This window comes from Corynebacterium striatum (assembly GCF_016728105.1).
Classification (GTDB): Bacteria; Actinomycetota; Actinomycetes; order Mycobacteriales; family Mycobacteriaceae; genus Corynebacterium; species Corynebacterium striatum.
Map to the genome: position 1 here is coordinate 2,291,026 of NZ_CP068158.1, position 57,671 is coordinate 2,348,696.

A 57,671-nucleotide genomic window follows, 5' to 3' on the forward strand; every position below is an offset into this window, starting at 1 on the left:
AGTCCCTCGTCCACAACCCTTCCGACTGGCCGGGCGGTAAGCTGCGCGAGGTCTACGAGCCAATCGTGAAGATGACCATCATCGTTCCTGAGCAGTTCGTGGGCTCCACCATGGAGCTGTGTCAGTCCAAGCGCGGCCAGATGGGCGGCATGGACTACCTTTCTGAGGACCGCGTGGAGCTGCGCTACACGATGCCGTTGGGTGAAATCATCTTCGACTTCTTTGACATGCTGAAGTCCCGCACTAAGGGCTATGCTTCGCTGAACTATGAAGAGGCTGGGGAACAGCTCTCTGATCTGGTCAAGGTGGATATCCTGCTCAACGGTGATCCGGTCGACGCCTTCTCTGCCATCGTTCACCGCGATTCGGCGCAGTGGTACGGCAACAAGATGACGAAGAAGCTTAAAGAGCTCATTCCGCGCCAGCAGTTCGAGGTCCCGGTCCAGGCAGCCATTGGCTCCAAGATCATTGCGCGTGAGAATATCCGCGCTATGCGCAAGGACGTCCTGGCGAAGTGCTACGGCGGCGATATCTCTCGTAAGCGTAAGCTGCTGGAAAAGCAGAAGGCTGGTAAGAAGCGCATGAAGTCCATCGGTTCGGTTTCCGTGCCGCAGGAGGCGTTCGTGGCAGCGCTTTCTACCGACGGTGAGGGCTAAGACCTAAGCCCAAAAAAGACCCCAGGCTTGCCCCTGGGGTCTTTGCCATGGGTGGGGGAACTGGGCGTCGTCAAGCATGCTCTTTTTGGCTGAAACTTCCGGCGGGGGTAGGCGGGGGTAGTAGCTTTGTCGAACTGGCAAAAGTACCAATAGCGCCGTTTCTATTTTCGAAAATTCTTGCGGGCGTCCGGGGCGTTTTGTAGCTTGGGTGGCAAGCAGCTCGGAGGGGGAGTTGCGCAGCGAATGCTGTTCTCAAAACTACGTTTAAGGAAACTCGATGGACGGACCCTACTTCGCTCCACTAAATCCAAAGTGTGAGGTCGGGAGGTCATTTGTGGAAAGCAATCGCCTGACCTGGCGTGCCTTTAATGCAATTTTGCCGCAGCCTGACGAGGATGCTGAACTAGCGTTCGCAGATGTTTCGCGCAAGCTTGGCCTGACTTCCTACAAAGCTGAACATCTGTTCTATGGCTTCAAAAAGATCTCGTATCTGCCTAAACTACGTCACCTCAACAAACTGGACTGGTTCTTGGATTATGACCGGATCTTGGCCATCGGCAAGGCGCTGCAAGGCGTTGAGGAACGCATCTATCCGTTCGTGGATGATGCTCTCGAAGAGCTCTTCACCCCGCGTCGTCCGAATCAGCGCCTGCCCGAGGCCTCCCGTATTCGGAAGGTGATTTCTGAGGTTCTCGCCCTGCACTATTGCGTTGAAGGCGAAGATGAAGAAGATCGCGACCGCTACCACATGGAGCGGTATGCCGGTCGTGGTGAAATCACCGCCAACCTGGATGCAGTTACCGCAGAAACCATTGACCGTCTAGTCCGTAAGCGCGCGGAGAAAGAGGGCATCTCCTTTGCCCGTGCGTTGGCGGCCACCATCCTTGATCCGATCGAGCAAAAGATCGTTATCAACGTTTTCCAGCAGGCTGATACCTCACTAGCCTTCGCTCCCGGATATGGGTATATCGACCCACCAGAGGGCGCCTCGACTCGAGAAATCGCGCCAGGTGAAACCGAGGGATACCGCCCTACTGAAGCAATTCGAGCGTTTGTTGAGGCGCGCGATGGAACGTGCCGAGGTCCAGGTTGTGACATGCCGGCTCACCTTACGCAGCTCGACCACCGAATTCCCTACGCGGATGGCGGAAAAACCTCGAGCGATAATTTGGTTTGCCTTTGCCAACGCTGCCACAACATCAAGACGGATGGTAGGGCGTTCTATGTCATGGACCCCGACACCGGAGTAGTTCTATGGTGCTGGGCAGACGGCACCTGGGAGAGCACCGTTCCGAAGGGGCTTCTCGTTCCCAACAATGCGAACTGGCGCCAGAGCGTGGCTGAACGAATGGGCGCCTGGGAAGCGAGAGGAGGGTTGCTTTCCTTCGATGACGCTACTGCAACGCCGGCTTAATTCCGTCCCATGTACGCTGCAGTTGCTGACCGAACATGGTCCACCCGTGGATTACTTTGTCCAGGTAGTCCGTGGTGTGCTCGATGCCTGCCTCCAAAAGGGAACCCGCAATCTGGTTAGTGATTGGATAGGTAGAGTAATCTGCCACCTCTTGGTCGGTGACCTCGCAGACCCTTCGGATGGGATGTGACGTCGTGCCGCGGCCTGGCTCCTCAGTGGGAGTCCGCCTGTTCGGACCTCCAGATGTCAGTTTGTGGTGCAGTTCATTGCAACTGGGTTCCATGTAGTGTCGATGGTCAAACCCGGGAAGGATTGATTCATGGAACCCATCAAGAAGAAGGCACCTCGCCAAGGCCAGCAGCTTCCACCGCTGCCAGTTACCGCTGCCAAGATTGGTGAGCGTCTTGCCAGTGAGGTGTTCTTAGAAGAAGGTCAAAAGCTCCTACCGCAGCTGCAGGAATTCCGGCGGGATATGCACCAGCACCCGGAAATTGGGCTCGAGCTTCCGCGGACGCAAAAGAAGGTCCTCGAGGCGCTCAAAGGCCTGCCGTTGGAGATCCAGGTCGGCCAGGATTTAAGCTCCGTGGTCGCGGTCCTTCGCGGCGGCAAGCGCGGCCCACGGCCGGTTTCGGTGCTGCTGCGCGCAGACATGGACGCGTTGCCGGTCCGTGAGCAGACGGGCGATCCTTTTGCTTCCACCAACGGCTTGATGCACGCGTGCGGCCACGACCTTCACACCGCGGGGCTCATCGGTGCAGTGAAGTTGCTGTGCGCGCAGAAGGAGCACTTGCTTGGCGACGTCACCTTCATGTTCCAGCCCGGCGAAGAAGGCCCCGGTGGTGCGCTCCCGATGATCGAAGAGGGCGTCCTCGATGCAGCGGGGCGTCGTCCGATTGCCGCTTATGGCCTGCATGTCGGTCCGCAGGATCGTGGCACTTTCCACCATATCTCCGGGCCCATGATGGCGTCATCGTCGAATCTGAAGATCACTGTCTATGGTAAGGGCGGCCATGGGTCGCGGCCGCACGATGCCATCGATCCCGTCGCAGCGCTGGGGGAGATTCAGATGGCCTTGCAGGTTGCACTGACTCGCCGCTTCGACGCTAACGAGCCGATCGTCATCACGGTGACTAATCTGCGCGCTGGCGACGGCGCCATTAATGTCATTCCTGATCACGCCATGCTCGGCGCCACAGTGCGCGTGCTGCGCGACGAAAAGATTGAGCAAGTGCGCCAGATGGTTGTGGAAGTGGCCAGTTCTGTCGCGGCGTCGCATAGATGCACCGCAAAGGTGGATTTCGAGGTTTTGTATTCCGCAACCAAGACCAACCCGCGCGAGAATCAATTCGCCGCGGCGCTGTGGGGTGGCATGTTCGGGGCGGAAAATGTCATTCCGATGGAAACGCCCATGATGGCCTCGGAGGACTTCGGAGACGTACTGGCGCAGGTACCTGGCACCTTCATGTGGTTTGGCACTGTCAATCCGGATACCCCGGAGCACCTGCGCGAGTGGAATCATTCGCCGCTGGTGAGGTTCGATGATTCGGTGCTCGGTGACCAAGCCGCAGCACTCGCCGCCGTCGCCTTTGAGCGCTTGGCTGCAGAAGACGCGCATCCTTCGCCGGCAACAAGAGTGATGCGCTCTGCGGTAGAGGGCCTTGAGTAGTACAAGATTGTCGAGATAACAATGCAGGTCAATGCGCTGAGCAGGGTTTGGCCCCACCCCACATTCTCAGCGTTAACGTCCATAGAGCCCAAGGCGCCAGCAGCAAAGAAGACAAAGTGATTGCTTGCGGCTTTTCTTATTTTGCTGCGCTATCTCAGCTGGTGGCGAAGGGGCTGGACAATAATGAAATCGCGGAGCAGCTTTATGTCTCTGTGGCCACGGTAAAGACGCACATTAAGCACATCTTGGAAAAGATTGGCGGCACGAACCGCGTTCACGTCGCGATTGCGGTGCTGGAGCAGCGCTAGCTTTCCTTGTCTTCGCCGGTGTAGCCGTCAGCCCAGGTGTCGGTCTCGAAGTCGTAGTCAACGTTCTCGCCGTCCTCGTCCGTGCGCTGATACCACTCGGTGTAGCGCTGCGCGGAGGAGTCGAAGTCGGAGCCCGCACCGCGGCCCTCCTCAGCATGCTCAATGGAAAGCTCGAAGTCGTCGCCGTGCTCCTCGATGCCGCGGACAACCGCGTTCTCCACAGCGGCACGGGCGTACTTGCGGCGAATGAACATCGGATCAGAACGCAGGTCCTTGATGAAGGCGACCATCATCACCAGCAGCACCACGCAGAAAGGAAGCGCGGAAAGAATAGTTAGGTTCTGCAGGCCGGAAAGCACGTCCTCGCCGCCGGTAAGCAGCATGACGATGGCGATGCCCATCATGCACAGACCCCAGAAGACCACCACTAGTTTGTTGGGCACAGGATCTCCCTTGGAGGACATTGTTCCCATGATGACGGAGGCAGAATCCGCGGAGGTGATGAAGAAGATGGCCAGCACGGCGAGCAGGATGAACGGGGTTACCTGGCTCAGTGGCAGGTTGTCGAACATGGTGAATAGCACCTGCTCGCCGGAGGCGGTTCCGTCGAAGCCTGGAACCTTTTCGCGGCTGAATTGAATCGAGGTTCCGCCGAAGACGGTAAAGGCCATGATGAGGATAAGCGTTGGCGCGAAGACGGTCACGGCGGTGAACTCACGGAGAGTGCGTCCGCGGGAGATGCGGGCGACGAACATGCCCACGAACGGCGTCCATGCAATCCACCATGCCCAGTAGAAGGCGGTCCAGTAGGACTGAAACTCGATGGTTTCATCGCCCCAGGACAGGCCTTTGGCCATCATCGGCAGCAGCTGGTCGATGTAGGTGACGATGCCCGAGGGGATGAGGTTGAGCAGCAGCAAGGTTGGGCCGGCGAGGAAGACGAAGACCACGAGGCCCAGCGTGAGCGAGATATTGATGTTGGACAGGTAGCGCACGCCGCGGGAGACGCCGGAGACTGCGGAGATGATAAAACCACAGCCAAGTATCGCGATGATGACGATGAGCGCGGTATTGGTCAGCGGTCCGGCATCGCGGATGATGGAGACGCCTTCACCCATCTGGATGGCGGAAAGGCCCAGCGTGGCAGCGGTGCCAAAGAGGGTAGCGATGAGCGCGAGGACGTCGATTAGCTTGCCCAGTGGCCCATCAGTATCGCGGGAGCCGAACAGCGGCTTGAAGATTGAAGATATCAACGGGACGCGGCCGCGGCGGTAAGAGGAATAGGCAATTGCACCGCCTACCAATGCATAAGCGGCCCACGGGGAAAGACCCCAGTGGTAGTGTGCCTGGGCCATGGACTGGTGCAGAGCCTCAACCGTGTTGCCGTCAACGGTGTGCGGCGGCGGGGTGAGGTAGTGCGAAAGCGGCTCCGACGGGCCGTAGAAGAAGATACCCACACCGATGCCGGCGCCGAACATCATGGCCACCCAACTGAACCAGCCGAACTCGGGCTCTTCGTCATCGGTGCCGAGCTTGATGCGGCCGAGGCGGGACAGGCCCACGTAGGCCATGGTGACGATGGCCATCATCATGGTGATGTTGAGCAGCCAGCCGGTGTTGGTGATTGCCCACGAGAATGCGCTTGACGACGCCGCGGAGACCGACTCCGGGGATAAGATGCCCCAGATGATGAAGCTGACGACGGCGATTGCCGTCACGGAGAACAAGGCCTTATCAAGCCCGAAGGTGTTGCGCTGGTTCTCAACGCCGATGCCTGGGACGAGGCCCGGGTGCATGTCGTGGGGATAGAGGCCCACGGTGCGGGTTTCTGTGTTCGTATCTGTATTCGTAGATGCAGGGGTACTCGGCGAATCGTTGATGGGAGAAGACAAACTTTCCTAACTTGGCGGCACCTCAATGGGCCTGCCTTTTAGACATTGGCCCTCCATTGTTCAGGAGAAAAGGTGCAAGTGCCAACTTATCCGCTAGTATCAGGGAATCAGAGTTTCTAATGGATTGGATTGCCACGAATGCAACTGCCAAGTTTTGATGATTCTTCGTACAACGTTGCAGAGGCCGAGTTGCTATCGGCTTTTGAGGTCTTCGAGCGCATCGAAGAGCATGTGCTCGATAAATCTCTACTTTTCGAAGTCTATTCGCGCTAGGGATACCAGCGCGTTGATGTCACCCGGAACCTCGTCCGGGTGAATTGAGCAATAATCCAAGATGAAATAGCCCGCATGCTGCAGGGCAAGGTGGCGCTGCCAGAACTCACCCACGTGTTGCGGGTGGTTGACTGCAATGGACTGGATGGAGCGGCGCTCAGAAAGCAGCTCGTACTGCAGGTCGCGGCGAGCGGCCAGGGACTCGTCGGGGGTCGAGAAAAGTAGTGCGCCCAGCAGGCTGGTGATTGCCTCCTGGCAGCGGACCTGCAGACGGTAGTGGTTGGTCAGCTGGGCACGCGGCTTCCAGAGCCAGAGCACCAGCAAGGAAAAGACCACCGACAGAGCGATCTCACAGATGCGGGAGAAAGCCGTGAACGCCAAGTGATCGGCCGTATGGCCCATGAGCAGCGCCAGCGGCGTGGAGAAGATGACGCAGATGGCATAGTTCTTGACCACGAAGATCTCCGCGCAGAATTGGCAGGCAGCGAGCACGAGCAGCAGCGTCCAGCTTTCTAAACCGAAGGACGCAATGAGGTAGAACACGCACACACCGAGCAGCGAGCCCACCATTCGCTGCAATCCGCGGATGGTGCCGGGCACGTGGTCCGGGCCCCACTGCAGAAGAAGCAGCACGGAAACTGCGCCCCAGTCCGGGCGGTCGAGGCCCAGTGCAAGGCCCACGAGCGTGGTGGCGATGGCCGCAAGCAGAATCTTCTCAACCGTCACCACCGCATGCGAGTTGCCCACCGACGCGCGGTAGATGCGGTAGCGCATCGTCGGCTTGGTGTGCGGGATGGCGGTGCGGGTTGGGTCGACGTAGGTCGGGGAGTCAGAAAGCTCATCCGAGTTGGCAGAGAGATCCAGTGACTGGTTGTGCTGCACGATGCGGTTCTGCGCGGCAAGGGCACGCTCCACGAGGTGGCCTTGTGATGCTTGGATGACGCGGCCGCCGCGGACGATACCGGCGTCGGAAAGCGCTTGCCACGTATTCGCCAGCGCAGTCTGTGCCTGATGGTGGCGTGCCAAGACGTCGGTTGTGGAGTTCTCAAAGGCGGCAGTGGCCTTCTCTAGGGTCGCGACAGTGCGGGTCTCCGGACCGTGCGGGGAGTGGAAGCGAGGCAGCATGCCCAGGCAGTACGCAGCGATGACACCCGCAATGGACCAGGCAGCGACCTCAAAGGGGGTGATGTCGGTGCGCGCGAGCATGGTGGAGCCGCCGCCGACCATCACCACGAAGAAGGAACCCGGCGGCGGCAGACGTAGCGCATTCTGCAGGAAGGCGCCGAGCGCGCCAATGGAAATAGCAAAGGCCGCAGACAGCAAAAGCCACCAGTGTCCGTGGCCCGGGGCGAAGACGAGCTCACCCACCAGCGAACCAACGGTAGCGGCCAAGGTAAGGAGCACACCCGCAGTGAGAATCACCCAACGGCGGGTGCGATAGGGGTGCCCCTCGCCGTAAATGACGGACATCGCGCCCGCGGTGACCAACAGCACGGCGTCGGGGTGGCCGGTGAGGATGGCGAGCGCGCCGGGAATGGCGATGGCGAGAGCAGCACGCATCGCGCCCGGCCAGCGAGTCACCGAAGAGTTGTAGGCGGTGAAAAGCTGTAGCGGGCGCGGGCGTTGCGGTAGGGGATGCTCAATCAATTCGCTCATATCGTGGCATACGTTACCCCTGCGCAGCCTCTAGAAGCGACTTGGTATACGGGTGCTGTGGGGCGGACCATACTCCGCGTTCGACCAGCTCACCATGGTAGATGACAGTCAGGCTGGAACACACTTGCTTGACCACACCCAGATCATGCGAGATGAACACCAGCGTCAGGCCGTAGCTTTCAACGAGCCTCTCAAGCAGCTCGAGGACCTGGGTGCGCACGGAGACGTCGAGGGCGGAGACCGCTTCGTCGGCGAGGAGGATATCCGGGTTGCCGATGACCGCGCGGGCAATCGAGATGCGCTGGCGCTGGCCGCCGGAGAACTCGTGGGGGAAGCGGTCCAAGGCATCCTCGTCGATGCCGACCTCCGCCAAGACTTTCGCAATCTCGGCACGCGTGACCGGTGTGGGTGAGCCCTCAGCCACAATCTTCCAGATCGGCATGCGCGGATTGAGGGAACCTTGCGGGTCCTGGAATACCATCTGCACGCGGCCTTCCACCTGCACGGACCCGGAGGTCGGCTGCTCAAGGCCGGTGATGAGCTTGAGCAACGTCGTCTTACCGGAGCCGGAGCTGCCGACGACGCCGATGCGCTCGCCCTTGCGTACTTCGAGGGAGACGTCGGAAAGCGCAGTAGTGGAGCCGTAAGCCTTGGTGACGTGGTCGAGGGAAATGACAACCTCGCCGAGCTTCGGCTCAGTGGCGGCCGGCTTGGACTGGGAGGCCGCGATGAGGTGCTTGGTGTACGGGTGCTGGGGGTTGTCCAGCGTCGCGCCGGATTCGACGATCTGGCCGTCCTGCATGACCAACGTCTCAGGGCACATGCGGCGGATGACGCGTAGGTCATGGCTGATGAACAGCAGCGCGGTGTTGTGGCGCTGGGTCAGTTCCATGATGAGGTCCAGGATGCTGTCTTGCGTGGTGGCATCGAGGGCCGTGGTGGGCTCGTCGCAGATGAGCAGCTTGGGGTTGCGGGCCATGGCCATGGCAATCATTACGCGCTGGCGCTGGCCGCCAGACAGCTCGTGCGGGAAGCGCGAGGCAAGGGCCGGATCGAGGCCCACCTCGTTGAGCGCCTCAGCAGACGCGCCGGCGTAGCGCAGCTGCTTGCTTACGCGCATGAGCGGGTCGAGCGCGCTCATCGGCTCCTGGAAGACCATCGCCATGTCGGCGCCGCGCAGCTTGCGCACCTGGCGGTCACGCAGGCCCACGAGCTCGCGTCCGCCAAGCTCGATGGAACCCTCAGCGTGGAGGTTCTTTGGCAGTAAGCCCATGATGGCCAGCGCGGTCAGGGACTTGCCGGAGCCGGACTCACCGATGATGCCCAGGCGTTGGCCGGGTTCAATGCTAAAGCTGAGCGGGCCAACGATGGTCTCCTTGCCGGTGCGGATGCACAGGTCTTGTACTGAAAGCATGGGGTGGTTCATCGCTGGCCTCCTTTCAGGCGGGGATCGAGGATGTCGCGCAGGGCGTCGCCAAGCAGGTTAAAGCCCAACACCGTGGCGGCGATGGCAAGGCCCGGCCAGAAGGCCTGCATGGGATGGCTGGCCAGCAGGGACTGGGAATCTTGCAGCATGCGGCCCCAAGACGCGGTGGGCGGGGTGGTGCCGAGGCCCAGGTAGGAAAGGCCGGCCTCGGCGAGGATCGCGAGTGCGAAGTAGACGGAGGACTGCACGATGATAAGCGGGGCGATGTTAGGCAGGATATGGCGCACCGCGATGGTGGGCGCTGAAACCTTGGAAACGCGCGCCGAGGCGATGAAGTCCTGCGTGACCACCTGTAGGGTGCCCGAGCGTGCCACCCGGGCAAAGGAAGGGATTCCCGCGATGCCGATGGCGATCAAGGCTGAAATCGTCGACGGACCCCATACCGCGCCGGCGATGATGGCTAGCAGCAAGGCTGGGAAAGCCAGCAGCAGATCGGAGCCGCGCATGATGAGGGAGTCGAGGATGCTATTGCGGCGCATGCCCGCCACCACACCGAGCGGAACGCCGACGAGCGCAGCTATGCCGACGGCGATGACGCCCACGAAGAGCGTGATGCGTGCGCCGACCATCAGACGCGAGGCGATGTCGCGACCAAAGCGATCGGTGCCGAGGAGATGCTCAGCGGAGCTGCCCGCCAGCAAATCGGGCGAGGCGATGTTCGGCGCATAAGGCGTCCAGAAAAGGGAGACCGCCGCGAGGAGGGCGGTGATACCGACGAGAACGAAACCCAACTTCTTCATCGCTTCTCCTTCAAACGCGGATCGATTACGCGGTAGGCCAAGTCGGTGGCCAAGTTGATAGCCAACGTGAAAAAGACCAACAGCATAACCAGGGTCTGCACGGTGGTGAGATCGCGGTTGGACACGGCGTCGAGAAGCATGCTGCCCAGGCCCGGAATGACGAAGACGGACTCGATGACCACCGCGCCCACAATCAGGGTGGTCAGCTGCAGGCCCGTGACCGTGAGCACCGGCAGGGCCGCATTTCGCAGGCCGTGGCGGCGCAGCGCCTCCGCATGGGATAGACCCAGCGCGCGGGCGGTGCGGATGTAATCCTGGTCCATCACGTCCACGATGGAGGAGCGCACGTAGCGGGTGAGCATCGCGCCCTGCACCAAGGCCAGGGAGATCACCGGCATGATGAGCCGGGCGATAAAGCCACCGAAGTTCTGGTCCGGTGGAATCCAGCCGTTGGCGGGCAGCCAGCCCAGACGCACGGCGAAGAAGGCCACCATGATGATGCCCACGAGGAAGCTCGGGACGGCGATGCCGATCTGAGTCAGTGCCGAGACGAACGTGTTGCCCGTGCGCGCCAGCCACATGCCCATGGGCACAGCACCGGCTAGCGCTAGCACGATGGCCAAGCCCACCAGGATGAGGGAGACCTGGGCGCGGTCTAGCACCAGCGGAGTGATGTCCTGCTGTGAGGACAGCGAGGTGCCGAAGCTGCCGCTGAGCAGCCCACCCACCCACTCGAAGTACTGGGTGATAAGCGGGCGATCAAGGCCGAGGGTCTGGGTGAGCTCGGCGACGGCGTCTTCAGTGGCGTTCACGCCCAGCGCCACGCGCGCCGGGTTGCCGGGCACTGCGCGCATGAGCAGGAAGATAGCAACGGAGGCCGCAAACAAGGTCAGGACGAACTTGGCCAGCGCCTTGAGGTAGGTCATGCCTGCTCCTTTAAGTTGCGCAGCTCGATGGCGTCGGTGATTTGATTGGGGTCAAGGCCCTCAATCCCGTCGCGATAGAGCACGATGTTGGGCATGTTCATCAAGGTCAGTGCACCGGCATCAGCCATGATCTGGTCCACTGCCTCGCCCATGAGCTTGGGGTATTGCTCCTCGGGGGCGGCGTCGGCAGCCGCGAGCAGGTCGCGGGCCTTCTGCGAGTCATAGCCCAGGTAGTAGTCTGGGCTGCCAAAGAGCGTGGGGATGTCGCGCGGCTCCACGTGGGAGACCAACGACATCTGGTAATCCTTGGCGCCCATGACCTGGCCCAGCCACACGGCGGGGAACTCGGCGGACTCGAGGGTGACGTCGAAACCGATCTCGGTTAGCTGGGAGTAGAGCAGCTCTGAGACGCGCTGGGCATAAGGCAGGGTCGGCGCGGTGATGGTGACGGGGGCTCCCACGGCACCGGCCTCGGCGAGGAGCTTTTTCGCGCGCTCGGGGTCGAATCGGTAGTAGTCCTTATCGCTAGACCAAGGGTCTGTCGGTGGGACCGGTGCACCGCCGGTGTCCTGGGCCATGCCGCCCCACAGGACCTGGTTGGCGGCATCGCGATCCACGCCGTAGGCCACGGCCTGGCGCACGCGAGGGTCGTCGAAAGGCGCGGCGTTGTTGTTCATGGACAGCAAGACCTCGCCGTTGGTGGTGCCTACCGTGGTGCGGATGTCGGAGCCCAAGTCATCGAGGAGCTCCGGGTTCTGCATTGCCCACACCACGTCGACTCCGCCGGACTTCAGCGAGTTCACGGAGGAGACAGCGTCAGGGAAGTACTGAATGGTCACGTCTTCCTGCGGGACCTTCCCCCAGTAGTCACGGTTGGGGGTCAGGGAGATGAACTCGCCTGGGGTAAAGCCTGCGAGCGTGAACGGGCCCGTGCCCACCGGGGTGGTGGCAAGGTCCGTGGCGGTGGGGGTCATCATCGCGCCGATGGCGGTGCCCATGGACCACAGCCAGCCGTTGGAATGCTTGGACAGTTTCACCTTGAGGGTGTGCTCGTCGATTGCGGTGGCGGAGTCAACTACCGCCATCTGCTTGGCGATGCCGTTGGTCCAGTTCTCTTTCACGTTGTTGATGGAGTATGCGGCGGTCTCAGCGGTGAAGGCGTCACCGTTGCTGAACTTGATGCCTTTGCGCAAGTGGAAGGTGTAGGTGGTGCCGTCGGTGTCCCAGTTCTCGGCAAGTCCGGGGACTATCTCATCGCCCTCAATACGTACGAGGGTCTCGTATACGTTGCTCATGAGTGCGGCGGGAATGGCCGCGCCGCCTACATTGGTGAAATCGAGAGAGGTGGCGGCGCCGGTTGTGGCGATAGTCAGCGAATCACTGGTGGTTTCTTTGACCGCGGTGTGGCCAGCTGAGCAGGCGCTTAGCGACGCCCCGAGAACTAGCGCGCAGGCCATGCGCGCTAGGTGTACTTTCTGCATGAAAGCAGGTTAATCGGTGGGGGTGGGTTGCGCGAAATCTAATCAGTCAGCATGACCTCGAGTGGCGACGTTGTGCCGCGAACATTAGTGATACCGAGCTGCATGCGGTCTGCGAGGAAGAGGTTCTCTGCGTATTCCACCGGACGGCCGGTGCGGTCAGACAGCTCGAGCTGGACGCGCCATAGGGGTGCACCGGGCTCGCAGGCAAGAGCCTGCGCGTCCTCGTCAGAGGCATAAACGAGAGTGAGAAGCCGGTGGGCATTGTCGTAATCGACACCCTTTTCAAAAAGGTGGCTGTGGATGGAACCGGAGTCTGCATCGAAATCGAGGATGTATTTGCCCACGTCAAGGGGGAAGTACATGCGCTCGATGGCGAATGGGGTGCCGAGGGTGGTGCGGATGCGATGGACGAAGACGATCTGCTCATCCTCCGGGAGGCGCAGGTACCTTGCAGCATCCTTGGGGGCAGGGCGACGGGCGGTCCACAGAGTCTTTTGTTCTGCATCAAGGCCGCGGCTTTCGAGCCAGTGGGAAATGGAAAGGATGGAAGCAAAGTCTTCCGAGTTGAATCGGCCCAGAACTACTGAGCGGCGTCCGCGTCCGGAGCTGACTAATCCCTCTGCACGCAGAGTTGCGATTGCTTGGCGCACTGGACCGCGGGAGGAATCAAACTTCGAGCACAGCTCTGCTTCGCTCGGGAAAAATTCTCCCGCCTTGATCTCTTCTTCCTTGATGAGGGCCCGAAGGTAATCTGCGATCTTTTTGTGCTGCTGCACCTCGCGCACTGCCATGCGTCCTCCTTCGTTACTGAACAATGGAAATGCTAATCAAGTTAAATCTAAGGTTTTAATCACATGGAAGTTATGTGTTTTCCCTATTTTGAAAGTAGTCCAGCTGCCGTACAGGTGGTGGTGGAGAAGTCCTAGTGCAGGATTTCTAGTGCAGATCCCAAGCCTTCGCCAGAAGGTCCATGTTGTGGAGCACGTTGTCGTGCGTGGTGGACTGCAGAGAAATCATGAGCTCGTCCGCCTGAGCCTTTTTCTGGAAGCCCTCGAGGTACTCGTGGACCTCATCGGTGGTGCCCACTGCGCTGTACTGCAGCATGTCAAGAATTTGCTGGCCTTGGTGGGAGTTGACGATCTGCTCGACCTGCTGGTCGGTGAGGTGCTTGCCGCGGCCGGCAAATGCCTTGACGCGGTTGAAGCAGACCTTTTCGTATTCGGCGTCGGCCGCCTCCTTGGTGTCGGCGGCTAGGACGTTAACGCCGGCAATGACATAAGGCTCGCTGAGTGCCTCAGAAGGCTGGAAGTTGGTGCGGTAGTACGCCGTGGCGGACTCCAGGTGGGTCGGCGCGAAGTGGGAAGCGAAGGCATAAGGCAGGCCATATTTCGCTGCTAGGGATGCGCCGAACATAGAAGAGCCCAGAATGTAGAGCGGCACGTGGGTGTTTACTCCGGGGATGGCCTGGACGCCTGGGACGACGGACTTGCCGGAGAAGTAACCTTGCAGCTCGCGGACGTCTTCCGGGAAGCGCTCAGCGGCGTGGGCATCGCGGCGCAGGGCGCGGCCGAGGGTGTGCATGTCGGTGCCGGGCGCACGGCCGAGGCCCAAGTCGATGCGATTGGGGTAGAGCTCAGCTAGCGTGCCGAACTGCTCGGCGATGACATAAGGGGAGTGGTTGGGCAGCATGACGCCACCTGCTCCCAGGCGGATGGTGTTGGTCTTAGCGCCGATGTGGGAAATGAGCACCGCCGGGGATGACGAGGTGATGTTCGGCATGTTGTGGTGCTCGGTGTACCAGATGCGGGAGTAGCCCAGCTTTTCGGCTTCTTGGGCTAGCTCCACGGACCTGGCCATGGACTGTGAGGCGGTCTCGCCCTCGTAAATGGTGCAAAAGTCGAGGATTGATAGCTTGGCGTGTTCCGTCACTGAAATAGGTCCTTAGTTGGCATTGATGTGCGAGTTCGTTCTCGTCTTCCAACGCTACGCCAGCACCATTTATTTCTCTCTAATTCTTTCGCTGAGCGAAGTCGATGGCAACGCCGATGAGCGCCGCAACGGCGGTTGGAACGAACCAGCCCAAGTCGACGGACTGGCCTGGGGAGGCGTTCAGTAGCGGCTCGGCAGCAGCCAGCCAGCCCTGGTTTGCCAGCACCGTCAGCGCAGACCAGACCACGGAGGTCCACAGTGCAAGCAGGAAGGCCCAGCGGAAGGCCACGGCGTTCTTGACCACCGGCTGGATAAGGGTCAAAGCGATGAGTGTGATAGCTGGTGGGTAGAGGAAGATGATGAATGGAACCGCGATAGAAAGCACTGTCTCGAGGCCCTGGAATGCGAAGGCGATAGAAAGCAGGGTGAAGACTACGGCCCAGAAGTGGTAGGTGGTCTTAGGGACCAGCTGAGCAAAGAACTCAGAGGTTGCAGTAATCAAGCCCACGGCGGTGGTCATGCAGGCGAGGATGACAATCGCGGAGAATACCGCCTGGCCCACGCCGCCCATGGTGGAGTTCGCGGCGTCGGCAAGCAGTGTTGCGCCGGACTCATAAGACTGTCCATCCTGGATGGTCTGGCCGATCCAGCCCAGGCCCAGGTAGATACAGGCGAGGAGGCCACCGGCGATGACGGCCGCGGTGATGGTGCCGCTGATGACCTGCTTGCCGGCTTTGAAACCCTTGGACTGTAGGGAGGAGACAATGACGATGGAGAACGCCAAACCTGCGATGGCATCCATGGTGTTGTAACCCTCAAACAGGCCGGTGACCATTGGTGCGGAGGCGTAATCTTCGGTCGGGGCGGCCGGGATGCGTTTAGCGCCGAACGTGGCCAAAGTGATGAGCACAAGCAGCAGGATGACCAGTGCAGGGGTCAGGAACTTGCCCAGGGTGTCGATGATGCTGTTGGGCTTCCAGGACAAAGCAAGGGCGATAAGGAAGAAGATGATGTTGTAGGTGACGTTGGCGCCGAAGCCTTGCCAGCCAAACAGCGGGGTGATGGCGGTCTCCATGGAAACCGCACCGGTGCGCGGCAAAGCGTAGAAAGCGCCGATAGCAAGGTATGCCATGGCGGAAAAGACAACGCCGAAGAACTTGCCGCCGTAGTTGCCGATATCGCGCACGGACTGGCCGGAGATGGACACTGCCACCACGGCTAGGACTGGCAACAAGACGCCTGCGGCGAGGAATCCCAGAATGGCAGGCCAGAAGTTGGTGCCGGAAGCGACGCCCACCATCGGCGGGAAAATCAGGTTTCCAGCGCCGAAGAACATGGAAAAGAGCATGAGCGAAGCCACGATGATGGTCATCGTGGGCTTCGTGTTGGAGCCAGTAACCGGGCTCGCGGCGGTATCTGTTTTTGTTGTCATTATCTTCCTCGTTTGTCTCAATCCTTGGGATGAGTTTCTCACACGACGTTAATCGGTGATGGGAAGTAAAGGCAAATTTCTAATTATCGCTCGAAAGCATTCTCGAGGCGGTTGAGTGCTTCCTCGAGGATCTCGCGGGACGTGGCGAAGTTCAGACGCGCGTGATGCGAGCCTCCAGTGCCGAAGGTTTCGCCCTCGTTGAAGGCCACCTTGGCATGCTCACGCAGCCACTTCGCCGGCTGTGGATTGTCCCCGATGGCGGTCTCGCGGAAGTCGAGCCACAGCAGGTAGGTGGCGTCCGGCTGGCTGGACTTGAGCCCTGGCACGCGCTTCGGTAGTTCTTCAACGAGCCAGTCACGGGTCTCGCGCAGGTACTCCAGCTCTTCATCCAGGAACTCCTGATCGCGGTAGGCGGCCTCGGCCGCCAAGACTCCGAGGGTGCCGGTTCCGTCCTTGGCCACACCGGTCAGGGAGTTCCACGTTGCGACGTCGTCGGCGTTGGAGAAGATGATCTGCGCGCACTTGAGGCCCGCGGTGTTCCATGCCTTGGACGTGGCGGTCACGGTAAGAGCGCGGCGTGCACCGGCCTCGCCTAGGGAGGCAACCGGAATGTGCTTGCCATTGAAGACTAGGGGAGCATGGATCTCGTCGGAGAGAATGCGTGCGTCGTACTTCTCAGCCAAGGCGACGAGTGCGGTCAGGTACTCCTCGTCGAACACGATGCCCAGCGGGTTGTACGGGTTCGAAAGAAGAATGGACCCGGCACCTGCCTGGAATGCGCGCTCAATATCGTCGAGCTCCAGGGAGGTCTCAATCTTCTCTCGGCCGGCGGTCTCCGGCAGCTCCAGCAGCGGCGGGTAGGAAGGGACCGGCACTACGACGGCAGAGCCCGGGCGGGTGAAGTATTGCAGACCCACTAGGAGGCCGCGGACGACATCGCCGATCCAGAAGATCTGCTTCGGGTTAGGGCGCCAGCCGTAGCGGGAACCGTAGAAGTCAGCCAGCGCCTCGTTGAGGCCAGAGGTTTTGGGGGCTGGGGTGTAGCCGAATGTCTGTTTCTTCAGGGCCTTTTCCAAGACCTGCTTGACCGCAGGGGCGGTGTCAAAGTCGGATTCGGCGATCCACAGTGGGAGGACGTCTTCGCCGTACACCGTCCACTTGCGGGTACCGCGGGCTTTCAACTCTTCAAGGCTTGGAAACTGCATGCTCCCAACCCTAGCGTGCAGGCTGAAAAAGGGGCTGGGAAATTTATTCTTGGCCGCTATCCTCGTAGTCCTCCTCGTCATGGCCTGGCTCCACGAAGCCGTACTTCTTCAGGCGTTCGCGGTCGGCGCGGGAGTTGGACTGGGTAAGGCGCAGCAGCTCCGCGTAGCTGCCGCCGGACTGAGCGAGCTCGGCGGGGGAGCCAATCTCGTCGATGCGGCCGTGATCGAGGGTGATGATGGTATCGACGTCCGCGATGGTGGACAGGCGGTGGGCGATGATGAGCGTGGTGCGGTCCTTCATCAGCTCATCCAGTCCTGCCTGCACGGCGCGCTCGGCCTTGGTATCCAGCGCGGAGGTGGCCTCGTCGAGGACCAAGATAGGGGCGTCCTTGAGCATCGCGCGCGCCACCGCCACGCGCTGCTTCTGGCCGCCGGAAAGCTTGAGACCGCGTTCGCCGATGACGGTGTCGTAGCCTTGGGGGAAGGCCTGGATGAAATCGTGGGCGTTGGCACGCTTGGCGACGTCGATTATCTCCTGGTCGGTGGCACCCGGCTTGCCGTAGGCGATGTTGTCACGAATAGAGCCCGAGAACAGGTAGGACTCCTGGAAGACCACGCCCACCGAGGCGCGCAGGCGCGCTGCGGTGAGCTCGTCGACGGCGTGGCCCAATACGCTGAGCTGCCCCTCGGATGGCTGGTACAGGCCCAGCAGCAGGTTGACCAGAGTGGACTTGCCGCCGCCCGACTCGCCCACGAGCGCCACCTTGTGGCCTTCCTCCGCAGAGAAGGAGATGTGGTCCACCACCGGTTTGTCCTCCTCATAAGCAAAGGAGACGTCGTTGAAGGCAAAGATTGGCTCGCCCGGGGTGGGCTCCAGCGGGGCAACCGGGGTGAGGTCGAGCGCCGGGGCGTCGGAAGCCGTGGTGGCGTCGATGAGGCCTTGGTTGGCGGTGGGCTCGAACTCTTCCTCCATGACCTTGAAATAGTCCTTGGAGCCGGCGATGGCGCGCTGTGCGGTATCAACGATCCAGCTCATCATGAACACCGGCTGCTTGGCTAGGTTGACCAGCTGCAGGATCATGACCATGTCACCGATGCTGAAGTGACCTTCCAGCGTGCGCCAGAAAACGATGCCGTAAATGCCCAGGAAGATAAGGGCCATGGCCACGCCGCGGACGGTGTCCATGGAGTGCCACCAGCGCGACTGCGGCTTGGTGGTGTCCACGATGCGGCGGTAGAGCTTGCCAAAGTAGTCGAGTTCGCGGACCTCGGCCACGAAGGACTTGGTGACCTTGACCTGGCCGATGACCTCAGCGAAGCGGCCATTGGCTTCGTCGATGTCGGCGTTCTTTTTGCCCTCGTACTTCTGCCAGCGCGTGGAGGTCAGCGCAGTCAGCCACATGTAGATGGGGAAGAGGGCGGCGAGCAGGATCGCTAGCGGCCAGTAGTAGAAACCCATGATGACGAGGACGGCGATGGCCTCGATGAGCATGGTGAAGAAGTTATTGGAGAAGGACTGCACGAACTGCGTGATATTGGAAATCGAGCGGTCCAAACGCGCAATTAGGGTGCCGGTGACCTGGTTGTCGTAGTAGCCCTGGGGCACGGAGAGCAGCTTGGCAAAGTAGCGCGTGGACAGGATCTGGCGTAGGCGGGCGACCATGACGTCGCCGATGTAACCGCCGACGTTCCTGACGAGATTGCCAATCGCGTCCGCGGCAAACAGGGCGATGACCAGCCATATGACGGTACGCAGGGCGTCGCCAGCCGGCGTCCCACTGCCCAGCGAGTCAACGATGGTGTCGGTGGCTTCGCGAACCAGGAACGGCGAGACAAGCGACAACACAGCAGTGATGGTGGCGGTGAAGAGGACACCTACGTAGAAGGGCCACAGTGCGGAGGCACTGCGAGTGATGCACAGAATGGAATTCACGGGGTTTAGCTCAATTCGGTAGGAGGCAAGGCCGCACGGCCTAACTTTCAAGCAAACGGACAGTATGCCACTCCAAGCAGATAGCGGCATAGTCAGTGCCAAGAAAAGGCATAGCTGTGCTTTGTTTGTAGAGCCGTGATCGCGGGGAATGGAGCTGTCTGCGTTAAGGTATTGAGGAAAGTTTGTTTTGTCCCACAGCAAAGAGGAATTCGTGGTGAAAAGGTCTCTGAAAATGATTGCCGGCTTGGCTGCAATCAGCACCATCACTTCGGGCTGCGCCATTCTGCAGCCAGAGGATACTGGTTTGGGCGAAAACATCGTGGTTTCCAGCTCTGAAGAGCCTCCGTACGAGCCCAAAGACGTAGACAACAAGGAAATTACCTCGGATCTCGGCGCCAAAGTTAAGGACGATGGGCTCAACGTCGAGTGGGAGCTGCAAGGCGTCTATTCCGACTCCGTGCGGGGATCTGTGGTGACCATCAAGCTGCACAACCTCAATGACCAGGCCCTACCTGTTGATGCTTTCGAGGATCCCGTCCTTGAGCGCGCTGACGGCAATGGTGGCTGGTCCAAGATTGAGCTGCTGCCTTACAACGCCGCGACCAACCCCGATGTTGCCGCCCCTGGGCTGGACCTTCCGCTGGGCGCCGGTGCTTCCACCAACTTGCAGTACCGCTTCAACGTGGCCCCGGGCAACCTGTGGAACGCCCGCTTTACCATCGGAAACGTTACTTACGTGGGAGACCTTAACCTATGACAGAACTCGTAGTCCTCGCCGGTTCCGACGGACTACCAGCCGGAACAGCTGATAAAGCGGCCGTTCACACCACGGATACCCCGCTCCACTTCGCGTTTTCTGCGTGGGTACTGCGTGAAGGCAAGGTTCTGGTCACTCGCCGTGCGTTGAGCAAGAAGACGTGGCCGGGCGTGTGGACTAACGCTTTCTGCGGTCACCCCGCCCCAGGCGAGGAGAACGCCGCTGCAGTCATCCGCCGTGCCCACTTTGAGCTTGGCCTTGCGATCTCCGAGGTCCGCGAAGTGCTGCCGGACTTTTCCTACCGCGCGGTGGATTCCTCTGGCATCGTCGAACACGAGATTTGCCCGGTCTTCCTCGTGGAGCTCGCGCCCGGAGTAGAGCCGCAGCCTAACCCAGATGAGGTCGACTCCTACGAGTGGGTCGAACCCGCCGAGCTCATCCGCGCCGCCGAGGCCACCCCGTTTGCCTTCAGCCCGTGGATGGTTGAGGAGCTGGCGGAGGCGCCGCTGCGCCAGGTGCTGGCTTAGTCGAAAGGAATATAAGGGATAATCCGGCTGTCCTTAGAAGCGGACCTATCCCGACTATTTCGGCTTCGACTGTTGTGGGCTGATCTTTGATCCGGGGCTGGTGTAAACGCAGACGCCCCGCTTTCCGAGCTCTTATGGAATCTAGGTCCTCCATAGCAGCGACAGCATAAGCTGCGTAGTTTGGGACTTTCGCTCATCTTGCCTATTTCGTGGCTAGTGAATACTCTCAAATGCCAATCCGTATATGGCGTGAGCTTTACACAAAAGTGAGACAGAGACTTGCTCTAAGCTTTCCCAGAGCACGACCACGGCGTTTGAGTTGATTCTTCGTGAGCAAGTGGAACTCGGCATTGCTGAGGAAGATGTTTGGGCGAGGTAGATTCATTGCGTTAGCAACTGCTATGGAACTTGTGTGCGACTTCTCGACTCGCGTGTCATCGTCTCCGTTTAAATTGAAGACATGAGTGAACTGAAAAACCCGCTTGCGCGGGTAAGAAGTTGCTGCCAAGTTATCAACTCAAGGCTTACTTGGCTCATCCCGACAACTGCGGGAGTCATTGCAACATGCATATCGTACCGCCGCTCTGTAGTAGACTTAAATTTGAAAGTTTTTAATAGTAATCCTTGAGTTGTGGATTTGGGGTAAGTTGATTGTTATGGTAGGTGAAAGCTTTCTCGGTCCAGCATCACTAGCGTGGGCTAAACCTGGGGATGAGTCGGGTTATTTGTCGGTGTGGCAGCACCTTGTAGATACCCGGGATGTTGCTTCACGTTTGTGGGACACGTTTGTTGCGGATTCAATTAAGCAATCATTGGCTACAACAGAAAGGCTTGAGGTTTCTGAAGTCCGAGCATTGGCCGTGTTCTTGGCAGGGATCCACGATGTCGGCAAAATCACCAGAAGTTTTCAGCGCAAGATACCGCCTGGGGCCAACGCAGAGATGATTCTTGGAAGTCTCGAAGACGTTGGATTAGATCTGGAATTTGGGATCGAAGAAGTCGGCGCTTACTTCCCTCACGGTTTGGCCTCATCGGTGATTCTTTATGACTGGCTTTTGAAACAGGGAATGTGGGGGCCAGTTGCGGAAACTATTGCGAGTGTCGTCGAGTCGCACCACGGAATTCCTGCCAGAACAGTGGATTACGACAGGGCTCGCGCAATTCTCCGTGAGTACCCAGAGAACTGGTTGTTAGTTCAGGCTGCTGTTATTGAAGCAATGGCCGATGCCACTGAGGTGAAGCCGATCATAGGAAAGATTCAATCAGAGCTGTTTGTACCTACGATCCAACTGATTACAGGACTGGTCATTGCTGCTGACTGGTGTGCGTCAAATGAACGGGCTTTTCCATATGTTTTCGATTGTGAACAAGAGCAACGGGTTCAGGATGGGCTGGCGTCGATTGGGTTTGCAGGCTTGTGGAGCGCTTCTAAGACAATGAAACCTGACGTTGCGGAGTACTTTGCTGCGGCCTTTGGTTGGCCTGATGAGTGGGATCCGCGGCCCATTCAACAGCGGGCTTTTGCCCAGGCCCGCGGATCCGATGGGGCTTCACTGCACATTATTGAAGCGTCTACTGGTAGCGGTAAAACGGAGGCGGCTTTAGCCGCAGCACATGCGTACGCAGAAAAGCATGGTTGCCATGGGGTAGTTTTCGCTGCGCCGACGATGGCTACAGCTAATGGCCTCTTCAACAGGGTGATTCAGTGGGCACAGAATGTCGTTCCCGCAGGTGATACGACTGCGGCCTACCTTGCACATTCGATGAATAGCTTGGTCAAGGAGTATCAGAGATTGCGAGTTAAAGGAGTCAGCACCGATACTTCGGGTAATGGGAGCGTCACCGCGATGGAATGGTTCGCTTCTCCCAAGAAGGGGCTGCTCTCTAACTTCGCTGTGTCGACAGTAGACCAAGTTTTGATGATGGCACTGCAATCCCGCCACAACATGCTTCGCCACCTTGGTCTTGCCGGAAAAGTCGTCATTATTGACGAGGTCCATGCATATGATTCGTTTACGAGTGCGTATTTAGAGTCGACCTTGAAATGGCTCGCTTGGTATGAGGTACCGGTCATCTTGTTGTCGGCGACTTTGCCGGTAGACAAGAAGGAAAGTCTGGTGCAAGCCTATCGTTCGGTTCTGGGAGAAGAGGACTGGGAGTCTGTAAGCGATGGGTATCCGCTACTTACGATTGCGGATGCAAATGGAGTGCGTGAGGAATCACTCGATATCGGCCCTAATGAGATTCACGCGGACGTGTCCGTGATTGGAGACACTGATCGTGAGCTCTTAACGTTGTGCGAGGAGTTACTCACTGATGGAGGTTGCGCGCTTGTCGTGTGCAATACCGTCCGGCGAGCGCAGAATTCCTATTCGATGCTGGTAAAAAAGTTCCCAGACGAGGTTGAACTGCATCATGCAGCTTTCATCGCGCATGAGCGCGCGGTGAAGGAGGGCAAGATGCTTCAACAACTTGGACCAGAGGCTAGGCGCGGAAGGTCCCGCCCGCATCGACGCATTTATGTTGCTACCCAGGTGGTCGAGCAATCTTTGGATATTGACGTAGACGTCATGATTTCTGACATGGCACCTATCGATCTGCTCGTTCAACGCGCTGGCCGTCTGCACCGCCACCAGCGGCCACTGGAAGATCGGCCTGAAAAACTGCGTCGTGCCCGCCTCTTCATACGAGGGGCAGAGGGATGGGACGAGATGCCCGTTTTTGACTCTGGCACGGCCGCTATTTATGACCCTGCAGTTCTTCTAGCTTCTGCTGCTGCGGTTTCACGGAAGTGGCTGAGTGAGGGATATCGGCGCCCAGAGGACATTGCTGGCATAGTCCGCGGTACTTACGCAACGGTCGCTGATCCAGAGTCACCAGTGGGGGACTGGCAGCCTGCATGGGACGAGGCGAGAGAAGAAAGCCGCAAGCTACAAAACTTGGCAATCAATCGATCGGAGACGTTCCGTTATCCGGATCCCGACGTAGGCAATTATCGTGCACTTTTTGCACGTTACTTTGAGTCTAAGGGGTCAGCTGTGGATAAGGAAGAAGCAGCTATTGCTCAAGTTAGAGACGCTGATCCGACCATCGAAGTTATTCCTATCGAGACGGGGGACTTCGGTTATCGCCCATGGGGAACAGAAAGTGAGTACGTGCTCGACGATGAGAGTCCGGAGTTTTCATTGGCCCGACATCTCGCCGGCGCTACCGTTCGACTCCCCACCCGGATGAGCAAGCACGAATCTGTATTCGACCGAGTAATCGATCAACTTGAAAAAGAAACCCCTGTTGGGTGGGTAGACAGCTTTCTCCTTAAGAACAAAGTTGCACTGCGGCTGGATTCTACTGGGGAGGCAAACATTGCTGGTTTCGATGTGAAGTATTCGCCGGAACTGGGATTGGAGGTGAAATAGGATTGTGAGTCGAGACAACTTTATTAAGGCCAACTGGAGAACCCGAGGCCCGCCCTGAAAATCGTGATTTAGGTCCTAAATAAATCTCTATCGCTCTTTAAGGAGGAAAGATGTCACGCGAAGACAGTGATGTGTTCTCATTACTCGATGAACCGTGGATTGCGGCTGTCGGCAGTCATGGAGAACCGCTCTTGGTGAGTATTAGACAGATATTCGATGGCACACACGACATTGCGGAGCTGCGTGGGGACTCGCCAGCGCAGGATTACGCGGTTCTCCGCGTTTTGCTCGCGATATTTTGGCGGGCACATTCAGTGTCCAAGCCTGCGGGAAAAACTAAATTCTCTATGGCTGAGTGGTTTGTCAAGGCGAGGGCTGATGCTCTTGAAGGTGCAGCTGACATTAAGGTGCTTTCGTACTTGGACGGTTATGCAAACCGGTTCAACCTTTTCGATTCCGACCATCCCTTCATGCAGGTCGCTGACCTTCACACAGAGAAGGGATCAGTTTCTCCCATAAACCGAATCATTCCCGAAGCAGAAGATGAGTTCTTCACGATGCGGGCCGGTAAACCCCTTGAGAAGCTCAGTTTCGGAGAGGCTGCGCGCTGGCTTGTGTACGTTCATGCATACGACTATTCGGGAATCAAATCTGGTGCGGTTGGCGACTCTAGGGTTAAGGGTGGAAGAGGATACCCAATTGGCACGGGGTGGACCGGAATGACCGGTGGAACCTATCTGATAGGTGCAAATTTGCGCGAGACTCTGGCGCTGAACACCACTGAGGCGTGCCTACGTACACCAAATGACAAACCAGTGTGGGAACGCGAGCCCGACACTGCGGCTGAGCGCAATGGAGGAGCTATTCACATTGGTGGTCCAGCAGACCTAGCAACGTGGCAAACTAGGCGAGTTCGGCTTCATCGTGAGAACAATGAGGTTGTTGCGGTTCTTGTGAGCAATGGTGACCGTATCCCCGATGCCGGCCTTAACGCATTCGGAGATCCGATGACACCCTACCGCTACAGTAAGAACCAGTCGAAGAAGGACTTTGTTGCCTTCTACCCGCGTCCATACGATGCGGGAAGAACTATGTGGCGTTCTCTTGAACCGCTCATTGCGATGGAGTCCGATGCGCCATACCTTCGGAGTACTTCTTCAGCAGGGAAGGGAGCGCAAGCCCCGAAACGCCCGGAAATTCTGGATCAGCTCGCATACTACTGGCGGACAGATGTTCTTCCTCCATCCGTAGCACACGTGGGCATGGTCACCGTGGAATATGGTGCTCAGTCGTCATCGGTGGCGGCGAGTGTTACCGCTCGCACCACGTTGAACCTCCCAGTTCTAGAAAATGACGCTGTTCGGCGCGCAGCCCTAAACGCAGCTGATGTCACTCTTAATGCAGCTATTGCGCTTGGACAGTTTGGCGGAAACTTACTTGTTGCCGCAGGCGGTACCTATGAGTTTCAAGCTGAACCCATGGATTCGGCTCTCGCGCAATTGGAGCCTGCTTTCAATCGGTGGGTAGCGGGATGGAGTGATAGCCCTGAGCCTAAGGAATACGCAATCGAATGGCAGAAACAGGTGCGGTCTTTCATGCTCTCTCGTGGAGAAGCCATGCTGCATGCTGCAGGACCGAGAGCGATGATAGGTCGACCCCTTCTCAGCTCGACGACTGAGAAACCGCAAATTGTCACTGCAGCGTCCTATTTTTCATTGTTTGGCCGGAGGCTCGATAATTCATTGCCGCTCTTGTCGGAAGATTCGAAAAAGAAAGAAATGGTAAACACGAATGACTGATCAGCTTAGGCGGTCTCGCTTGTCTTTGGCGGTGAGCAATGCCGCAGATCGTTTACAGAATGCGTACCTGCAGCGCGGAGAGAAGCCTGGTAGCGAGGCCGCAGCAAAGAGCACACTATCAGAAATGCGTCGGTATGCTGGCCGGAGTCCGGAAAAGGCACCTCTGGCATTCCAACGGGTCATGAACCTCATGTATCCTGCGCTGCTCGACGAAGAACCTGGATTATTTGCAACTCGCGAAGAGGAAGCGGCATTTTATGCATTGACGCTTTTCGCATCGCACATGCAATCTGCTACCCAGCCGGTACATGTAGAAGGATGTAGTTTCGCACGAGCATGTGGATTGATGTACACCCAGAGTGAATCCGAGTCATTGAAGCCTCGTTTCGACGCTATCTTAACCGCAGCTGGCTATGAGTCGCAGCTGTATCACGCACGTTCCCTGGTGAGTATTCTTCGTTCAAAGAATATTGGCTTTGACTATGGAGCATTCGCTCAGGATTTGAAGACGTTGCGCAATCCGAAGTTCCGAAATTCCGTTCTCCTTCGATGGGGACGAGATTTTGCCACGGCCCCATTCACTAAAAAGACCGAAAAATAATCAAGAAAGGTTCAATATCATGTCCCTAACTGTTGACGTCCATGTCCTTCAAACCATCCCACCAAGCCTCATCAACCGTGACGATATGGGCGCACCAAAGTCCGCACGTTATGGTGGTGTTCAGCGCCAACGTGTCTCGTCGCAAGCATGGAAGCGTGCCGTCCGCCAGGATTTCGCCAAGCGCTTCCCCGCAGAGGTGATGGGTAAGCGCACCCGTCTCGTGGGAGAACTCATCTGCAAGCGCATTTTCGAAATCACCGAGGAGGCAGGAGAGAAGTGGGAAACCCAGCGTGCGATTGATGGGGTAAAGAACCTCTTTACTGGTGCCAAGCTGAAGCTCAAGGATGCCAAGAGCAAGAACGACGAGACCGAAGAGGACGCGAAAATCGCATACCCAGAGCTCGGTTACTTGTTGTTCCTGGGCAACCATCAGATTGATCGTGCTGCTCGCGCCATCATCGATAAAGATGGGGAGAAGTTTAAGAAAAATGAAGCTCAGGCAATTCTTGACACTGAGCACTCCATTGACATCGCAATGTTTGGCCGTATGGTGGCTGATGACGCTGCTTTCAACGTCGACGCTTCCGTCCAGGTCGCGCACGCGTTGGGTATTCACGAGACTGAGCCGGAATTCGACTACTTCACGGCAGTCGATGACGCCACTGCTGACAATGAAGAGACAGGTGCAGGCATGATCGGCACTGTACAAATGATGTCTTCAACTCTTTATCGCTTCGCATCGGTCGACTTCGAATCCCTTGCTTCCAACCTCAATGACGTGAAAACTGCGGTCGACTCTGCGGCGGCATTCGTGGATTCCTTCGTCAAATCCCTTCCAACAGGTAAGCAGAACACTTTTGCACACAACACGCTCCCTGAGCTTGTTTATGTCACGATTAGTGACGATCGTTCGGTGTCGTTGGTCAATGCTTTTGAGGAGCCCGTCGAGGCGGGTGCTGCGGGGCGCAGCAAGCTTGGTGCGGAAAAGCTCGCCCAAGAGGCTATCGAAACTCAGCGAATGTATGGACTCAAGCCAACTGCCCAGTTCGTCGCTGGAATTCGCGGACTTGACGGGTATTTCACCGAATTTGCGGACTCAGTCACTATTCCTGAGCTTGAAGAGCGGGTGGCAGATGTTCTCAACTCCCTCATTTCGGAGAAATAGAAAATGACTAGCACCTTGCTACTACTTCTTAAAGGTCCCATGCAATCATGGGGCGATGATTCCCGCTATAAACAGCGCAAGACGGGACAGGTGCCGACCAAATCAGGGGTGATCGGTATGCTCGCTGCAGCTCTAGGCCGCCGACGAGTCGATCCGATTGAAGACCTTGCGGGATTGGGTTTCGGAGTGCGAGTGGACCAACCTGGTACCTTGCTAAAGGATTTCCAGACCGCGCTACCGGAGGGCGCTTCTAACGCGCAGCTGGTGACCCGCTACTTTCTTAGTGATGCTGTGTTCGTTGCTGCTGTGGAGTCTGAGGAACGAGCCCTCTTAGAGAACATTGAATCAGCTCTGCGACGTCCCCGCTTCCCGTTGTTCCTTGGTCGCCGATCGTGTCCTGCGCCAGCTGATCTAGTCCTGGGGATCCGCGATAGTGATTTGATCACAGCTCTGCAAGGCGAAGAATGGCACGCCTCCAAAAGTCATCGGCAAGCTCGAGCGAGAAACGTTGTATTACCGATACACCGCGACGCAAGAGAAGGGGAGAGAGGAATAGCATGCCGCGATGTTCCGATTTCTTTTGCCCAAGAGCATCGGCAGTATGCGTGGCGTGAAGTTGTGCAGGACGCGACAGGCGCTCCGTTTGAGAATCCTCTCGCTACTAAGTCTGATCCATTTTTTGAAGCGGTGATTCGCGCATGAGTACGTTAACGAAGTTGTATCTCAACCCCTTGAAGCGTGGCGCTGCAAAGCTATTGGCGAACCCACAAGCGATGCACGCGGCCGTTCGTGGAGCATTTCCACCAGATATCGACGAATCGCAGTCGCGGGTGCTGTGGCGCGTGGACCACAGGGAACATGAGCATGTTCTTTATATTGTGGGGCCTGAAAAACCGGATGCCCAGCACATCGTTGAGCAGGCTGGCTGGGGCACCCGGCCCGCGCAATCGGCGGACTATTCAAGGTTTTTGGAACAGATTGTCAATGGGCAAAAATGGGCTTTTGAATTGGTGGGAAATCCCGTTGAGTCAATCACTATTCCAGGGAAATCGAGGGGAAAAGTTGTTCCACACGTCACGGCTGCTCAGCAATGCGAGTGGTTATTGAAAAAGTCGATGGCAGCGGGCTTTTCCATCGCAGTCGATGAGAACGAGGAGCCTATGCTTTCTGTGGTTGAACGTAATAACCTGCGGTTTTCAAAGAGAGATGGTGCTAAACGCGTTTCTCTCCGCACCGCACGGTTCCGTGGGCAACTCGTAGTCACCAATGCCAAAGCCTTGAATAAGTCGCTCCAGCAAGGAATTGGACGTGCAAGGGCATATGGTTGTGGCCTTTTAACGCTAGCTCCGGCAGAGTAGGAAAGTCTGCAAATGGAACCGCAAAAGGTACCTGTTGATCGGCAAGAACTGACGCGCGTGAGTGAGAGGATTTCATTTCTCTACGCTGAGCGTGCCGTGGTCAACCGGGATAACAATGCACTGACCATTTCGGATCAGAATGGCACGGTACATGTTCCAGCAACCACGCTTGCTGCGTTGTTGCTGGGACCGGGGACTAAAGTGACATACGCTGCAATGGCTTTGCTGGGCGATACTGGCGTATCTGTTGTGTGGGTGGGAGAAAAGGGCGTGCGTTACTACGCCCACGGACGCCCTCCTGCCAAGACTTCGCGTTTCGCTGAAGCACAGGCTCGAATTGTTACCAACCAACGGGCCCGTTTGGACTGCGCTCGAGAAATGTATTCCATGCGCTTTCCCGACGAAGACGTGAGCGGATTAACTATGGCGCAACTACGTGGGCGTGAAGGCGCACGTGTCAAAGCGATTTATCGTAAGTATGCAGATCTCTATGGAGTTTATTGGGATCGGCGGCGTTACGACCCGAATGACTTTGCTGGTGGCGATCCTATTAATCAAGCACTCACCGCGGCGAATGCTGCGTTGTATGGTGTGTCTCAAGCGGTGATTACGGCCTTAGGTTTTGTCCCTGCGCTGGGTGTGGTTCATAACGGCACGGACCGTGCTTTTGTGTATGACATCGCTGATCTCTACAAAGCGGAGGTTTCGATCCCAGCTGCTTTCGCAGCAGCCTCTGAGCCAAGGAACGATATTAGCGGACAGGTTCGCCGACTAGTTCGGGATGCAATCATTGAAAAACGGCTATTGCCACGGATCGTAAAGGACCTCTATCGCCTAATGGGAGTGGACAATAGCGCCGAGTCAATCGATGTAGAGCTGCTTTTGTGGAACGAACTTGAAAATATTGCGGCTGGTACTAATTGGTCAGACTTTGATCGGAGTTCTCCATGATGGTGCTCGTCGTTACTGCATGTCCCGCCGGCCTGCGCGGTGACCTTACTAAGTGGTTACTTGAGATTTCACCTGGGGTGTTTGTGGGTCGTCCATCAGGGCGCATTCGTGATCTGTTGTGGTAACGTTGCGTAAGTTTGTGCAAAGATGGCCGCGCTATTTTGGTTTTTAGCTCCGATAATGAGCAGGGGTTGGATTTTCGCGTTCATCGCCATGAGTGGGAGCCTGTGGATTTTGATGGTGTCACCCTCATGCGAAGAACCACTGCGCCATCAAAAGCTCAACGCCGTACCGGCTGGAGTGCTGCCCGAAATGCTCGCCGACACTGACCGTTACACCATAAGTCGGATCTGCTAGCCTCGTTTTTGGCTCTTCCACGCTGGTCAGTAAGTGTCCGCCCCGCGTAAGCGGGGATGAGCCCGCCTCGTCGGCTGAGATGACGGGCATTTCTCAGTCCGCCCCGCGTAAGCGGGGATGAGCCCCACAAGTCGGCAAGCTCTTTATCTACCGCACCGTCCGCCCCGCGTAAGCGGGGATGAGCCCCCATATTCATGGATGTGGACTTCTGGGGCAAGGTCCGCCCCGCGTAAGCGGGGATGAGCCCGACATGCGGGAATGGTTCACCGTCTCGGTACAGTCCGCCCCGCGTAAGCGGGGATGAGCCCATTCCGCACCCAACGAATGCACACGAAATACCGTCCGCCCCGCGTAAGCGGGGATGAGCCCCGATTTCTGAAAAACTACCCGATGATTTTGAGGTCCGCCCCGCGTAAGCGGGGATGAGCCCTCGGCGACGTTCTGAACGTCGTCCTCGAGGAAGTCCGCCCCGCGTAAGCGGGGATGAGCCTGATGTGGTCAAGGCTTAAATTGTCTGTAGTTCGTCCGCCCCGCGTAAGCGGGGATGAGCCCCGCCCCGCGCAGTTGACCAAGCTCGCCGAGGTGTCCGCCCCGCGTAAGCGGGGATGAGCCCGCATACATCTGCGATATGGACTTGCTCACTAAGTCCGCCCCGCGTAAGCGGGGATGAGCCGCAGGCACAAAAGACACACACCGGCATGCACTTGTCCGCCCCGCGTAAGCGGGGATGAGCCGTGTGTTGTCCGCCTGTTTGTATTGGCGGTGGCGTCCGCCCCGCGTAAGCGGGGATGAGCCCTCGCGGATGAAATCCTACGGATGCGGAAAGAGGTCCGCCCCGCGTAAGCGGGGATGAGCCCGACTCACACCGCAGTGAGGAAATGGCATTCAGGTCCGCCCCGCGTAAGCGGGGATGAGCCTTTGCCCCACCGTGATTTTTGGAATCACCTTGAGTCCGCCCCGCGTAAGCGGGGATGAGCCCCGCAGCCCTCCACGGCGACGATTCTGGGTAGTGTCCGCCCCGCGTAAGCGGGGATGAGCCCCAATCACCATGCGACGGCACCCGTAAAGGCGTGTCCGCCCCGCGTAAGCGGGGATGAGCCCGGTTCCGAGCACCCACACAATCTCCGAACGGCGTCCGCCCCGCGTAAGCGGGGATGAGCCCTGTTGGTGGCGTAAAGGGTGACAATTGGTTCAGTCCGCCCCGCGTAAGCGGGGATGAGCCTCCTCGACACCCTACTAGAGCAGGCCACCGGCGGTCCGCCCCGCGTAAGCGGGGATGAGCCCCGAATACATCGCAACCGTTACCATCATTGGACGTCCGCCCCGCGTAAGCGGGGATGAGCCCCCTCGACGACCTCACCCTTGACCCGGCAGAACGTCCGCCCCGCGTAAGCGGGGATGAGCCACGAGGCTGTGGAGTAGTCCTGTTCGACGTATGAGTGTCCGCCCCGCGTAAGCGGGGATGAGCCCCGCCCCCACAGTCAGACCCGAATCAGACTGCAGTCCGCCCCGCGTAAGCGGGGATGAGCCCTGATGCAATATCTCCGCACGTGTTCATCATCGGTCCGCCCCGCGTAAGCGGGGATGAGCCCCATCATCATCAACCCTGACGATGACCGCCTGTGTCCGCCCCGCGTAAGCGGGGATGAGCCCACCCCGTACGCGGCCCGCCAACACGAAGAAGTGTCCGCCCCGCGTAAGCGGGGATGAGCCCCTTCTGCGCCGCAGCGCCAGGCTCCATGTCCTGTCCGCCCCGCGTAAGCGGGGATGAGCCCAGAAGAGTCATTCACCTCCCGTGGCGTGGTTGGTCCGCCCCGCGTAAGCGGGGATGAGCCCACCTATCGATGCAGGTCGCACCGTGCGCAAAAGTCCGCCCCGCGTAAGCGGGGATGAGCCCTGTGTGGGCGGAAAATGACATTAACCCAGCCAGTCCGCCCCGCGTAAGCGGGGATGAGCCCGATGGCGTTGCGCAGACCCTCAGCGGTGCCGGGTCCGCCCCGCGTAAGCGGGGATGAGCCCGAGCTGGGATGCGAACACGAACGCGCCCGGAAGTCCGCCCCGCGTAAGCGGGGATGAGCCCACCCCGTACGCGGCCCGCCAACACGAAGAGGTGTCCGCCCCGCGTAAGCGGGGATGAGCCCCTAGGCCGTAAGTCTTACGGCTTCGAAATCAAGTCCGCCCCGCGTAAGCGGGGATGAGCCCGGATACATCATGAGCGACCTGGTCGAAACACTGTCCGCCCCGCGTAAGCGGGGATGAGCCCGGGACGAAGCCAGTGTTTACCACCGGGTGGAGGTCCGCCCCGCGTAAGCGGGGATGAGCCCGACGCCAGACCACAGCTCACCCAGCCACTGCGGCGGGTTTGCGGCCAGGTCCGCCCCGCGTAAGCGGGGATGAGCCTTCTGCGTTGGGTGATTGGACGGTGTACACCTTGTCCGCCCCGCGTAAGCGGGGATGAGCCCACGACACCGGCTTAAAACCATCGTTGAGCACTGTCCGCCCCGCGTAAGCGGGGATGAGCCCCCACGGCCCGGCTATCTCGAAGCTTATGCAGAGTCCGCCCCGCGTAAGCGGGGATGAGCCCGCGGCACCGACACCGCCCACGGCGGCACCCAAGTCCGCCCCGCGTAAGCGGGGATGAGCCCGTTTCACCAGGTACCGCTAACCCCCGCAGCGAGTCCGCCCCGCGTAAGCGGGGATGAGCCCTCCCACGAAGTCGCATTACCCGGCAACGTTTCGTCCGCCCCGCGTAAGCGGGGATGAGCCCGCGTGGCCCGCGCCACTGAGTCACTGGTATCCGTCCGCCCCGCGTAAGCGGGGATGAGCCCCCGAACCGGCGTTGATTCCCCCCATGCTTACGGTCCGCCCCGCGTAAGCGGGGATGAGCCCCACTGGGGCAGGGGTGGATACTTAATGTCGTCGTCCGCCCCGCGTAAGCGGGGATGAGCCCACGGTCTGAAAGAGTCCAATTTGGAACAATACGTCCGCCCCGCGTAAGCGGGGATGAGCCTCCAACCCCACCGACAAACAAGAACTCGAAACAGTCCGCCCCGCGTAAGCGGGGATGAGCCCCAGGACGGCTCCAACCCGGCGTCTGACATGCTGTCCGCCCCGCGTAAGCGGGGATGAGCCCCTAGGCCGCAAGTCTTACGGCTTCGAGATTAAGTCCGCCCCGCGTAAGCGGGGATGAGCCGATACACTCGATGCGGCTGGCCTCATGCTGTCTGTCCGCCCCGCGTAAGCGGGGATGAGCCCTACCATGCTCTGCTGAACTCCGGTACATAATCGTCCGCCCCGCGTAAGCGGGGATGAGCCCCCGGCGATGACCTCATGGTGGGGGCTTACTGAGTCCGCCCCGCGTAAGCGGGGATGAGCCCGCGGCCACTAGCCCGCGTATCAAGGGCGTTACGTCCGCCCCGCGTAAGCGGGGATGAGCCCCAACTCATGATTTAGGCCTCCCCATCGAGGTTGTCCGCCCCGCGTAAGCGGGGATGAGCCCTTTGAGGTGGTCCCACTTCTCTACCTCGTTGGGTCCGCCCCGCGTAAGCGGGGATGAGCCCAAGTTTTCCTGCGGTAGCAGGTCGCGGATTGCGTCCGCCCCGCGTAAGCGGGGATGAGCCCTAGCAGGCAAGCAGTTCTTCGACACCGACAAGGTCCGCCCCGCGTAAGCGGGGATGAGCCGTGTGCTACCGCGCTGCGCTGGCCGATATTGAAGTCCGCCCCGCGTAAGCGGGGATGAGCCCCGTCCATGTGTTCGGATGCCCTAGCGCGTCCAGTCCGCCCCGCGTAAGCGGGGATGAGCCGGAAGGCGTGGAGGTCGCGGCCCATGACGGCTTGTCCGCCCCGCGTAAGCGGGGATGAGCCCACCATGAATGCCGTGTCAGGTGCTACGGCATCGTCCGCCCCGCGTAAGCGGGGATGAGCCGTACCCCTCAAATGTGGCAGTGGGTAGCAGGGAGTCCGCCCCGCGTAAGCGGGGATGAGCCCACCAGACAGGGATTCAAAAACACCCTTGAGCTGTCCGCCCCGCGTAAGCGGGGATGAGCCCTCTGGGCCGACAAATAACACCCCCCAAAAAACGTCCGCCCCGCGTAAGCGGGGATGAGCCCAACTACGCAAACCCACCAGCGACACCAATTAAGTCCGCCCCGCGTAAGCGGGGATGAGCCCCCGACCGGGTACGCCTACTGTCACGGCATTTCGTCCGCCCCGCGTAAGCGGGGATGAGCCGTAGAAATGACTACCTAAGCAATAAAGAGATGGGTCCGCCCCGCGTAAGCGGGGATGAGCCCTCAGCACCGACGCGTGGGAAAGTAGAAATGACGTCCGCCCCGCGTAAGCGGGGATGAGCCCTCACCACCGTTGAGGACTTCGAGGGCGCGCCAGTCCGCCCCGCGTAAGCGGGGATGAGCCCGCCGCAGCCGACATTTACAACGAGGCCAACCGGTCCGCCCCGCGTAAGCGGGGATGAGCCCGGCCACCTATCGCCCCGGCGTGTAGGTGAACTGTCCGCCCCGCGTAAGCGGGGATGAGCCCAGGGCGGCGAGGGATTCGAAAAGCTCAAGGGGGTCCGCCCCGCGTAAGCGGGGATGAGTAGGAGGCTCACATGATCGATACCCGTCCGGTGGGTCCGCCCCGCGTAAGCGGGGATGAGCCTGTCACACAAGGGTGTCACAGCGCCCCGACCCGGTCCGCCCCGCGTAAGCGGGGATGAGCCCCGGTTTGGAACCGGCATCATCCCCATAATGGAGTCCGCCCCGCGTAAGCGGGGATGAGCCGTAATGGGCCTGGGAATCGCTTTATCGCTCACCGTCCGCCCCGCGTAAGCGGGGATGAGCCGTTCTGGAAGTGGTCATTAAACAGTTCCATTACGTCCGCCCCGCGTAAGCGGGGATGAGCCCATCGGCTCCGACGGCTACGGCCTCCGCGAGGGGTCCGCCCCGCGTAAGCGGGGATGAGCCCCTTACTGCGCTTCTCCCCCTCCCTGGTCTCCCGTCCGCCCCGCGTAAGCGGGGATGAGCCCTCTACGGGCCACAACCAAATCTCATAGCAGCCGTCCGCCCCGCGTAAGCGGGGATGAGCCGCTTTATGTAGGTAATAAAATCCCTAAGCAGGTGTCCGCCCCGCGTAAGCGGGGATGAGCCCTCATCACCGACGCGTGGGAAAGTAGAAATGACGTCCGCCCCGCGTAAGCGGGGATGAGCCCCAGGCACCGATCACTCCATGATGTACCGCGAGGTCCGCCCCGCGTAAGCGGGGATGAGCCCCACGCGAGGATTACACGGAGGTGCAGGAATGAGTCCGCCCCGCGTAAGCGGGGATGAGCCGAACGGCGAGAGTGAACTAGCAGGCAAGCAATTGTCCGCCCCGCGTAAGCGGGGATGAGCCCGGTGCGCCACAAGGCGGATTCAGTGGTGCGGAGTCCGCCCCGCGTAAGCGGGGATGAGCCCCATCACCATCATTGGACGCTAAACCAACAGCCGTCCGCCCCGCGTAAGCGGGGATGAGCCGGGTGAGAACGTTCATTACGCCACCATCCAATCGTCCGCCCCGCGTAAGCGGGGATGAGCCTCGTGCCCACCCTGTCCGCGCTGTCGGATGAAAGTCCGCCCCGCGTAAGCGGGGATGAGCCCCTCACCCCACGCGATGATCTACCCCGCGCCTGGTCCGCCCCGCGTAAGCGGGGATGAGCCCGCCTTCTGGCTGAGGCCAGCCCCGGCCCGTGGGTCCGCCCCGCGTAAGCGGGGATGAGCCCGCAAGGCCAGCGCACGGGAGCGCTTCGAGGAAGTCCGCCCCGCGTAAGCGGGGATGAGCCCACAGACCACACCGACCCCGGCGCTGGTTTCCCGTCCGCCCCGCGTAAGCGGGGATGAGCCCCACCGCAGCGGAGACACTTTCCCCAAACAACCGTCCGCCCCGCGTAAGCGGGGATGAGCCCCGCCCCCACAGTCAGGCCCGAATCAGACTGCAGTCCGCCCCGCGTAAGCGGGGATGAGCCCGCCCAGCAGGTAAAAGACGCCCTCCAAGAACTGTCCGCCCCGCGTAAGCGGGGATGAGCCCTATCCCAACGATTCGTAGACGAGACAGACGCGGTCCGCCCCGCGTAAGCGGGGATGAGCCCGCGGCACCGACACCGCCCACGGCGGCACCCAAGTCCGCCCCGCGTAAGCGGGGATGAGCCTTTTGCTGCCATCAGCCACCGCCTTATCCACGTGTCCGCCCCGCGTAAGCGGGGATGAGCCCCCACCCTCAAATGTGGCAGTGGGTAGCAGGAGGTCCGCCCCGCGTAAGCGGGGATGAGCCGAAGTGCTTCCTCCTTTTCTTTCAATGCCTCAAGTCCGCCCCGCGTAAGCGGGGATGAGCCCCCTTAAGGACTTCGAGAACGCGCCAGAGGGCAGTCCGCCCCGCGTAAGCGGGGATGAGCCCGCACAATGTCGCTCACCTCGCCTACCATGACGGTCCGCCCCGCGTAAGCGGGGATGAGCCCATACACCGCCCTAGTGGACTTCCTCACCAATCGTCCGCCCCGCGTAAGCGGGGATGAGCCTTTTGCTGCCATCAGCCACCGCCTTATCCACGTGTCCGCCCCGCGTAAGCGGGGATGAGCCCCATAGCAGTCCCTCATTTCAATATCGGCCAGCGTCCGCCCCGCGTAAGCGGGGATGAGCGCTTCCATTCTGCTGTGGAAGGTACAGAAAGAAAGTCTGACCTGTGAAACGTGGGGATAAGATTTTTCTGTTAAGAAATACCCGTTTGCCCCACAGTTTTCCGCGGATTTGGAAGAGTGTTTTCTGCGGAACGTAGTTTTTAAAATCGGACCACACGGTCCCTACATCCTCACCACAAGATGCGAGCAATCCTCATTTACGCTTTTTCGCAGAGGAAGCGGATGACCTGGACGTACTCGAGTCTGTTGGAAGAAATGCAACATGGTGCTGGAGTGAAACCCTATACAGCGTCGAAGCGACATTGGTTATCTTCGCATACATTGATGACGTCCATGTTGCTACTGGGCCAGTGGAAGATCATTGCTCTAGATCTTGAATTGAGTCACCGAGCGCTGCGCGAGGCGGGGTTGTGAGGATTAGCGGTCGGATGCTCAGTGTGGTTTTAGTAAATGTATTTATCTGCCTTGAAAGTTTGAGCCGTCCCAACTTTTAACCGCCAGGGGAAGAAACTTCTGCTGCGACTTTTTGTTCATTGTGGCAGCGCTACTTGGCCGCCGTAGCTGCGTAAACAGGCAAGGTTCCCAAGCGCTGCCGGCGCTTCGGTAACACTCAAATGAGTAGTAAGAAGGCTTAGCCGGAAAAAGCAGCCCCGACGTAATCCAAGCTGCCATGCGCTACGCGCTCGTTCCCGCTATCAAGGTTGTATTCCCAGATAGCGTGGTCAGGGCGGTACTCGGGGAATCCCGTGTGTCCAGTGCGCACAAAGTTGTGAAGCCACGAGTTGAGCGTGCGCGCAGACTCGCCGTCGCGGACGCCGAAGATGAAACGTAATTCTTCGCAGTGCAAAGCAGGGCGACCACTGCGGGTAAACTCGATCATCCAGGTCGGCCCGGGGGCGTCGTCAGCTGCTTGTGCCACCCAGCGGCGAATGTTGGCATCACCAATCATTCGTCCCAAGGGACGTTCTTTGTCGATGTAGCTTGCGATCTGGCGCCACGGACCCAACGAGTTGGGTGGGAAACCAAATTTAGGTGCCATCTGGCGTAACGCAAGGCCACGTAGTGGGCTGGAGTCGATTTTTTGTGCAACGGGAATGCCATAGAACTCGTCGCGGGTCGAGCCAACCACTAGGGGAATGTCGACCATCTCAGTGGCATCGAAAGGTGCCGGCCCCAACGCCATACCAAGATTGTGTTTTTTACGGAATTTGGAATAGCCGTCCGCCAGTTTGTCTTGCGGCAGCGCTGCCAAGGATTCTCTTGTGACAGGAACACCGAGTGCGCGGCGCAGGCTGGCCCTCCGCTTTTCATTGGACTCAAGAGGAAACGCGGGCGACAGCGCCACCACGCGGCGGAAAGCACCCTTGTAGTGGTCGCGGCGCATCAGCCACAGGGCGGTGGTGGCGCCGGCGGACTGGCCGATGACGGTGACGTTTGTGGGGTCGCCGCCGAAGGACTCGATATTGCTCTGAATCCACTCCAGCGCCAGCTGGCAATCGTCGATGCCGCGGAAGCGGAAGGACTCATCGTCGTGGAACTGTGCGAAGCCCTGCAGGCCCACGCGGTAGCCGACCTGGACCTGGATGATGCCGGCGCGCGCATTGGCGGTGCCCTCCGCGCGGGGATCCTCATGGGTGCCGTTCTCGTAGCGGCCGCCGTGGATGTAGACCAACACCGGCGCGTCAGTGGCCTGCTGGGGCGCGGTGATTGTCAGCGCCACGGCGTCGGGACGCGGCGTGCGTGCGTCTAGGTCGCGGGCTGCGTTGAGCTTTACTGCGTTCTCAAAATCGCCCGGGATGAGGGAGTAATCCACGGAGTGGAAATAGTTGACGTCGCCCTCGGTGTAGCCGGTGATGGTGCCGGCGGGGCTGGAGACATGAACTGGCGTGCTAGACATACCCGTCAGACTACCGGGCAGCGAACTGGGCTAGAATCTCGCCTTATGGAATGGTGGACAAATCTTACTGGCGTGCTCTCGCAAGCCATGGTGCAAGCGCCCGTGTGGGTGCAGATGTCCGTGCTCATCGTCATCGCCGTTCCGCTTCTGGCCATCGCGGCGTGGTGTCTGATGTTCGTCATCGATTTCGTGGGCCGCCCCCGCTTCCGTGGGGCCGCAACGGGGTCCGAAATCCAGAAAACCGACTCCACGCGCTAAGGTAATAAATCATGTCAACGCCAGAACAACCGCGGCACGACGATCCGCGCGAAGGGCTCTGGGACCCAGAACGCACCGTCCCTGCTGCCTCGCGCAAGCGCGCCCTGCCTAAGTCACGCGTGAGTCTGACCCTGTGGGCGATGATCGCGCTCGTCGTCGTGGTGGCGCTTATCGGTTTGTTTATCTAGCGCTGGCCTCGGCCACGCGCTGGAACAGCTCGTTGCCCGCTAGGTCCTCGATGAGGACGGGGGTCCCGGCGGCGTCGCAAAGCGGAATGCACCAGTTAGGGTAGAGGTCCTTCGTGGTGCCCGGCTGGTTCTGCGCGCGCACGTCACCCACCATGTCCACCAGGCTCGTGCACGTCAGCGCGGAGGGGGTTCCCGCGACGTACTTGTGCAAAGCCACCACCAGATCCGCCTCACTGCCGCGGTCGCTGCGCTCTGCCGTGCGGAAGTCGCGCTGCGGCAGGAGACCGGCCGCCGCCACCTGGTCCAACACGCGGGCCTGCCACTCTCGGTCGTCGGCTTCTTCCTCCGCCACAGAGCGGGTGAGCACGCCCAAGCGAGCGCGCAGCGAAATGTGATCGCCGCGCAGGTAAGCCAAGGTCGGCGGAAGATCGTGCGTGCCCACAGAGGAAAGCGCTAGGCGGCGGTACTCCTGCTGCGGAAGCGGAGACTCGTTGTCCTCGGAGCGCTCGAACCACACGATGGAGGTGCCCAGCACACCGGTCTCAGCCAGCGCATCCTGTACCCATGGCTCCAGCGTGCCCAGGTCCTCGCCCACGAGCACCGCGCCGGCACGCTCTGCCTCGAGGGCGAGAACACCGAGCATGGCCTCATGGTCGTAATAGACGTAGGTGCCGTTGAGCGGCGAGGTCATACGCGGAATCCAGAACAGGCGGAACAAGCCCAAGATGTGGTCCACGCGCACGCCACCGGAGTGACGCAGGATGGTCTGCAGCATCTCGCGCCACGGGCGGTAGCCAGACTCCGCCAAGCGCACCGGGTGCCACGGCGGCTGGGACCAGTCTTGGCCCTGCTGGTTGTAGTCATCCGGGGGAGCGCCCACGGAGCTCTGCGGCGCGAGGTACTCAGCGAGGTTGATGGCATCCGCGCCGCCAGGGTGCACGCCCACGGCAAGGTCGGTGACCAAGCCGATGCGCATTCCCGCCTCCTTGGCGCGGCGCTGCGCGGCGGCCAGCTGCTCGTCGCACAGGAACTGCAGCCAAGCGTAGAACTGGGCAAGGTCGCTGGCTTCTTCCTCGATGGCATGGCGCTGGCCGGTGCGGCGCGCCAGCTCCTGCTCCGCGCACCATAGAGCGAAGGCGCTTAAGCCCTCGCCCTCGCTGCGCTGGTACTCCATGAACTCGTTCTGGCGCTGCGGGGTGAAGTTGAGGGAGAAGAGCTCCTTGAGCACCTGCAGCTTGGCCTCGAAAATTGTGTCGCGCTCGATTTCATCGGCGCTGCGGTTGCGCTCGCGGAACTCGGCGGCGAGCTCGCGGACGTCGTCCTGCAGGACCGGGTCTAGCTGCGACAGCTCCGGGATGTCCTCGATGTGGAGGTAGAGCGGATTGATGAACCGGCGGGTGGTGGGCAGGTACGGCGAATCCTCCACTGGCGGCAGTGGCTCTGCGGCATGCAGAGGGTTGATAAGCAGGAAGTCGGAATACGGTGCCAAGGTCTCCGCGAGGCTGCCCAGGTCGTGGAAGTCACCGATTCCCCAGGACTGCGCGGAGCGCACCGAATACAGTTGTGCCATGACGCCGGCTGCCGGCTTGTCCAGGTAGGGGTCCGCGGTGGTCAGCCGCGCCGGGGTGATGATGAGCGGGCAAGAGTAGGACCCGATCTCCGGGGAGGACATGTGGATCTCGTGGAAGCCCAGCGGCAGATCACCGGGGATGTGGAAGGTGGCCTCGCCCCAGTGGATACCGGCGACGTTGGCAGTTGGCGCGTCGTTGGGGTCTTGGTAGACATCGCGCGTGCCGCCCTCTTCGAGCTCAATGTGGATATCCACCGGTTGGCCGGCATGCACGTGGACGTCGAACTGCTTCTCGACGCCCTGCTTGCTCACCACGCACGGGGGTAGCGGGCGGGAGGAGCGCTCGAGGTAGTCCTCGTAGAGCAGTGAAGTCAGGCGAGACTCGTCGGCGCGGTCCTCTACGCTGACGCCCAAAGCGCGCAGGGTATAGGCAATAGTTTCATCCGTTACATGGATAGGGTAGCCGGATTGGGAGGAATACGAGCTGGCAACGCCATGGCGCTGAGCTAGTTCTTCGAGCAGTTCACGGGTAGTCACAACGCCACATTCTGCCATGGCTTAACACCGCGTGCCCGGGGATCGGTTGGTAGAGTGGGCTGGAATTACCTAGCTGTGCGAAAGGACACCCGTGACACTGCAAGAAGCGCACACTCCTGCGAAGTTTGAAATCGAAGACGGCGAAACCTGTCTGACCCGCATGATGGCCACGGCGAAGGCGCGCCCACATGGCGTGATGTTTACCCGCCCGGCCAGCTATGAGTGGGTTAACGTTACTGCCAAGCAGTTCGTCGAAGAGGTCTACGCAGTGGCAAAGGGCCTTATCGCTGCCGGCGTGGAGCAGGGCGATCGCGTGGTCTTGCTGTCGAACACCCGTTACGAGTGGTCCCTGCTGGATTTCGCTATCTGGGCTGCCGGCGCAGCTTCGGTGCCCATCTACCCATCTTCTTCACTGTCCCAGATCCAGTGGATCGTGGAGGACTCCGGCGCTGTCCTGGCCATCACCGAGTCTCGCGAGCACTCCGAGCTGGTGGCGCACCTGAAGCTGCAGGATGACGGCAAGCCGGCGCTGAAGAATTCACCTTCGCAGCTGCGCCGCATCCTGGAGATCAACTCCTCGGCCATCGACACCTTGATGTTTGAGGGCCGCGAGCTTTCTAACGACGTCGTCGATGCGCGCATTGCTGCCACCAAGACCGACGACCTTGCCTCGCTGGTTTATACATCCGGTACCACCGGCCGCCCGAAGGGCTGCATGCTGACCCACCGCAACTGGCTGGCTGAGACCTTGGGTCTGCTGACCAACCCGATTGGCGGCATTGCGGTTCCGGGCAACCACGTGTTGACCTTCCTGCCGCTGGCCCACGTGCTGGCACGTGCAGTATCCCTGGCCGTTGCCATGAGCGGTGCTTCGCAGAATCACTGGTCTGATTTCAGCACCATCACCATCGAGTTCCAGCGCTCCCGCCCTAACCTCATCCTGGGCGTGCCGCGCGTGTTTGAAAAGGTGCGCAACGGAGCCGCTGCCAAGGCTAAAGATGGCGGAGCCGTCAAGGGGGCCATCTTCCGCGAGTCGGAGAAAGTGGCCATCGAGTACTCGCGTGCGTTGGACACAGCGGAGGGGCCAGACCGCGTGCTGCGTGCAAAGCACAAGCTCTTTGACCGACTGGTGTACTCCACCATCCGTGAAGCGATGGGCGGCGAGGTGAAGTACTGCATCACCGGTGGTTCGGCGATGAGCCATGATCTGCTGCACTGGTTCCGTGGAATCGGCGTGACGATTTATGAGGGCTACGGCCTAACCGAGGTTGCCGCGGCGGCAGCCGTGGACTTTGAAAACCAAAAGATCGGCACCGTTGGCCCACCGCTGGAGGGCACCACCATTCGCGTCAATGATGACGGCGAAATCCTCATCAAGGGTGACATCGTGTTCAAGGGCTACTGGAACAATCCGGAGGCCACCGCTGAGGCTCTCGAGGACGGCTGGTACAACACCGGTGACTTGGGCGAAATCATGGACTCTGGCCACGTGGTGATTACGGGCCGCAAGAAAGACCTCATCGTGACGGCGGGCGGCAAGAACGTCTCGCCTGGCCCAATGGAAGACATGCTGCGTGCGCACCCGCTTATTTCCCAGGCAATGGTGGTGGGTGACGGCAAGCCATTCATTGGCGTGCTGCTGACCCTGGACGAGGACGCGTTGAAGCGGTGGAAGGCTGAGCACAACATCCCGGCCAACCGCACGATGAAGGAAGTGGCTACCGACGCCACCCTGCGCGCCGAGATTCAGGACGCCATTAACCAGGTCAACACCACCGTTTCTCATGCGGAGGCCATCAAGAAGTTCTTCATCTTGGAGTCTGACCTGACTGAGGAAGACAACGAGCTGACCCCGACCATGAAGGTCAAGCGTTACGTGGTGGCGCAGCGTTATGCGGCTGCCATTGACCAGATCTACTCCAGCGAGAAATAGTTGAGGTTCCTACCGCTTGCCGGTCCCGCAAAAATCACGCCTGTGAATTTCTTCGGAGTGTCGCGCAGATCCTTCACAGGATCTGGAATAAAGTCAGCACTCGTTACAGAAAGTCTCAACCTCAACTAGAGGTTAGTTTGCGGAAAGGACCGGCATGCACAAAATCGCCGCCGAACTACGTCACCGCGAGCTGACCCAAGAGATTTACAACATCGGCGACGAAGTAGTTGAGTACATCGAGCACCTCATCGAAGCGATTGAGGACTGGGACGATGAACTTGCACTCGACTGTTTGGCAGAACTCGGCGACATCGTCGAGGACGCCCGCGTCGATTCCGGCCGCTGCGTAGGTGAGCTCATCGGGCTGCGCCACGCGCTGGTCTCCGGAGTCCGCTCCGGCACCATTTCCGCTGCCGCTTCCGGCAACAACGACATCGCCGAGCCAGAGCAGCTCACCGCGCGCAGCCTCGACGCGCAGTTCTCCATCGATTCTCCGACCATCGTGGTCTCTGAACTGGCAGCCACCCTGCGCGGCCGCACCGAAGCCGTGGCGGCTTATCTGCGCGAGCTAGTGGACTACGTGCTCGATCAAACCGACGCAGTGGCCCGCAACCTCGACATGGTCTCCCTGCCGCACCTCTACAAGCGTGCCGGCCAGTCCGCGCTCATCGCGGTTCAGGCTTGGCGCCACACGGTTGTGGAGGCCCACCCGGCTTATGTCCGTACGATGCGCGGCCGCAACTCGCCGCCTTTCCTCGAGGAGCGTGCTCGCATCAACGCGGTAGTCGCCCGCGTGCGTGCCAAGCGTGAGGCCGCCCGCCAGGCTGCGACCACCGCGTAGGTCGCGTAGACAGTGCCAGAAATAGACTTCCTTGTTGCCAACACACAAGGAGACAGCAACACCGCCGAATCCCTCTTTCGGCGGTGTTTGTCTTTTCTCCTTCCTTTAGGCGACCTGAGCTTTCGCACGCAGCACCATACGCAGCGCTTTGAGCAAAGACTCCGGCTCGGCCAGCAGTTGCTCCGGCGTAAACTGCAGCACCCGGAAACCCAGCGCGCGTAGGTACTCCGTGCGCTGGGCGCGTCGCTGGAAGACGCCGCGGTGTGCGACCTCGATGATGATCTTGCCCCCGACGAGCAGCTCCGCCTCGATTCCTGGGGCCACGTGCGTGCGTGGAACTGCGGCAATGCCTGCGTCAAGGATAAGAGCGCGGGCTGATGATTCATAGGGGGAGCGGGGCAGGCTGCTGGCGGCGTCGATGACGCGGCGTACGACTGCTGCGCCATGCACGCGGCCGAGGCTCGCTAGGGCGTCGCGCAGCGCTTGCTTCGTGGTGCCCATGCGCAGGGCTGAATCTGCTGCGATCAGGCCGGGGTGGAAGCCGTGGTAGCGAGCGACGTCAACGACCGCGCGTTCCATCGTGACCACCCGCGCGCCGTCAATGCTAAGTGGCGTTCCCACTGTGGTCTTGCGGTAGTGGCGGCCAGGAGCATTGCGGTTGTGGCGGGGCAAACTGCGCCCGGGCAGCGCGAGTTCGACGGGCTCCTTGGCGGAGTCGGTGGGCAAGAGCCAGAGGTCGTGGAGGCGGGCGGCGGACTTACTAATGAGGACTGCGGAATAGGAGCTGCGCGCGACGGCGATGCACTCGAGGCGCTTGCGTTCGCAGGCGCTGAGGGCGAGGTAGGCGTCGCGGTCGACGGCCATGCGGGGTGCTAGCTGTAGGAGTGAGCCGGTCTTGACTTCTTCGTGGACGTGAGGCTTGGTGCGGTGAAGTGTTTCTAAAAGCGTCATGGGCTTAGCTTCGCGCGCGTTGTGGTGCTGGCGCTAGACCCAGTTTCTAAAGCTGTGGATAACTTGTTGTGTACGTCAACAAAAGGCGGCTTTCAGATCTGGGTATTTGCGGGGCCAAGCGTTAGACCTGCGGGCCCGGAGCCACCTGGTCGAGCTGCTCGGTAATCTGTGGCCACAGCTGACCCATGATGTCGTCCCAGGTCAGGATCCACATTGCCTTGTCCTTGTCAGCCTTGCCCACGGCCACGAGCTGCTCGTTGCGAGCGCGCATGTGGTCCAGCGTCTTCTGGACGGTCAGCGTCGAGGACACGGTGAGCGCCGGGCGGGAGAACTCGAGGACTGGGGTTTCGGGTTCGGCTAGCAAGGTATCGCGAACGTGCACAATGCGCGGGACACGGGAATCCTTAGGGAAGACCAGCACGCGCATGATGGACTTGCGGCGCACCAAGTCATGTAGGTCGGCCACGGTGGAGTCGGATGGCAGCGGGACAACCTGCGAGCCGAGCTCACGGGCCAGCGCACCCACGGTGGAGGCCTCGAGCTCGATGACGCCGGTGATTTGGTTCGCGGAGTCGTCATCAAGCGTGCCGGTCTCGCGGGAGTGCTCCACCAAGTGGCGCAGGGTCTCGGCGTCGTAGCCGGCGGCGCCAGCGCGGTCGACGGGCTCTTCGCCAGCCCAGATGACCATCTTGTTTGCCATGGAGTTGATCCACTTCAGCAGCGGGCGGAAGAGCCAAATGAAGCCGCGGGCTGGCACAGCAATGAGCTGCAGGGCCGTCTCTGGGTGGGTAATAGCCCAGGACTTCGGGGCCATCTCGCCGATGACCAAGTGGAGGAAGGTGACCACGAACAGGGCCAAGATGAAGGAGACCACGTCGGCCACGCCCAGCGGCAGGCCGACAGCCTCCAACGGGTGCATCAGAAGGTGGTGAACCCACGGCTTGGTCACAGCACCCAACACGAAGGTTGCGGCCGTAATACCCAGCTGGGCGCCGGCCAACATGATGGTCAGCTCGTTGAGCGAGCGCAGGCCCGCACGCGAGGCGCGGGAAGACTCAGCGGTTTCCTCCAAGCGGTTGCGGCGCGCACCCATCAAGGAGAATTCGATAATGACGAAGAAGGCTGAGGCCGCGATGATGAGCAGCGTGACGCTGACATTAAACCACCAGGTATCAGTCATTATGCTTTCTCCTCTTCCGGCTCGTGTCCGTCGGGGTATTCCTCAATCAGCTCCAGCGCTAAGGTCGACGGCACGTGGCGGTCAATCTCCTCGACGCGCATGTGCAGCTTTCGCACTGGGGCGTCGTCGCGCTCTACCCAGTCATCCGGCTCCGCCTCGAGCTCAATCGTGTACTCCTCGCCCTCCTCAGGCAGCGCGCCGGAGTGGGAAATCAGCAGGCCGGCCACGGTCTCGAAGTCGCCTTCCGGCAGGTCGTGGCCAATGGCGCGCTCGATCTCGTCGATTGGCGTATCGCCGTCGACCAACCAGTGGGAGTCATCCTGCTCGGTGATTTCCTCGGTCTCTTCTAGGTCGTGCTCGTCGGTGACGTCGCCCAGGATTTCTTCCGCGAGGTCCTCCATGGTCACGATGCCCACAAAGCCGCCATATTCGTCGATGACGCAGGCGAGCTTTTCGCTGGCGTCGCGTAGTTCGTTCACGACGTCGGGAAGCGGCATGAGCTCCGGAACCACAACGGGTTCCTGCATGACCGCGGTGGCTGCGGTGGCGTCGGGAAGCTGCGTGCCCAATACGTCGAAGAGGTGGACCACGCCGATGGGGTTGTGCTCGTCGTCGATGATGGGGTAGCGGGTGTGGTTCACGGACATCATCTCGCGGACTTCGCCAATGGTGGTCTCCGGATCGATGACGTCAACGCGGGAGCGCGGAATCATCGCGTGTCCCACGTCGTGTTCTGGGAAGTCCAGCAGGCGGTCGAGGACCAAGTAGGTGGCCTCGTCCAGCTCGCCGGCCTCGTGGGAAGCATCCACGATGGATTCGAGGTCATCGGTGGTGGCAGATGAGTCAACGTCCGCTACCGGCTCGATGCCGAAAAGCTTCAGGATGGCATTCGAGGAGTACTCGAAAAAGTGGATGAGCCAGCCGAAAATGCGCAGGTACCACATGGTGGAGGTGGACAGCCACAGGGCGGTCTTCATCGGTGCTGCGATGGTGTAGTTTTTGGGGAAGAGCTCCGCAAAGAGCATTGTGGCAATGGTGGAGATAAACAGTGCGGCCACCGTACCGATGGTGACGGAGACGGCGACGGGAACGCCGGCGTCGCCAAGCAGCTCGCCCAAACCACGGCCCACAAGGGGTTCTGCCACGTAACCGATCAACAGGCCGGTGATGGTGATACCCAGCTGCGCGCCGGAGAGCATGAAGGACGTGCGTTGGGTGATGTGCAGCGCTCTAGCTGCGGTTTTATCCCCCTCAGCGGCCTTCGACCGCAACTGCGTGCGGTCCACGGACATGAATGAAAATTCCTGCGCAACGAAGTACGCATTCGCGACGATAATCAGGCCAATGACCACAAATCCCGCAAGGATTAAAAGGATTGCTTGCAACATGGCCTACCCCGCCTGCCAATCTTTAAGGCGGGGACATCGACTCGGAGGTTCCACTGAAGGTGCCTTTCTATTTGTGAGAAACTGCTGAATAGACTACATGCTTAAACGGCGCGGTGGTCTCATTAGTTCCCGGCCGCGCTAGGCTTTAGTACATGACCGCTCCCTTTGGCCTTTATATCCATGTCCCATTCTGCTCCTCACGCTGCGGTTATTGCGATTTCAATACCTATACGCCAGGCGAATTGGGCGGCGACCTGACGGCGGAGTACCTCGACGCCTTGGAGCGCGAGCTGGGGATGGCCGCGCAGCAGGTAGGCAGGCCGGCCGAGACCGTGTTCATCGGCGGCGGCACCCCAAGCATGCTGGGAGCGCAGGGGCTCGGCCGCATCCTAGGCCGTGTCAAGGAGACCTTTGGCTTGGCGCCTGGAGCCGAGGTGACCACGGAGTCCAATCCAGAGTCTACGAGCCCCGAGTACTTCGAGGGCCTGCTGGAATCGGGCTTTACGAGGGTGTCGTTGGGGATGCAATCGGCGTCGGATAGCGTGCTGCGAGTGCTTGAGCGTGCGCATACCCCGGGCCGGGCTTTCGACGCCGCCCGCGAGGCCCGCGCCGCAGGTTTTGAGCACGTCAACCTCGACATGATTTATGGCACGCCCACCGAAACCGACGACGACGTGCGCCTGACCCTGGATCGCGTGCTGGAGACCGGCGTGGATCATGTCAGCGCCTACTCGCTCATCGTGGAAGATGGCACTCGCATGGCGCGCAAGGTCAACAAGGGCCTGCTGCCTGCCCCCGACGAGGACGTGCTTGCAAGACGCTATGAGGCCGTCTCTGCGACGCTCGAAGCGGAAGGCTTCGAGTGGTACGAGGTCTCCAACTGGGCCAAGCCCGGCGGGGAGTGCCAGCACAACCGCATCTACTGGGTGGACGGCAACTGGTGGGGGGCGGGGCCTGGCGCTCACTCGCACCTAGGCAACGAGCGCTTCTACAACGTGAAGCTGCCCCGCCGCTACAACGAGATGCTGGGTCGCGGCGAGCTGCCGGTGAAGGAACGCGAGACGCTAACCGACGCCGAGCGGCACATGGAGAAGGTCATGCTCGGCCTGCGCCTGCGCGAGGGAATCCCGGCTGGCTGGCTGGGCAGCGGCGCGGAGCCGGTCATCGCGGACTACATCTGCCGTGGGTTGCTGCAGCGCGCCGGCGATCGGCTGTGCTTGACCAAGCCCGGGCGCCTTTTGGCAGACGGCATCATCACCGACTTGTTGGTTGCCGAGGAAGCTTAAAGGCCACCTTATAGGCCACAGTGAAGGTAGGTAACATAGGGCGCATGTCCAATTCCACTGATGCTCGCCGCCGCGAGGTACTGCGCGCCATTGTGGCGGACTATATTGCCTCCCAGGAACCCGTGGGGTCCAAATCCCTGCTGGAGCGTTATCAGCTGGGCGTTTCCTCTGCCACCATCCGCAACGATATGGCGGTGTTGGAATCGGAGGGGCTGATTGCTCATGAGCACACCAGCTCCGGGCGCGTGCCCACGCAGAAGGGCTACCGCCAGTTCGTCGATTCGTTGCACGACGTAAAACCCTTGTCTGCTTCCGAGCGCCGCGCCATGCTGACCTTCTTGGAAGGCGGCGTCGACTTGGAGGACGTCCTGCGCCGCAGCGTGCAGCTGCTGGCGCAGGTGACCAAGCAGGCGGCGGTGGTGCAGATGCCCAACCTCAAGGTTTCGCGCGTGAAGCACTGCGAGGTCGTGGCGCTTTCCCCAGTGCGCCTGTTGTTGGTGCTCATCACGGATAACGGGCGCGTCGATCAGCGCAACGTCGAGCTCGACAGCATCATCGACCTAATGCAGACCGCGCGTCTGCGGGAGTCTCTCAATAAAGCGCTGGAGGGCAAGACGCTTACCGACGCCTCCGTAGAGCTGGCCGACCTCGTCGAGAACTCCCCGCCGGATATCCGCCCGCACGTGCTCAATGCGGCCACGACTCTTATCGAAACACTGGTGGAGCGTCCCTCCGACCGCCTGATTCTGGCGGGTACCTCTAATCTCACGCGGATAGCGCGCGATTTCCCGGAGGGGCTGCCCTCACTCATCGAGGCCCTTGAAGAGCAGGTCGTGGTGTTGAAACTTTTGGCCCGCGTGCCGGATTTGGGCAACGTCTCTGTGGTGATTGGCGAGGAAAACGAAGAGGATCAGCTGCGGCAGGCCTCCGTGGTCGCGACTGCGTACGGAGCTGGACGTGAAACACTCGGCGGCCTTGGCGTGGTGGGGCCCACGTATATGGACTACTCGGGAACAATCTCCAAGGTCTCTGCTGTTGCACGCTATGTAAGCGAAATTTTGGCCGGCGAGTAAGCTGGCACGGATACTTTCCCGTGACTCTATATTTAGAAGGACTTTTGTTAAGTGGCTCGTGATTATTACGGAATCCTTGGTGTAGAAAAATCCGCTTCCGACGCCGAAATCAAGAAGGCGTATCGCAAACTTGCGCGCAAGTACCACCCAGACGTCAACCCGGGAGATGACGAAGCTGCCGAGAAGTTCCGCGAGGCCTCCCTCGCGCAGGAAGTGCTCCTCGACCCACAAAAGCGCCAAATCGTGGACATGGGCGGTGACCCCATGGAGGAACGCGGCGGTGGAGCAGGCTTTGGCGGTGGCTTCGGTGGCGGCGGTCTTGGCGATATCTTCGCTGAGTTCTTCGGCGGCGCGGCCGGCGGCTCGCGTGGCCCGCGTTCCCGCGTGCAGCCGGGCAACGACGCATTGCTGCGCACCACCATCACCCTGGAGGAGGCGTTCTCCGGCCTGAAGAAGCAGGTCACCGTGGACACCGCTGTGATCTGCGATCGCTGCGAGGGCACCGGCTCTGCTTCCAAGGCCAAGCCAGTTACCTGCCAGGGGTGTGGCGGCATGGGTGAAATCCAGGAGATGCAGCGCAGCTTCCTGGGCAACGTCATGACCACCCGTCCGTGCCCACAGTGCCAGGGCTTCGGTGAGGTCATCACCGACCCCTGCAATCACTGTGGCGGCGACGGCCGCGTGAAGAAGCGCCGCGATCTCACCGTGAACATCCCGGCTGGCATCGGTGACGGCATGCGCATCCGCATGGCCTCTCAAGGCGAGGTTGGCCACGGCGGCGGCCCTGCTGGTGACCTGTACGTGGAGGTCTCCACCAAGCCGCACGCAGTCTTCGAGCGCAACGCCGACGACCTGCACCTGACGGTGCGCGTGCCCATGGTGGATGCAGCGCTGGGCACCAACTTCACCATCGATCAGCTAGATGGCGAGGAGCTCAACATCGACATCGAGCCGGGCACCCAGCCGGGCGAGTCCATCAAGGTCGAGGGCAAAGGCATGCCGCGCCTGCGCACCGATGGCTTTGGCAACCTGTTTGCCCACGTTGATGTCGTGGTTCCGAAGGAGCTCGACAAGAAGACCCGCGAGCTGCTCGAGAAGGTCCGCGATTCCCGCGACGAGGGCGCCCGCGTGCGTGAGTCCGGCGACGGCCAGGAAGAATCCTTCTTCTCCCGCATCCGCGATAGGTTCCGCCGCTAATGTCGCTGCCGGTCTTTATCCACCCCGATCTTTCGCAGGCCCGCGTGGGCGAGCCGGTGGGGCTCGACGGCGCGGAGGGCCGCCACGCGGTGACGGTCAAGCGCCTTAGCGTAGGGGAGCGGCTCAAGCTCATCGACGGCACGGGCACCGCCGCCCTGGCCACCATCCAGTCCATTTCGGGCAAGGATCATTTGGCCGCGCTTGTCGACGCCGTGACTTTTGCGCCCGAGCCCAACCCCCGCGTGGTAGTGGTGCAGGCCATCCCGAAGTCTGAGCGCTCCGAGCTCGCCGTGGACCTTGCCACCCAGGCCGGCGCCGACGAAATCATCGCGTGGCAAGCCGATCGCTGTGTGGCCAAGTGGGATGCCAAAAAGGCGCCCAAGGCCTTGGCCAAGTGGGAGGCAGCAGCGATTGCTGCCGCGAAACAGTCCCGCCGCGACCGCATCCCGGCGGTCTCTGGGCCGCTGACCACGCCGCAGGTCGCGCAGCTCATCGCCAGCCAGACCGCCTACGTGCTGCACGAGGAGGCCACCGCCTCCATCAAGGACGTCCCGCTGGAGGGCACTGTCTACCTGCTTGTCGGCCCAGAAGGTGGCATCGGTGCGGAGGAGCTGGAGCGCCTCGGCGCGCAGTCCATCAAGCTTGGTCCTGAGGTCTTGCGCACGGCGTCGGCAGCCATGGTGGCCCTTGCTGCAATCGGCACCCTCACTGACCGCTGGTAGCCTGTGAGAGTGCCTATTATCACCAAGAAGTTTGAGCTCGACTCCGTCTACGTAGCCACGGTGCTGGGCAGCGCGGACGATAATCTGCGCGTGCTCAATAACCTGCTGGACGCGGACCTATTCGCCCGGGGAACCACCGTTACGGTTACCGGCCCTGACTACGAGGTAGCCCGCGCCGCAAAGGTCCTTGAGGAGCTCGAGGCCATCGCGCGCCGCGGCCACTGCGTGAGCACCGATACCGTTAAGCACACCGTGGACATGGTGGCTGTTGATGCCCCGCAGTCGGTCTCCGCGGCGCTGGCGGCGGACATCGTCAAACGCCGCGGCAAGTCCGTGCGCCCGAAGACGGTGGGCCAGTCCGAGTACGTCCAGGCCATCGATGACAACACCGTGGTCTTCGGCATCGGCCCGGCCGGCTCCGGCAAGACCTACCTGGCCGTGGCCAAGGCGGTTCAGGCCCTGCAGACCAAGCAGGTCTCGCGCATCATCTTGACCCGCCCGGCCGTCGAGGCGGGAGAGAAACTGGGCTTCCTCCCGGGAACCTTAAATGACAAGATTGACCCGTACCTGCGCCCACTTTACGACGCCCTGCGCGACATGCTTGACCCCGAGATGATTCCGAAGCTCATGGAGGCCGGCATCATCGAGGTCGCCCCGCTGGCGTACATGCGTGGCCGCACGCTGAACGACGCCTTTGTCATCCTCGACGAGGCCCAAAACACCACCCCGGCGCAGATGAAGATGTTCCTGACCCGTCTGGGCTTTGGCTCCAAGATCGTGGTCACGGGTGACATCTCGCAGGTGGACCTCCCACGCGGCCAGGTCTCCGGCCTGCGTTTAGTGCGCCGCATTTTGGAAGGCGTGCCGGATATTCACTTTGCGGACCTGGGCTCGGGCGACGTGGTCAGGCACCAGCTCGTGAGCCGCATCGTCAACGCTTATGATGCCGCTGAGGCGAAAAACGCCGCTAAGAACGCAGCGTCCAAGTACGTAGAGGAAGGCGAATAAATGTCCATCGAGTTCATCAACGAGTCCGGCTTTGAGGGCGTCAACGAGGAGATGCTCATCGACGTTGCATCCTTTGCCTTTGGAGCCATGGACATCAACCCGGACGCCGAGTGCACCATCACCGCGGTCGACTTGGAGACTATTGCGGACCTGCACGTGCGCTGGATGGACCTCGAGGGCCCAACCGACGTCATGAGTTTCCCCATGGATGAGATCACGCCGGGCGCGTTGGGCACGCGTCCCGACGCCCCCGAAATGGGCCCGGCCATGCTCGGCGACATCGTGCTCTGCCCTGAGTTTGCCCTGCGCCAAGCCAATGCGGCGGGCCACTCGCTGGGCCACGAGCTCGCGTTGCTGACGGTGCACGGTTGCCTCCACCTGCTGGGCTATGACCACGCCACCCCGGCGGAGGAAAAAGAGATGTTTAGCCTGCAGAACGAGCTGCTGGCTGATTGGTACGACGACCTCGCGGCCCGCGGTGTGAGCTACCAGCCCAAGCCCTCGGGCCCCAAGGCCTTCCCCGACGCGGCCGAGCGCGCCAACCTCGACAAAGAGGTCCCCGGCGGCGGCATCCCCCCAGTTGCCGAGCCGCGCCGCAAGGATTAGTCGAGCGGCTTAAAGCGGCGGCCATGGGCTTGAACCATGGCGGTAGTTAGAGTGACCCGCTAAGCAGATCGTGAAATAGCCGTGATTGCTTCTGACGGAGCATCAAACCAGACCTGCACGTGGTTGACATGCGACAGCTGTTCCTTCTGCCACGGCCACTTTGGCGCTGGCACGAGCAGTGGCGATGCAAGCTCGATGTGAACGTTGCTCCCGTTGCCGTTTCCTAAAATCAATGTGTCTTCATCAATTGCATATCTCTCATGGGAGTAACCCCGTGACAGGGTGATGTTCGCGATTTCTCCCGCGGCAATGCTCGCTACTTCCTTACCCGCATGGCGCAGCACCAACGTCCCATCAACGAAATGTGGATAGGTGTAGGCGGCGCCAAAGATTCCCCACAGCAAGATGAGCGAATAGAGGGAAACAACGAGGATTAGCGCGCGCAGCCATGCCCACGGCACCAGAAGCTCGATCGCAATGCATTCAATCCCAGTCGCTCCTGTAACCGCAGCCGGAATCACCCACCAACCGCGATGGGAGTCGAGCACTTTGCCCGAATACCGCCGCTGCCGTAGTAGTACGAGTACACATGTCTTCAACATACGGAGCTCGGCCTTCACTGCTTGTACCGGCGCAATATCCTCGTCGCGGTTGATGAAAAGAAAAGCGGCAGCCAGAAGAAGCTCTAGAGCGATGACTCCCGTAACGATCACGGTTCCTCTTCCGCCGCCAGCAATGAGGACATAGAGTTCTGCCGCCAGGACGGCACCAATGAGGACCGTGAAAACCAGCGATCTAGCCTTCATCGCCGTACCAATTCCAAGGCCACCAATTGGCCTTTACGGGCTGAGATGTCGCGCGGCTGGAGCTCCAAATATCCGGGCCGCAACGTTGCGAAAACTCCGTTCATGACGCCTTCCTTATAGGACTTGAACCACTGTTCTGCGAGTTCATCGCACTCCGGACCAGGTTCGGTCTCACCGAGCTGTTTCCACCGTTGATGCTGCGCCCTAATCCTTGAGACACATTGAGGCGAACTCAGATTTGTCTCAAGCACGCGCCATGTCTGAGCCGTAGCAACTCCGGAATAAGCCATGAGACTCCATGCATCAACTTCTTGTGCAATCTCGACTTCCGACAGCCCACTTTCGGCGAGAACTTCTTTCATAAGAACCATCAATCCGTGGGGAGCCGGTCCCGGCGGATTATCCCTGAGCCGAATGAGTCGCGCACGTTGCTCTTCCAGATTTGCGACTCGTCGCTCTATTTCTTTAAGCGCCGCATCGTACAACGCATCTTCGGGCTCTCCGGTCAGGGATTTGAGCGGAATCCCTGCCACGGCCAGCTGCCGAACCTTCACTAACGCAGCAAGGTCTGCGAGCGAATAGTCGCGATATCCGTTTGCCTTACGTTCCGGCTCCGGGACCACGCCCCGTTGGTGATAGTGGCGAATTGTGCGCACGCTGCAGCCCAACGCTCGAGCGACTTCGGAGATCTTCATAAGGCTTTTATAAACTATGACGCCGCGTCAAGGTCAAGAGATTTCAAGAATGAGCGATGCAAACATTCCCAAACTTCCGTGGCTTAGTCGAATTCGTAGACGAGGCTGTCCTCCCTCTCCTGCGGGCACCCGAGAAAAATTAAATCCGCGATTTCTTTTGTGCGGTCCGTGAAATAGAGCAAGATAGGTGCCATGAATATTCTTTCGATCCAGTCCCATGTCACCTACGGCCACGTCGGCAACTCTGCTGCAGTCTTCCCGCTCCAGCGCGCGGGCCACGAGGTATGGCCGGTTCACACGGTGAACTTCTCCAACCACACCGGCTACGGCGATTGGGGCGGACCACTCATCCCAGCTGCTGATGTCACTAGCATTATCGACGGCATCGAGAAGCGCGGCGCCTTTGAGAAGATCGACGCAATCCTCTCTGGCTACCAGGGTGGTCCGGATATTGCAGGCGCTATTGTCGACGCCGTGACCCGCATCAAGGCCGTCAACCCCAAGGCCCTCTACGCGTGCGACCCAGTCATGGGCAACGCGAAGTCGGGCTGCTTCGTCTCGGACGAGATTCCGCCGCTGCTGCGCGATAAGGTCGTGCCGGTGGCTGACATCATCACCCCGAACCAGTTCGAGCTGGGTTACCTGACTGACCACGAGGTCGGCACCTTGGAGCAGACCCTCGAGGCCGTGAAGGCTGCGCAGGAAATCGGCCCGAAGACCGTGCTGGTCACCTCGGTAAAGCGCCCGGAAACCCCGGAGGAGACCATCGAGATGCTCGCCGTGGACGGCGACCGCGCCTTTATCGTGGCCACCCCGTTCCTGCCGTTCAAGCGCAATGGCTCCGGCGACGTCACTGCGGCGCTGTTCACCGGCCACTACGTCGAAACCCATGACGCGAAGCTGGCGTTGAAGCGCACCGCGTCTTCGGTGTACGACTTGCTGCACAACACTTATGAGGCAGACTCGCAGGAGCTGCAGCTCATTGAGTCCCAGGACGTGTTTGCGAATCCGCAGCTGCAGTTCCACGTCGAGGAGCTCTAGCGCACCCGTCCCACGCCTTTTGGCAAATACCCAGACCTGGAAATGCAGCTTTCTGGTGGAAAGCGGGGCGTCGGCAAGCGCGGCGAAACGCGAACAGGAGGTCTGGGTGCCCAGCCCTGGGGATTTGACCATCCTGGCCGCACTTGCCGCGCGCCAGCACCCACCGCCGGTTAAAAGTAAGGCATGGACAACGCGTTACTTTTTGACACAATCGACGCCCACCTTATTGACCTTCGCCAACTATCCAACGAAGACCCGTGCTGGCTGCAGATGCACCACGGCAAAATCGTGCGCGCGGCCTGGTGCTTCGCGCTGCCGAAGCAATTTTGGAATCGGCTCAAACCCTGGGAACGCGACATAGCGCGGGTGTATATCCACGCACGGACCGTGCATAAAGCCGTGCTGATCGGAAAGCCCGCGGCTCTGATACACGGCATTCCCACCATTAGCCGCCCCACCGAATACCCAGCAGTGCTGCCCTCGGGCTCGGTACCGCAGAAATCCAAGGGGCATTTCTTCGCTTATAAAGCTGCCCGCCTGCACGGGCAAACCACCACTGTGCACGGCATTAAACTCACCTCGCTGGAGCGTACCGCGATTGACATGGCCCGTCTGCACGGCTTCGAAGAGGGGCTGGTCGCCGCGGATTATGTGCGTGCACAGGTGGGCCGCCGTCGCATGCAGGATACGTTGGGCGCGCTGGGCCGCGTCAAGGGCGTAGCGACGGCACGCGCCGTGGTGGCTGCGACCGTGGTTGATTCTGAGTCGCCGTGGGAGTCCTATGCCCGCGCGTTGTTGCTGCGTGCGGGCATAAACGTGCGCACGCAGTACGTTGTGGGCAAGTACCGCGCTGATTTGGCAATTGACGGCTGGTTGCTCATTGAAATCGACGGCGATGTCAAATACCAAGACAAGCCTGTGGAGGCGATTCGCGCGGAGCACCGCCGCCAGAAGGAGCTGCTCAACATGGGTTATGTGGTCCTGCGCTTTAGCCCGGAGGAGTTGCGCGCCCGGCCGGAGGAGTTTGTCGCGACGGTGCGCCGAATGTTGGCGATGGGCCCTAGGCGCGCCGCATAGTTACCCAGCCCTGGAAACCCAGAGGTCCTGTTCGCGTTTCGCCGCGCGTGCCGACGCCGCGCATTCCACCAGAAAGCTGCATTTCCAGCCCTGGGTATTTGCGAGAGGAGAACGCCGGTGAAGAGGCCCACGGGCAGCCGCAAACGCGTATGTACTACTGTGACGCGGCTGGGCTATGATGACTAGCAATGAGTACCGATTTTGACGCCGCCTTTGAGAACCTCCCCGCCGACGGGGAGGTTCTCGACTACACCGACTACACCGACACCCCGGAGGGATTCCGCTCCGGCTTCGTGTCCTTCGTGGGCCGCCCTAACACGGGCAAGTCGACTCTGACCAACGCGCTGGTAGGCCAGAAGATTGCCATCACCGCCAACCAGCCGGAGACCACCCGTCACCCCATCCGCGGCCTGGTCCACCGCGAAGACGCCCAAGTTATCGTCGTGGATACACCGGGCCTGCACCGCCCCCGCACCCTGTTGGGCGAGCGCCTCAACGAGATGGTCAAGGACACGTACGCGGACGTGGACGTCATCGGCCTGACCATCCCCGCCGACGAGAAGATCGGCCCAGGTGACCGCTGGATTCTGGAGAACGTCCGCAAGGTAGCGCCGAAGACCCCGATCATCGGCATCGTGACCAAGCTGGATAAGGCCAGCAAGGACCAGGTCGGCGCGCAGCTTTTGGCGCTGCATGAGCTGCTCAGCGAGGACAACCCCGACGCCGTGGTCATCCCGGTTTCGGCCACCCAGCGCGTACAACTGGATGAGCTGACCCAGGTCATCGTCGATCACCTGCCGGAGGGCCCTAAGTTCTACCCGG

General features: G+C 60.3%; 46 protein-coding genes, 1 pseudogene and 1 CRISPR repeat array (2 of these 48 only partly in view). Of the genes and pseudogenes, 28 read left to right on the forward strand and 19 right to left on the reverse strand.

From position 1 onward, the window contains the following. Window positions 1-656, forward strand: partial view of a translation elongation factor 4 gene (lepA, locus tag I6I72_RS10755; protein WP_049147740.1) — the end only. 1,195 nt of this gene lie to the left of the window's left edge; the window shows 656 of its 1,851 coding nt (coding positions 1,196-1,851); the start codon falls outside the window, past its left edge; it ends in the stop codon at window positions 654-656. 334 nt (window positions 657-990) lie between these two features. Further along, the gene (locus tag I6I72_RS10760; RefSeq protein WP_157800419.1) at window positions 991-2,070 is read left to right on the forward strand and encodes an HNH endonuclease signature motif containing protein; all 1,080 of its coding nucleotides are present in this window, start codon (window positions 991-993) and stop codon (window positions 2,068-2,070) included. Here the strand turns inward: I6I72_RS10760 and I6I72_RS10765 are convergent. After that, a complete protein-coding gene (locus I6I72_RS10765; protein WP_174775818.1) occupies window positions 2,051-2,218 on the reverse strand; it encodes a hypothetical protein in 168 nt (55 codons plus the stop codon). The genes I6I72_RS10760 and I6I72_RS10765 overlap by 20 nt on opposite strands. A gap of 171 nt (window positions 2,219-2,389) precedes the next feature. Between I6I72_RS10765 and I6I72_RS10770 the strand changes: the two genes are divergently transcribed. Both I6I72_RS10770 and I6I72_RS10775 read left to right on the forward strand, forming a co-directional pair. Further along, entirely contained in the window at window positions 2,390-3,736 is a 1,347-nt protein-coding gene (locus I6I72_RS10770) for a M20 metallopeptidase family protein (RefSeq protein WP_005528344.1), read from the forward strand. A 116-nt stretch (window positions 3,737-3,852) separates the two neighbouring features. Then, a complete protein-coding gene (locus tag I6I72_RS10775; protein ID WP_046646221.1) occupies window positions 3,853-4,044 on the forward strand; it encodes a response regulator transcription factor in 192 nt (63 codons plus the stop codon). On the opposite strand, the gene I6I72_RS10780 is transcribed toward I6I72_RS10775, so the two are convergent. Next, window positions 4,041-5,840 carry a BCCT family transporter gene (locus tag I6I72_RS10780; RefSeq protein ID WP_236592701.1) on the reverse strand — a complete coding sequence of 600 codons (1,800 nt, stop codon included), beginning with the start codon at window positions 5,838-5,840 and terminating at the stop codon, window positions 4,041-4,043. The two genes, I6I72_RS10775 and I6I72_RS10780, sit on opposite strands and share 4 nt — an antisense overlap. Before the next feature lie 234 nt (window positions 5,841-6,074). Between I6I72_RS10780 and I6I72_RS13850 the strand changes: the two genes are divergently transcribed. Then, window positions 6,075-6,209, forward strand: coding sequence for a hypothetical protein (locus I6I72_RS13850; protein ID WP_265342596.1), 135 nt, complete (start codon window positions 6,075-6,077; stop codon window positions 6,207-6,209). On the opposite strand, the gene I6I72_RS10785 is transcribed toward I6I72_RS13850, so the two are convergent. The 10 genes from I6I72_RS10785 to I6I72_RS10830 all read right to left on the reverse strand — a co-directional run bounded on the left by I6I72_RS10785 (window position 6,183) and on the right by I6I72_RS10830 (window position 18,997). Beyond that, a complete protein-coding gene (locus tag I6I72_RS10785; RefSeq protein ID WP_049147737.1) occupies window positions 6,183-7,865 on the reverse strand; it encodes an FUSC family protein in 1,683 nt (560 codons plus the stop codon). The two genes, I6I72_RS13850 and I6I72_RS10785, sit on opposite strands and share 27 nt — an antisense overlap. 13 nt (window positions 7,866-7,878) lie before the next feature. Continuing rightward, on the reverse strand, window positions 7,879-9,291 hold the full coding sequence (locus I6I72_RS10790) for an ATP-binding cassette domain-containing protein (RefSeq protein ID WP_080986277.1): 1,413 nt from the start codon (window positions 9,289-9,291) through the stop codon (window positions 7,879-7,881). Further along, the gene (locus I6I72_RS10795; protein ID WP_049063141.1) at window positions 9,288-10,091 is read right to left on the reverse strand and encodes an ABC transporter permease; all 804 of its coding nucleotides are present in this window, start codon (window positions 10,089-10,091) and stop codon (window positions 9,288-9,290) included. The genes I6I72_RS10790 and I6I72_RS10795 overlap by 4 nt, the downstream gene beginning before the upstream one ends. Then, window positions 10,088-11,017: an ABC transporter permease gene (locus I6I72_RS10800; protein WP_049063140.1), complete on the reverse strand. Its 930-nt coding sequence runs from the start codon at window positions 11,015-11,017 to the stop codon at window positions 10,088-10,090. Before I6I72_RS10800 ends, I6I72_RS10795 begins: the two co-directional genes overlap by 4 nt. Then, window positions 11,014-12,498, reverse strand: coding sequence for an ABC transporter substrate-binding protein (locus I6I72_RS10805; RefSeq protein WP_049147735.1), 1,485 nt, complete (start codon window positions 12,496-12,498; stop codon window positions 11,014-11,016). The genes I6I72_RS10800 and I6I72_RS10805 overlap by 4 nt, the downstream gene beginning before the upstream one ends. 38 nt (window positions 12,499-12,536) lie before the next feature. Then, entirely contained in the window at window positions 12,537-13,289 is a 753-nt protein-coding gene (locus I6I72_RS10810) for a GntR family transcriptional regulator (protein WP_049063138.1), read from the reverse strand. A gap of 145 nt (window positions 13,290-13,434) precedes the next feature. After that, a complete protein-coding gene (locus I6I72_RS10815; RefSeq protein WP_005528357.1) occupies window positions 13,435-14,427 on the reverse strand; it encodes an LLM class flavin-dependent oxidoreductase in 993 nt (330 codons plus the stop codon). 79 nt (window positions 14,428-14,506) lie between these two features. After that, window positions 14,507-15,859: a branched-chain amino acid transport system II carrier protein gene (gene brnQ, locus I6I72_RS10820; protein WP_236592622.1), complete on the reverse strand. Its 1,353-nt coding sequence runs from the start codon at window positions 15,857-15,859 to the stop codon at window positions 14,507-14,509. 83 nt (window positions 15,860-15,942) lie between these two features. After that, window positions 15,943-17,064, reverse strand: coding sequence for a MalY/PatB family protein (locus I6I72_RS10825; protein WP_046646226.1), 1,122 nt, complete (start codon window positions 17,062-17,064; stop codon window positions 15,943-15,945). A gap of 43 nt (window positions 17,065-17,107) precedes the next feature. Continuing rightward, window positions 17,108-18,997: an ABC transporter ATP-binding protein gene (locus tag I6I72_RS10830; RefSeq protein WP_049147732.1), complete on the reverse strand. Its 1,890-nt coding sequence runs from the start codon at window positions 18,995-18,997 to the stop codon at window positions 17,108-17,110. A 232-nt stretch (window positions 18,998-19,229) separates the two neighbouring features. Here I6I72_RS10830 and I6I72_RS10835 point away from each other — a divergent pair, with 232 nt between their 5' ends. From I6I72_RS10835 to cas2e, 10 genes and pseudogenes are all read left to right on the forward strand, one after another. After that, the gene (locus I6I72_RS10835; RefSeq protein ID WP_049063136.1) at window positions 19,230-19,754 is read left to right on the forward strand and encodes a hypothetical protein; all 525 of its coding nucleotides are present in this window, start codon (window positions 19,230-19,232) and stop codon (window positions 19,752-19,754) included. Then, on the forward strand, window positions 19,751-20,281 hold the full coding sequence (gene idi / locus I6I72_RS10840; protein ID WP_049063135.1) for an isopentenyl-diphosphate Delta-isomerase: 531 nt from the start codon (window positions 19,751-19,753) through the stop codon (window positions 20,279-20,281). The genes I6I72_RS10835 and idi overlap by 4 nt, the downstream gene beginning before the upstream one ends. Window positions 20,282-20,937: 656 nt before the next feature. Beyond that, a complete protein-coding gene (locus tag I6I72_RS10845) occupies window positions 20,938-23,697 on the forward strand; it encodes a CRISPR-associated helicase/endonuclease Cas3 (RefSeq protein WP_080970008.1) in 2,760 nt (919 codons plus the stop codon). Between the two features lie 110 nt (window positions 23,698-23,807). After that, window positions 23,808-25,496, forward strand: a complete 1,689-nt coding sequence (casA, locus tag I6I72_RS10850; RefSeq protein ID WP_049063133.1) for a type I-E CRISPR-associated protein Cse1/CasA — start codon at window positions 23,808-23,810, stop codon at window positions 25,494-25,496. Beyond that, a complete protein-coding gene (gene casB, locus I6I72_RS10855; protein WP_046646230.1) occupies window positions 25,489-26,097 on the forward strand; it encodes a type I-E CRISPR-associated protein Cse2/CasB in 609 nt (202 codons plus the stop codon). Before casA ends, casB begins: the two co-directional genes overlap by 8 nt. 19 nt (window positions 26,098-26,116) lie before the next feature. Then, window positions 26,117-27,262, forward strand: coding sequence for a type I-E CRISPR-associated protein Cas7/Cse4/CasC (gene cas7e / locus I6I72_RS10860; protein WP_046646231.1), 1,146 nt, complete (start codon window positions 26,117-26,119; stop codon window positions 27,260-27,262). Window positions 27,263-27,265: 3 nt separating this feature from the next. Further along, window positions 27,266-27,964 carry a type I-E CRISPR-associated protein Cas5/CasD gene (cas5e, locus tag I6I72_RS10865; RefSeq protein WP_049063131.1) on the forward strand — a complete coding sequence of 233 codons (699 nt, stop codon included), beginning with the start codon at window positions 27,266-27,268 and terminating at the stop codon, window positions 27,962-27,964. Further along, window positions 27,961-28,620 (forward strand): type I-E CRISPR-associated protein Cas6/Cse3/CasE, encoded by a 660-nt coding sequence (gene cas6e / locus I6I72_RS10870; RefSeq protein ID WP_005528372.1) that lies wholly within the window; start codon window positions 27,961-27,963, stop codon window positions 28,618-28,620. Before cas5e ends, cas6e begins: the two co-directional genes overlap by 4 nt. 12 nt (window positions 28,621-28,632) lie before the next feature. Further along, window positions 28,633-29,571 (forward strand): type I-E CRISPR-associated endonuclease Cas1e, encoded by a 939-nt coding sequence (gene cas1e / locus I6I72_RS10875; protein ID WP_046646233.1) that lies wholly within the window; start codon window positions 28,633-28,635, stop codon window positions 29,569-29,571. Then, window positions 29,568-29,900, forward strand: a pseudogene (gene cas2e, locus I6I72_RS10880) (type I-E CRISPR-associated endoribonuclease Cas2e). Before cas1e ends, cas2e begins: the two are co-directional and overlap by 4 nt. A 63-nt stretch (window positions 29,901-29,963) precedes the next feature. Further along, window positions 29,964-36,598: a CRISPR direct-repeat array (repeat unit 29 nt; unit sequence GTCCGCCCCGCGTAAGCGGGGATGAGCCC). A 628-nt stretch (window positions 36,599-37,226) separates the two neighbouring features. Here the strand turns inward: cas2e and I6I72_RS10885 are convergent. Next, complete coding sequence (locus I6I72_RS10885; RefSeq protein ID WP_049063069.1) at window positions 37,227-38,492, reverse strand: carboxylesterase family protein; 1,266 nt, start codon at window positions 38,490-38,492, stop codon at window positions 37,227-37,229. Window positions 38,493-38,537: 45 nt separating this feature from the next. Here I6I72_RS10885 and I6I72_RS10890 point away from each other — a divergent pair, with 45 nt between their 5' ends. Beyond that, the gene (locus I6I72_RS10890) at window positions 38,538-38,750 is read left to right on the forward strand and encodes a hypothetical protein (protein WP_049063068.1); all 213 of its coding nucleotides are present in this window, start codon (window positions 38,538-38,540) and stop codon (window positions 38,748-38,750) included. An 11-nt stretch (window positions 38,751-38,761) separates the two neighbouring features. After that, window positions 38,762-38,938 (forward strand): hypothetical protein, encoded by a 177-nt coding sequence (locus I6I72_RS10895; RefSeq protein ID WP_172954277.1) that lies wholly within the window; start codon window positions 38,762-38,764, stop codon window positions 38,936-38,938. Here I6I72_RS10895 and malQ read toward each other — a convergent pair. Continuing rightward, window positions 38,931-41,045 carry a 4-alpha-glucanotransferase gene (gene malQ / locus I6I72_RS10900; RefSeq protein ID WP_172954276.1) on the reverse strand — a complete coding sequence of 705 codons (2,115 nt, stop codon included), beginning with the start codon at window positions 41,043-41,045 and terminating at the stop codon, window positions 38,931-38,933. The genes I6I72_RS10895 and malQ overlap by 8 nt on opposite strands. Before the next feature lie 91 nt (window positions 41,046-41,136). Here malQ and I6I72_RS10905 point away from each other — a divergent pair, with 91 nt between their 5' ends. Together I6I72_RS10905 and I6I72_RS10910 are read left to right on the forward strand one after the other, a co-directional pair. Beyond that, window positions 41,137-42,978 carry an AMP-dependent synthetase/ligase gene (locus tag I6I72_RS10905; RefSeq protein WP_049062573.1) on the forward strand — a complete coding sequence of 614 codons (1,842 nt, stop codon included), beginning with the start codon at window positions 41,137-41,139 and terminating at the stop codon, window positions 42,976-42,978. Window positions 42,979-43,132: 154 nt separating this feature from the next. Beyond that, window positions 43,133-43,819 (forward strand): hypothetical protein, encoded by a 687-nt coding sequence (locus I6I72_RS10910; RefSeq protein WP_005528395.1) that lies wholly within the window; start codon window positions 43,133-43,135, stop codon window positions 43,817-43,819. A gap of 105 nt (window positions 43,820-43,924) precedes the next feature. On the opposite strand, the gene I6I72_RS10915 is transcribed toward I6I72_RS10910, so the two are convergent. From I6I72_RS10915 to I6I72_RS10925, 3 genes are all read right to left on the reverse strand, one after another. After that, window positions 43,925-44,770 carry a DUF559 domain-containing protein gene (locus I6I72_RS10915; protein WP_049062574.1) on the reverse strand — a complete coding sequence of 282 codons (846 nt, stop codon included), beginning with the start codon at window positions 44,768-44,770 and terminating at the stop codon, window positions 43,925-43,927. Window positions 44,771-44,891: 121 nt separating this feature from the next. After that, a complete protein-coding gene (locus I6I72_RS10920) occupies window positions 44,892-45,950 on the reverse strand; it encodes a CNNM domain-containing protein (protein WP_005528417.1) in 1,059 nt (352 codons plus the stop codon). Continuing rightward, the gene (locus I6I72_RS10925) at window positions 45,950-47,338 is read right to left on the reverse strand and encodes a hemolysin family protein (RefSeq protein WP_049147719.1); all 1,389 of its coding nucleotides are present in this window, start codon (window positions 47,336-47,338) and stop codon (window positions 45,950-45,952) included. The genes I6I72_RS10920 and I6I72_RS10925 overlap by 1 nt, the downstream gene beginning before the upstream one ends. A gap of 152 nt (window positions 47,339-47,490) precedes the next feature. On the opposite strand from I6I72_RS10925, the gene hemW reads away from it, so the two are divergent. From hemW to ybeY, 6 genes are read left to right on the forward strand one after another with little or no spacing between them, the layout of a single operon-like run. Further along, entirely contained in the window at window positions 47,491-48,624 is a 1,134-nt protein-coding gene (hemW, locus tag I6I72_RS10930; RefSeq protein WP_034656756.1) for a radical SAM family heme chaperone HemW, read from the forward strand. A 44-nt stretch (window positions 48,625-48,668) separates the two neighbouring features. Beyond that, complete coding sequence (gene hrcA, locus I6I72_RS10935) at window positions 48,669-49,697, forward strand: heat-inducible transcriptional repressor HrcA (RefSeq protein WP_005528422.1); 1,029 nt, start codon at window positions 48,669-48,671, stop codon at window positions 49,695-49,697. Window positions 49,698-49,748: 51 nt separating this feature from the next. Beyond that, on the forward strand, window positions 49,749-50,894 hold the full coding sequence (gene dnaJ, locus I6I72_RS10940) for a molecular chaperone DnaJ (RefSeq protein ID WP_005528424.1): 1,146 nt from the start codon (window positions 49,749-49,751) through the stop codon (window positions 50,892-50,894). Beyond that, window positions 50,894-51,616 carry a 16S rRNA (uracil(1498)-N(3))-methyltransferase gene (locus tag I6I72_RS10945; protein WP_049062577.1) on the forward strand — a complete coding sequence of 241 codons (723 nt, stop codon included), beginning with the start codon at window positions 50,894-50,896 and terminating at the stop codon, window positions 51,614-51,616. The genes dnaJ and I6I72_RS10945 overlap by 1 nt, the downstream gene beginning before the upstream one ends. Window positions 51,617-51,625: 9 nt before the next feature. Then, window positions 51,626-52,624, forward strand: a complete 999-nt coding sequence (locus I6I72_RS10950) for a PhoH family protein (RefSeq protein WP_049062578.1) — start codon at window positions 51,626-51,628, stop codon at window positions 52,622-52,624. Next, window positions 52,625-53,230: an rRNA maturation RNase YbeY gene (ybeY, locus tag I6I72_RS10955; RefSeq protein ID WP_049062579.1), complete on the forward strand. Its 606-nt coding sequence runs from the start codon at window positions 52,625-52,627 to the stop codon at window positions 53,228-53,230. A 59-nt stretch (window positions 53,231-53,289) separates the two neighbouring features. On the opposite strand, the gene I6I72_RS10960 is transcribed toward ybeY, so the two are convergent. Further along, window positions 53,290-54,036, reverse strand: a complete 747-nt coding sequence (locus tag I6I72_RS10960) for a hypothetical protein (protein ID WP_100618934.1) — start codon at window positions 54,034-54,036, stop codon at window positions 53,290-53,292. Then, the gene (locus tag I6I72_RS10965) at window positions 54,033-54,731 is read right to left on the reverse strand and encodes a MerR family transcriptional regulator (protein ID WP_049062581.1); all 699 of its coding nucleotides are present in this window, start codon (window positions 54,729-54,731) and stop codon (window positions 54,033-54,035) included. Before I6I72_RS10965 ends, I6I72_RS10960 begins: the two co-directional genes overlap by 4 nt. A gap of 192 nt (window positions 54,732-54,923) precedes the next feature. On the opposite strand from I6I72_RS10965, the gene pdxY reads away from it, so the two are divergent. The 3 genes from pdxY to era all read left to right on the forward strand — a co-directional run. Further along, window positions 54,924-55,772, forward strand: coding sequence for a pyridoxal kinase PdxY (pdxY, locus tag I6I72_RS10970; protein WP_034656918.1), 849 nt, complete (start codon window positions 54,924-54,926; stop codon window positions 55,770-55,772). Between the two features lie 183 nt (window positions 55,773-55,955). Further along, on the forward strand, window positions 55,956-56,849 hold the full coding sequence (locus tag I6I72_RS10975) for an endonuclease domain-containing protein (RefSeq protein ID WP_049062582.1): 894 nt from the start codon (window positions 55,956-55,958) through the stop codon (window positions 56,847-56,849). 188 nt (window positions 56,850-57,037) lie between these two features. Next, window positions 57,038-57,671, forward strand: the 5' portion of a protein-coding gene (gene era / locus I6I72_RS10980) for a GTPase Era (RefSeq protein WP_049062583.1). The gene runs 356 nt beyond the window's last position; the window shows 634 of its 990 coding nt (coding positions 1-634); the start codon lies at window positions 57,038-57,040; its stop codon lies off the right edge, out of view.

Bases quoted from the DNA above. Each gene is read 5' to 3' on its own strand.
- I6I72_RS10770 (WP_005528344.1), top strand. From the start codon at position 2,390: ATGGAACCCATCAAGAAGAAGGCACCTCGCCAAGGCCAGCAGCTTCCA.
- I6I72_RS10780 (WP_236592701.1), bottom strand. From the start codon at position 5,840: ATGCACCCGGGCCTCGTCCCAGGCATCGGCGTTGAGAACCAGCGCAAC.
- I6I72_RS13850 (WP_265342596.1), top strand. From the start codon at position 6,075: ATGCAACTGCCAAGTTTTGATGATTCTTCGTACAACGTTGCAGAGGCC.
- I6I72_RS10785 (WP_049147737.1), bottom strand. From the start codon at position 7,865: ATGAGCGAATTGATTGAGCATCCCCTACCGCAACGCCCGCGCCCGCTA.
- I6I72_RS10790 (WP_080986277.1), bottom strand. From the start codon at position 9,291: ATGAACCACCCCATGCTTTCAGTACAAGACCTGTGCATCCGCACCGGC.
- I6I72_RS10795 (WP_049063141.1), bottom strand. From the start codon at position 10,091: ATGAAGAAGTTGGGTTTCGTTCTCGTCGGTATCACCGCCCTCCTCGCG.
- I6I72_RS10800 (WP_049063140.1), bottom strand. From the start codon at position 11,017: ATGACCTACCTCAAGGCGCTGGCCAAGTTCGTCCTGACCTTGTTTGCG.
- I6I72_RS10805 (WP_049147735.1), bottom strand. From the start codon at position 12,498: ATGCAGAAAGTACACCTAGCGCGCATGGCCTGCGCGCTAGTTCTCGGG.
- I6I72_RS10810 (WP_049063138.1), bottom strand. From the start codon at position 13,289: ATGGCAGTGCGCGAGGTGCAGCAGCACAAAAAGATCGCAGATTACCTT.
- brnQ (WP_236592622.1), bottom strand. From the start codon at position 15,859: ATGACAACAAAAACAGATACCGCCGCGAGCCCGGTTACTGGCTCCAAC.
- I6I72_RS10825 (WP_046646226.1), bottom strand. From the start codon at position 17,064: ATGCAGTTTCCAAGCCTTGAAGAGTTGAAAGCCCGCGGTACCCGCAAG.
- I6I72_RS10835 (WP_049063136.1), top strand. From the start codon at position 19,230: ATGATTGCCGGCTTGGCTGCAATCAGCACCATCACTTCGGGCTGCGCC.
- idi (WP_049063135.1), top strand. From the start codon at position 19,751: ATGACAGAACTCGTAGTCCTCGCCGGTTCCGACGGACTACCAGCCGGA.
- I6I72_RS10845 (WP_080970008.1), top strand. From the start codon at position 20,938: ATGGTAGGTGAAAGCTTTCTCGGTCCAGCATCACTAGCGTGGGCTAAA.
- casA (WP_049063133.1), top strand. From the start codon at position 23,808: ATGTCACGCGAAGACAGTGATGTGTTCTCATTACTCGATGAACCGTGG.
- casB (WP_046646230.1), top strand. From the start codon at position 25,489: ATGACTGATCAGCTTAGGCGGTCTCGCTTGTCTTTGGCGGTGAGCAAT.
- cas7e (WP_046646231.1), top strand. From the start codon at position 26,117: ATGTCCCTAACTGTTGACGTCCATGTCCTTCAAACCATCCCACCAAGC.
- cas5e (WP_049063131.1), top strand. From the start codon at position 27,266: ATGACTAGCACCTTGCTACTACTTCTTAAAGGTCCCATGCAATCATGG.
- cas6e (WP_005528372.1), top strand. From the start codon at position 27,961: ATGAGTACGTTAACGAAGTTGTATCTCAACCCCTTGAAGCGTGGCGCT.
- cas1e (WP_046646233.1), top strand. From the start codon at position 28,633: ATGGAACCGCAAAAGGTACCTGTTGATCGGCAAGAACTGACGCGCGTG.
- I6I72_RS10885 (WP_049063069.1), bottom strand. From the start codon at position 38,492: ATGTCTAGCACGCCAGTTCATGTCTCCAGCCCCGCCGGCACCATCACC.
- I6I72_RS10890 (WP_049063068.1), top strand. From the start codon at position 38,538: ATGGAATGGTGGACAAATCTTACTGGCGTGCTCTCGCAAGCCATGGTG.
- I6I72_RS10895 (WP_172954277.1), top strand. From the start codon at position 38,762: ATGTCAACGCCAGAACAACCGCGGCACGACGATCCGCGCGAAGGGCTC.
- I6I72_RS10910 (WP_005528395.1), top strand. From the start codon at position 43,133: ATGCACAAAATCGCCGCCGAACTACGTCACCGCGAGCTGACCCAAGAG.
- I6I72_RS10915 (WP_049062574.1), bottom strand. From the start codon at position 44,770: ATGACGCTTTTAGAAACACTTCACCGCACCAAGCCTCACGTCCACGAA.
- I6I72_RS10920 (WP_005528417.1), bottom strand. From the start codon at position 45,950: ATGACTGATACCTGGTGGTTTAATGTCAGCGTCACGCTGCTCATCATC.
- I6I72_RS10925 (WP_049147719.1), bottom strand. From the start codon at position 47,338: ATGTTGCAAGCAATCCTTTTAATCCTTGCGGGATTTGTGGTCATTGGC.
- hemW (WP_034656756.1), top strand. From the start codon at position 47,491: ATGACCGCTCCCTTTGGCCTTTATATCCATGTCCCATTCTGCTCCTCA.
- hrcA (WP_005528422.1), top strand. From the start codon at position 48,669: ATGTCCAATTCCACTGATGCTCGCCGCCGCGAGGTACTGCGCGCCATT.
- I6I72_RS10945 (WP_049062577.1), top strand. From the start codon at position 50,894: ATGTCGCTGCCGGTCTTTATCCACCCCGATCTTTCGCAGGCCCGCGTG.
- ybeY (WP_049062579.1), top strand. From the start codon at position 52,625: ATGTCCATCGAGTTCATCAACGAGTCCGGCTTTGAGGGCGTCAACGAG.
- I6I72_RS10960 (WP_100618934.1), bottom strand. From the start codon at position 54,036: ATGAAGGCTAGATCGCTGGTTTTCACGGTCCTCATTGGTGCCGTCCTG.
- I6I72_RS10965 (WP_049062581.1), bottom strand. From the start codon at position 54,731: ATGAAGATCTCCGAAGTCGCTCGAGCGTTGGGCTGCAGCGTGCGCACA.
- pdxY (WP_034656918.1), top strand. From the start codon at position 54,924: ATGAATATTCTTTCGATCCAGTCCCATGTCACCTACGGCCACGTCGGC.
- I6I72_RS10975 (WP_049062582.1), top strand. From the start codon at position 55,956: ATGGACAACGCGTTACTTTTTGACACAATCGACGCCCACCTTATTGAC.